The sequence below is a fragment of the Cupriavidus sp. SK-3 genome (assembly GCF_000611145.1).
GTDB lineage: Bacteria > Pseudomonadota > Gammaproteobacteria > Burkholderiales > Burkholderiaceae > Cupriavidus.
In genome coordinates, this window is record NZ_JFJV02000154.1 from 22,905 (window position 1) to 66,132 (window position 43,228).

Annotated in this window: 36 protein-coding genes; 19 read left to right on the forward strand and 17 right to left on the reverse strand. The window is 66.7% G+C overall.

All coding sequences use genetic code 11. The annotated features are described in order from the left end of the window. Nucleotides 1-2: 2 nt before the first annotated feature. The 3 genes from dxs to CF70_RS15815 form a co-directional block, all read right to left on the reverse strand. Complete coding sequence (gene dxs, locus CF70_RS15805; protein ID WP_035866420.1) at nucleotides 3-1,913, reverse strand: 1-deoxy-D-xylulose-5-phosphate synthase; 1,911 nt, start codon at nucleotides 1,911-1,913, stop codon at nucleotides 3-5. A 69-nt stretch (nucleotides 1,914-1,982) separates the two neighbouring features. Next, complete coding sequence (locus tag CF70_RS15810) at nucleotides 1,983-2,903, reverse strand: polyprenyl synthetase family protein (protein ID WP_035866425.1); 921 nt, start codon at nucleotides 2,901-2,903, stop codon at nucleotides 1,983-1,985. Then, nucleotides 2,900-3,199 carry an exodeoxyribonuclease VII small subunit gene (locus CF70_RS15815; RefSeq protein ID WP_035866429.1) on the reverse strand — a complete coding sequence of 100 codons (300 nt, stop codon included), beginning with the start codon at nucleotides 3,197-3,199 and terminating at the stop codon, nucleotides 2,900-2,902. The genes CF70_RS15810 and CF70_RS15815 overlap by 4 nt, the downstream gene beginning before the upstream one ends. A 358-nt stretch (nucleotides 3,200-3,557) precedes the next feature. On the opposite strand from CF70_RS15815, the gene CF70_RS15820 reads away from it, so the two are divergent. The 3 genes from CF70_RS15820 to CF70_RS15830 all read left to right on the forward strand — a co-directional run bounded on the left by CF70_RS15820 (nucleotide 3,558) and on the right by CF70_RS15830 (nucleotide 6,751). Further along, complete coding sequence (locus CF70_RS15820) at nucleotides 3,558-4,661, forward strand: aromatic ring-hydroxylating oxygenase subunit alpha (RefSeq protein ID WP_035866432.1); 1,104 nt, start codon at nucleotides 3,558-3,560, stop codon at nucleotides 4,659-4,661. Nucleotides 4,662-4,906: 245 nt separating this feature from the next. Beyond that, the gene (locus CF70_RS15825; protein ID WP_035866435.1) at nucleotides 4,907-5,827 is read left to right on the forward strand and encodes a DMT family transporter; all 921 of its coding nucleotides are present in this window, start codon (nucleotides 4,907-4,909) and stop codon (nucleotides 5,825-5,827) included. Between the two features lie 66 nt (nucleotides 5,828-5,893). Further along, a complete protein-coding gene (locus tag CF70_RS15830) occupies nucleotides 5,894-6,751 on the forward strand; it encodes a sulfurtransferase (protein ID WP_035866438.1) in 858 nt (285 codons plus the stop codon). A gap of 30 nt (nucleotides 6,752-6,781) precedes the next feature. Here the strand turns inward: CF70_RS15830 and CF70_RS15835 are convergent, their stop codons facing one another. The 4 genes from CF70_RS15835 to polA form a co-directional block, all read right to left on the reverse strand. Further along, complete coding sequence (locus tag CF70_RS15835) at nucleotides 6,782-7,609, reverse strand: ZIP family metal transporter (protein ID WP_051648537.1); 828 nt, start codon at nucleotides 7,607-7,609, stop codon at nucleotides 6,782-6,784. 182 nt (nucleotides 7,610-7,791) lie between these two features. After that, nucleotides 7,792-8,664 carry a dienelactone hydrolase family protein gene (locus tag CF70_RS15840; protein ID WP_035866444.1) on the reverse strand — a complete coding sequence of 291 codons (873 nt, stop codon included), beginning with the start codon at nucleotides 8,662-8,664 and terminating at the stop codon, nucleotides 7,792-7,794. A 170-nt stretch (nucleotides 8,665-8,834) separates the two neighbouring features. Further along, nucleotides 8,835-10,163, reverse strand: a complete 1,329-nt coding sequence (locus CF70_RS15845; protein ID WP_035866447.1) for an NAD(P)/FAD-dependent oxidoreductase — start codon at nucleotides 10,161-10,163, stop codon at nucleotides 8,835-8,837. A gap of 199 nt (nucleotides 10,164-10,362) precedes the next feature. After that, nucleotides 10,363-13,173 carry a DNA polymerase I gene (gene polA, locus CF70_RS15850; RefSeq protein ID WP_035866450.1) on the reverse strand — a complete coding sequence of 937 codons (2,811 nt, stop codon included), beginning with the start codon at nucleotides 13,171-13,173 and terminating at the stop codon, nucleotides 10,363-10,365. A 4-nt stretch (nucleotides 13,174-13,177) separates the two neighbouring features. On the opposite strand from polA, the gene CF70_RS15855 reads away from it, so the two are divergent. From CF70_RS15855 to CF70_RS15870, 4 genes are all read left to right on the forward strand, one after another. Continuing rightward, entirely contained in the window at nucleotides 13,178-14,116 is a 939-nt protein-coding gene (locus CF70_RS15855) for a TIGR00730 family Rossman fold protein (protein WP_235185069.1), read from the forward strand. Between the two features lie 274 nt (nucleotides 14,117-14,390). After that, a complete protein-coding gene (locus CF70_RS15860) occupies nucleotides 14,391-14,816 on the forward strand; it encodes a hypothetical protein (RefSeq protein WP_035866452.1) in 426 nt (141 codons plus the stop codon). A gap of 205 nt (nucleotides 14,817-15,021) precedes the next feature. Beyond that, nucleotides 15,022-16,005, forward strand: a complete 984-nt coding sequence (locus CF70_RS15865) for a homoserine kinase (RefSeq protein ID WP_035866455.1) — start codon at nucleotides 15,022-15,024, stop codon at nucleotides 16,003-16,005. A gap of 5 nt (nucleotides 16,006-16,010) precedes the next feature. After that, nucleotides 16,011-16,811 carry a BPSS1780 family membrane protein gene (locus tag CF70_RS15870; protein WP_035866458.1) on the forward strand — a complete coding sequence of 267 codons (801 nt, stop codon included), beginning with the start codon at nucleotides 16,011-16,013 and terminating at the stop codon, nucleotides 16,809-16,811. Between the two features lie 42 nt (nucleotides 16,812-16,853). On the opposite strand, the gene CF70_RS15875 is transcribed toward CF70_RS15870, so the two are convergent. Then, the gene (locus tag CF70_RS15875) at nucleotides 16,854-17,723 is read right to left on the reverse strand and encodes an amidohydrolase family protein (RefSeq protein ID WP_152561830.1); all 870 of its coding nucleotides are present in this window, start codon (nucleotides 17,721-17,723) and stop codon (nucleotides 16,854-16,856) included. Nucleotides 17,724-17,813: 90 nt separating this feature from the next. Here CF70_RS15875 and CF70_RS15880 point away from each other — a divergent pair, with 90 nt between their 5' ends. Together CF70_RS15880 and CF70_RS15885 are read left to right on the forward strand one after the other, a co-directional pair. Continuing rightward, nucleotides 17,814-18,581, forward strand: a complete 768-nt coding sequence (locus CF70_RS15880) for a GntR family transcriptional regulator (RefSeq protein ID WP_035866460.1) — start codon at nucleotides 17,814-17,816, stop codon at nucleotides 18,579-18,581. A 73-nt stretch (nucleotides 18,582-18,654) separates the two neighbouring features. Further along, complete coding sequence (locus CF70_RS15885; RefSeq protein WP_035866462.1) at nucleotides 18,655-19,632, forward strand: tripartite tricarboxylate transporter substrate binding protein; 978 nt, start codon at nucleotides 18,655-18,657, stop codon at nucleotides 19,630-19,632. A 24-nt stretch (nucleotides 19,633-19,656) separates the two neighbouring features. On the opposite strand, the gene CF70_RS15890 is transcribed toward CF70_RS15885, so the two are convergent. Next, nucleotides 19,657-22,017, reverse strand: coding sequence for a UvrD-helicase domain-containing protein (locus CF70_RS15890; protein ID WP_035866465.1), 2,361 nt, complete (start codon nucleotides 22,015-22,017; stop codon nucleotides 19,657-19,659). 299 nt (nucleotides 22,018-22,316) lie between these two features. Here CF70_RS15890 and CF70_RS15895 point away from each other — a divergent pair, with 299 nt between their 5' ends. Both CF70_RS15895 and galU read left to right on the forward strand, forming a co-directional pair. Beyond that, a complete protein-coding gene (locus tag CF70_RS15895) occupies nucleotides 22,317-25,184 on the forward strand; it encodes a valine--tRNA ligase (protein ID WP_035866468.1) in 2,868 nt (955 codons plus the stop codon). Between the two features lie 53 nt (nucleotides 25,185-25,237). Then, nucleotides 25,238-26,116, forward strand: a complete 879-nt coding sequence (gene galU / locus CF70_RS15900) for a UTP--glucose-1-phosphate uridylyltransferase GalU (RefSeq protein ID WP_035866472.1) — start codon at nucleotides 25,238-25,240, stop codon at nucleotides 26,114-26,116. 76 nt (nucleotides 26,117-26,192) lie between these two features. Here the strand turns inward: galU and CF70_RS15905 are convergent, their stop codons facing one another. From CF70_RS15905 to CF70_RS15930, 6 genes are all read right to left on the reverse strand, one after another. Continuing rightward, nucleotides 26,193-26,420, reverse strand: coding sequence for a sulfurtransferase TusA family protein (locus CF70_RS15905; protein ID WP_011297045.1), 228 nt, complete (start codon nucleotides 26,418-26,420; stop codon nucleotides 26,193-26,195). Nucleotides 26,421-26,501: 81 nt separating this feature from the next. Further along, complete coding sequence (locus tag CF70_RS15910; protein WP_035866475.1) at nucleotides 26,502-27,089, reverse strand: NUDIX hydrolase; 588 nt, start codon at nucleotides 27,087-27,089, stop codon at nucleotides 26,502-26,504. Between the two features lie 41 nt (nucleotides 27,090-27,130). After that, complete coding sequence (locus tag CF70_RS15915; RefSeq protein WP_035866480.1) at nucleotides 27,131-28,162, reverse strand: threonine aldolase family protein; 1,032 nt, start codon at nucleotides 28,160-28,162, stop codon at nucleotides 27,131-27,133. A gap of 120 nt (nucleotides 28,163-28,282) precedes the next feature. Further along, the gene (locus tag CF70_RS15920; protein ID WP_035866483.1) at nucleotides 28,283-28,471 is read right to left on the reverse strand and encodes a 4-oxalocrotonate tautomerase; all 189 of its coding nucleotides are present in this window, start codon (nucleotides 28,469-28,471) and stop codon (nucleotides 28,283-28,285) included. An 83-nt stretch (nucleotides 28,472-28,554) separates the two neighbouring features. Further along, nucleotides 28,555-29,328: a class II aldolase/adducin family protein gene (locus CF70_RS15925; protein WP_035866486.1), complete on the reverse strand. Its 774-nt coding sequence runs from the start codon at nucleotides 29,326-29,328 to the stop codon at nucleotides 28,555-28,557. Nucleotides 29,329-29,453: 125 nt separating this feature from the next. Further along, complete coding sequence (locus tag CF70_RS15930) at nucleotides 29,454-30,674, reverse strand: YbfB/YjiJ family MFS transporter (RefSeq protein ID WP_035866491.1); 1,221 nt, start codon at nucleotides 30,672-30,674, stop codon at nucleotides 29,454-29,456. A 195-nt stretch (nucleotides 30,675-30,869) separates the two neighbouring features. Between CF70_RS15930 and CF70_RS15935 the strand changes: the two genes are divergently transcribed. From CF70_RS15935 to CF70_RS15945, 3 genes are all read left to right on the forward strand, one after another. Next, the gene (locus CF70_RS15935) at nucleotides 30,870-31,748 is read left to right on the forward strand and encodes a LysR family transcriptional regulator (RefSeq protein WP_035866493.1); all 879 of its coding nucleotides are present in this window, start codon (nucleotides 30,870-30,872) and stop codon (nucleotides 31,746-31,748) included. 105 nt (nucleotides 31,749-31,853) lie between these two features. Further along, nucleotides 31,854-33,317 carry an NfeD family protein gene (locus tag CF70_RS15940; protein ID WP_235185070.1) on the forward strand — a complete coding sequence of 488 codons (1,464 nt, stop codon included), beginning with the start codon at nucleotides 31,854-31,856 and terminating at the stop codon, nucleotides 33,315-33,317. Between the two features lie 2 nt (nucleotides 33,318-33,319). Continuing rightward, nucleotides 33,320-34,081 carry a slipin family protein gene (locus tag CF70_RS15945; RefSeq protein ID WP_035866496.1) on the forward strand — a complete coding sequence of 254 codons (762 nt, stop codon included), beginning with the start codon at nucleotides 33,320-33,322 and terminating at the stop codon, nucleotides 34,079-34,081. 155 nt (nucleotides 34,082-34,236) lie between these two features. On the opposite strand, the gene alaS is transcribed toward CF70_RS15945, so the two are convergent. After that, complete coding sequence (alaS, locus tag CF70_RS15950; RefSeq protein ID WP_035866498.1) at nucleotides 34,237-36,861, reverse strand: alanine--tRNA ligase; 2,625 nt, start codon at nucleotides 36,859-36,861, stop codon at nucleotides 34,237-34,239. Nucleotides 36,862-37,191: 330 nt separating this feature from the next. Here alaS and CF70_RS15955 point away from each other — a divergent pair, with 330 nt between their 5' ends. From CF70_RS15955 to CF70_RS15965, 3 genes are all read left to right on the forward strand, one after another. Continuing rightward, nucleotides 37,192-38,412, forward strand: a complete 1,221-nt coding sequence (locus tag CF70_RS15955) for a CaiB/BaiF CoA transferase family protein (RefSeq protein WP_035866501.1) — start codon at nucleotides 37,192-37,194, stop codon at nucleotides 38,410-38,412. Nucleotides 38,413-38,557: 145 nt separating this feature from the next. Then, a complete protein-coding gene (locus CF70_RS15960; protein ID WP_035866504.1) occupies nucleotides 38,558-39,013 on the forward strand; it encodes a DUF2214 family protein in 456 nt (151 codons plus the stop codon). 100 nt (nucleotides 39,014-39,113) lie between these two features. Then, nucleotides 39,114-40,133 (forward strand): tripartite tricarboxylate transporter substrate binding protein, encoded by a 1,020-nt coding sequence (locus tag CF70_RS15965; protein ID WP_035866507.1) that lies wholly within the window; start codon nucleotides 39,114-39,116, stop codon nucleotides 40,131-40,133. A gap of 87 nt (nucleotides 40,134-40,220) precedes the next feature. Here CF70_RS15965 and CF70_RS15970 read toward each other — a convergent pair whose 3' ends face one another. After that, the gene (locus CF70_RS15970; RefSeq protein WP_035866510.1) at nucleotides 40,221-41,966 is read right to left on the reverse strand and encodes a potassium/proton antiporter; all 1,746 of its coding nucleotides are present in this window, start codon (nucleotides 41,964-41,966) and stop codon (nucleotides 40,221-40,223) included. A gap of 360 nt (nucleotides 41,967-42,326) precedes the next feature. Here CF70_RS15970 and CF70_RS15975 point away from each other — a divergent pair, with 360 nt between their 5' ends. Continuing rightward, the gene (locus tag CF70_RS15975; protein WP_035866512.1) at nucleotides 42,327-42,788 is read left to right on the forward strand and encodes a tripartite tricarboxylate transporter TctB family protein; all 462 of its coding nucleotides are present in this window, start codon (nucleotides 42,327-42,329) and stop codon (nucleotides 42,786-42,788) included. Between the two features lie 12 nt (nucleotides 42,789-42,800). Continuing rightward, nucleotides 42,801-43,228: tripartite tricarboxylate transporter permease (locus tag CF70_RS37890; RefSeq protein WP_035866538.1), on the forward strand; the 428-nt coding region annotated here is incomplete at its 3' end.

Genomic DNA, 43,228 nt, shown 5'->3' on the forward strand with positions numbered 1-43,228 from the left:
GATCAGGCCGCGCGCGTGGCGACCGCCGCCTGGGTCAGCTTGAAGCGCTCGCGCACGGAGTGCTCGATGCCCTTGGCGTCGAGCCCGCATTGCGACAGCAGGAAGGCCGGATCGCCATGGTCGACGAAGCGGTCGGGCAGGCCAAGCTGCAGCACCGGCACGGCGATGCCGGCGGCGGCCAGCGCTTCAAGCACCGCGCTGCCCGCGCCACCCATCACACAGCCTTCTTCGACAGTGACGAGATAGTCGTGCTCGTCCGCCAGCTTCTTCACCAGTTCTTCGTCGAGCGGCTTGACGAAGCGCATGTTGGCCACCGAAGCATCGAGCGCCTCGGCTGCGCCCAAAGCCGGGTGCAGCATCGAGCCGAACGCCAGGAAAGCCACGCGCTGGCCGGCGCGCGCGCCGCCGGTACGGCGCATCTCGCCCTTGCCGACCGGCAGCGCGGTGAGCGCGGCCTCGGTCGCCACACCGGCGCCGGCACCGCGCGGATAGCGCACGGCGGTCGGGCAGTCCTGCTGGAAGGCCGTGGTCAGCAACTGGCGGCATTCGTTCTCGTCGGCCGGCGTCATCACCATCATATTGGGGATGCAGCGCAGGAAGGCGATGTCGTATGCGCCGGCGTGGGTGGCGCCATCGGCGCCCACCAGGCCCGCACGGTCGAGCGCGAACACCACCGGCAGGTTCTGCAGCGCCACGTCGTGGATCAGCTGGTCATAGCCGCGCTGCAGGAAGGTGGAGTAGATCGCCAGCACCGGCTTGAGGCCTTCGCAGGCCAGGCCGCCCGCGAACGTCACGGCGTGCTGCTCGGCGATGCCCACATCGTAGTAACGATTCGGGAAGCGCTTTTCGAACTCCACCATGCCCGAGCCTTCGCGCATGGCGGGCGTCACGCCGACCAGCTTGGGATCGGCGGCAGCCATGTCGCACAGCCAGTCGCCGAACACCTGGGTATAGGTCTTGCGGGCCGGCTTGGGCGACGGACGGATGCCTTCAGCCGGGTTGAACTTGCCGGGACCGTGGTAGAGGATCGGGTCGGCTTCGGCCAGCTTGTAGCCCTGCCCTTTCTTGGTGACCACGTGCAAGAACTGCGGGCCGCCGCCCTCGAGGGCGCGCTGGCGGATGTTCTGCAGCGTCGGCACCAGCGACTCGAGGTCGTGGCCATCGATCGGGCCGATGTAGTTGAAGCCGAATTCCTCGAACAGCGTGGCCGGCACCACCATGCCCTTGGCATGTTCCTCGAAGCGCTTGGCGAACTCGAGCACCGGCGGGGCCACCGACAGCACCCGTTCGATGCCCTTCTTGGTGGCGGCATAGAACTTGCCGCTCATCAGCCGGGCCAGGTGGTTGTTGAGCGCACCGACCGGCGGCGAGATCGACATGTCGTTGTCGTTGAGCACCACCAGCAGCGGCAGGTCCTTGTAGACGCCGGCGTTGTTCATGGCTTCGAAGGCCATGCCGGCGGTCATCGCGCCATCGCCGATCACGGCGATGGAAACGCGCTTCTCGCCCAGCGTGCGGGCGCCCAGCGCCATGCCCAGCGCCGCCGAGATGGACGTGGAGGAATGCGCGGTGCCGAAGGTGTCGTATTCGCTTTCGCTGCGGCGCGGGAAACCCGAGATGCCGCCCCACTGGCGCAGCGAGTGCATGCGGTCGCGGCGCCCGGTCAGGATCTTGTGCGGATAGCTTTGGTGGCCAACGTCCCATACCACGCGGTCGTCCGGTGTATGGAAGACGTAGTGCAGCGCGATGGTCAGTTCGACCGTACCAAGGTTGGACGACAGGTGGCCGCCGGTTTGCGACACCGATTCGAGCACGTAGGCGCGGAGTTCGTCGGCCAACGTCTTAAGCTGGCGGCGGTCCAGCCGGCGGAGGGCTGCGGGGTCGTCTATAGTTTTGAGCAGTGCGTAGGTCATGATGTCCGTTCGGCGGCCGGATTCTTGTGCCCGGTTGTCGGTTTTCCTGCTTGTCAATTCAGCTCGCGCTCAATTCGAGCGCAGCACGATGAGATCGGCCAGTTCGGCCAGGCGTCCGGCGCGCGCGCCGAAGCCTGCCAGCGCCTCGTGCGCCGTGGTCCGGAGCTGCCCGGCCAGTTGGCGGGCAGGTTCGAGCCCCATCAACGACACATAGGTCGGCTTGTCATGGGCCGCGTCCTTGCCGGCGGTCTTGCCCAGCGTGGCGGTATCCGCGGTCACGTCGAGGATATCGTCCACCACCTGGAACGCGAGGCCCACGGCCGCGGCATAGCGGTCGAGCGCGGCCATGCCTGCCTCGTCCACCGTGCCGCAATAGGCGCCCATGCGCACGCTGGCCCGCAACAAGGCACCGGTCTTCATGCGGTGCATTGCCTCGAGTTCGCCCAGCGACATCGCCAGGCCGACATGCTGCAGGTCGATTGCCTGCCCGCCCGCCATGCCGACCGAGCCCGAGGCCCGGGCCAGCTCGGCCACGAGGCGCAAGCGCGCGGCGGCGTCCAGCGAGGCAAGCGACGCCGACTCGGCCAGCACCACAAATGCCTGCGTTTGCAGCGCGTCGCCCACCAGCAGCGCCGTCGCTTCATCGTAGGCCTTGTGCACAGTAGGACGGCCGCGACGCAAATCGTCATCGTCCATGCAGGGCATATCGTCGTGCACCAGCGAGTATGCGTGGATCATCTCCACCGCGCTGGCGGCCGCGTCGCAAGCCTCGGGCGCCGCACCGGCCACTTCGCCGGCCGCATGCACCAACAAGGGGCGCACACGCTTGCCGCCGCCGAGCACAGCATACCGCATGGCTTCGTGCAGCGTGCAAGGCACTGTTGCATTCGTGGGCAACGCGGCATCGAGCGCGGCCTCGGTCCTGGCGCCCTGGGCGCGCATCCAGGCGGCGAAATCGCCGGCTTCCACATTCTGGCGAGAGTCGCTCATTCCGCGTCTCCCTGGATGCCGGCTTCGGCGGGCATGGGCTTGAGGACGTCGCCTTCCAGCACCTTGACCTGCTGCTCCACGCGCTCGAGCATCTGTTGGCAGTACCGGACCAGTTCAGCCCCGCGCTTGTACGCCGCCAGCGAATCTTCCAGCGGCAATGCGCCACCTTCCATGCTGGCTACCAGCCCCTCCAGTTCGGCCATGGCGGCTTCGTAGGAGGCGGGCGGCGCGGAGGCGGACCGCTGGTCGGTCGCGGCCGGATCGGTCTGGGCCGGGGAGCTCGTTGTCTTTGGCATTGCGGACATGGAATCTGGGGAAGCAGGGATTTTACGCCAAAGCGAGGCGATGCCCGCATCCCTTGCATAGGGGTGCCCCTCAGGCCGTTGTCCGAAAGTGACTTGTGCGCTTGGGTCGTCTTTCCGAATGCGCCCTGAACGGCACCCCCATGACGACCCGGGTCGACTTTTTCGCTAAAAAGGCAAAAAAATCAGTCCCTTAACTTTTTGCCTCGGGTACAATCCGCGGTTCGTCAGCGCGAACTAAATCCACTGGCCCGGAAGCGGACCAGGGCGCGGCTGACTGTCTTTCCCATATCGATTTCTTTTCGATGGTTGGGTTGTTCACTGCTTTCGCCTGTCATAGGGAGTGGGGATAATGTCCAATCTCAGCACCGCGCTGAAACTGGTGCCGGCTGATACGCAACTGCCCGTCAACGTCTACATCGACGAGGCACTGCACCAACAAGAACTGGAACTGCTGTTCAAGAAGGGCCCTGGCTATGTCGGCCATGAACTGATGATCCCCGAGCCGGGCGATTATCACGCGCTCGCGGCAGAGGACGAGGGCCGCATCCTGGTACGCAATGCCGACGGGATCGAGCTCATGTCCAACGTCTGCCGCCACCGGCAGGCCATCATGCTCAACGGCCGCGGCAATGCGAAAAACATTGTCTGCCCCTTGCACCGCTGGACCTACGACCTGAAGGGCGAACTGCTCGGCGCACCGCATTTCGCCGAGCAGCCGTGCGTCCACCTGAAACGCTCGCCGCTGCAAAACTGGAACGGCCTGCTGTTCGAGGGCGAGCGCGATGTGCGGGCCGACCTGGCGCGCCTGGGCGTGGCCGAGGACCTGAACTTCGACGGCTACCTGCTCGACCACGTCGAGATCCACGAGTGCAACTACAACTGGAAGACCTTCATCGAGGTCTATCTGGAGGACTACCACGTCGTACCGTTCCACCCGGGCCTGGGCAGCTTTGTCTCCTGCGACGACCTGAGCTGGGAGTTCGGCGACTGGCACAGCGTCCAGACGGTGGGACTGCATGCCGGCCTCAAGCGCCCCGGCAGCCCCACGTACCAGAAGTGGCATGAGGCTGTCCTGCGCTTCAACAACGGCGTGCTGCCCAAGTACGGCGCGATCTGGCTCACCTACTACCCCAACATCATGGTGGAGTGGTACCCGAACGTGCTGGTGATATCGACCCTGCACCCGCTCGGGCCGAACAAGACACGCAATGTCGTGGAGTTCTACTACCCCGAGGAAATCGTGCTGTTCGAGCGCGAGTTCGTCGAGGCGGAGCGCGCAGCGTATATGGAAACCTGCATCGAGGACGACGAGATCGCCGAGCGCATGGACGCCGGGCGCCGCGCACTGGCGAAGCGTGGCGTCAGCGAGACAGGACCCTACCAGTCGCCGATGGAAGACGGTATGCAGCACTTTCATGAATGGTATCGCCGCGCCATGTCCTTTACCGGCTGACCAGCGGGAAAAGGCTTTGCGGGCCGCACAGGCATCGCGGCGAACAAAACGGACCGCCCGGGCGGTCCGTTTTGCGTTTGGTGCGGTGCACTCGCGCTGCTACAATCGCCGCTTCCGGTGTGCGCCCGGCGCCTCGCCGCCCCTGCGCCGGCCATTCGCTTCGCGCGAAGCCTTTCGCGATGCCGCCCTGCTTGTCAATCACCAGGCGCGGCTCGCGCGCTGTTCATTCTTCCTTTCGCCCCGCCATGCAATCGCTCTGGATGCTGTTCGCCGCCTTCGCCTTTTCGTTGATGGGGGTAGGCGTCAAGCTGGCGTCCGAGTTCTATGCCACCGGCGAGATCGTGTTCTACCGCAGCCTGATCGGCGTGATCATCATGTGGACGGTGCTGGCTTCGTCGGGTACCTCGGTACGCACGCCGCATATGTCCATGCACATCAAGCGCAGCCTGTTCGGCGTGACCGCCCTGCTGCTGTGGTTCACCTCGATCACCATGCTGCCCCTGGCCACGGCGATGACCCTGAACTACATGTCGCCGGTCTGGATCGCGCTGATCCTGGGCGCCGGCGCCGCGCTGGCGGGCACAGGCGGCGCAGACCGCAAGCTGATCGGCGCCATCCTGATGTCGTTCGCCGGCGTGCTGTGCCTGCTGCAGCCGTCCGTCGGCCACAACCAGCTCACCGGCGGCCTGATCGGACTTATCTCCGGCATCTTCACCGCGCTGGCCTATGTCGAGGTGCGCCAGCTCGGCCAGCTGGGCGAGCCCGAAGGGCGCATCGTGTTCTATTTCTCGGCAGTCGGGATGGTGGTGGGCCTGGCCTGGATGCTGCTCACCGGCCCAAGCGCCCACACCTGGCATGGGGCGGGCCTGCTGCTGGCCATCGGCATCCTTGCCACGCTCGGGCAGACCGCGATGACGCGCGCCTACAAGCGCGGCAACACGCTGCTCACCGCCAACCTGCAATACGCCGGCATTGTGTTCTCCAGCTTCTGGGGCATGATCATCTGGCGCGACCAGCTCAACTGGCTGTCCTGGGTAGGCATGGCGCTGATCATCGCGAGCGGCATCGCCACCACCCTGACCCGGGCCCGCGAAAGCTCCAACAAGCAGCCGACCGCCGATACCCCGGTCAAGTCCCCCGAGGCGGAAGTGCACCCCGAGGTGTAGCATCCAAGGTGGCGAACGGTGCTCACCCGCCGATGCCGCACAGCCCTCCCAACCCAAGGTTATGCCATGTTCACCACCCTGATCTCCAGCCAGGACCTGCGCGCGCTGCGCGAAGACAGCAGCCGCCACAGCGTCGTGATTGACTGCAGCTTCGACCTGGCCAACCCCGCCGCCGGACGCGATGCCTACCATGTGGGCCACCTGCCGGGCGCCTTATACCTGCACCTGGACAACGAATTGTCCGGCGAGAAGACGGGGAGCAACGGCCGCCACCCCTTGCCCGATCCCAATACGCTGGCCGCGCGCCTGCGCGCGCTCGGCGTGAATGAAGACACCCAGGTCATCGCCTACGATGCGCAGGGCGGCATGTACGCGGCACGCGCCTGGTGGCTGCTGCGCTGGCTGGGCCACGGCGCGGTGGCGGTACTGGATGGCGGCAAGAACGCATGGGTGGCGGCCGGCCTGCCGCTCGAGGCCGGCAATACGCCAGACCCCGAAACGCCCGGCAACCTGATACGCAAGGCCTCGCTGGTGCCCACGGTGGATGCCGACGCAGTGCTGGCCAACCTGGCAAACCCGAAGCGGCTGGTGGTGGATGCCCGCGCAGCGGACCGTTTCCGCGGCGAGAACGAAACGCTCGACCCCGTCGGCGGGCATATCCCCGGCGCGGTCAACCGCTTCTTCAAGGACAACCTGGAAGGCAACGGCAGCTTCAAGCCGGCCGCCGCGCTGAAGCAGGAGTTCGGCCAGGTGCTGGGCGGCACGCCGGCCAGCGAGGCGGTCATGCAATGCGGCTCGGGCGTGACCGCCTGCCACAACCTGCTGGCGCTGGAGGTGGCGGGCTTGCCGGGCGCCGCGCTCTATCCGGGCTCCTGGAGCGAGTGGTGCGCCGACCCGGCCCGGCCGGTGGCAAGCGGCGCCTGAACGCGGGCGGCTTGCGCCGCCCAGGCTTCCTTATCTGGCGGAAGCCGCCACGCCGTGCGCATGGGCATGGCCATGCGCCTCGTGCACGCCATTGGTGATGAAGAAGATCGCGCAGATCCCGGTGGCCACCAGCACCACCTGGATGATCGACTCGCGCCAGCGCGGCTTGCGCTGCATCTGCGGCATCAGGTCGCTGACGGCAATATAGACGAAGCTGCTCGATGCGATCACCAGCACGTAGGGAATCCAGCCGCTCATCTGGTCGAGCAGGAAGTAACCCACCACGCCGCCGGCAATGGCAGCCAGGCTGGACAGCAGGTTGAAGGCAAAGGCGCGCGCCTTGGAGAACCCCGCGTTGAGCAACACGATGAAATCGCCAACTTCCTGCGGGATCTCGTGGGCGGCAATGGCCAGCGCGGTGACCAGGCCGATATGCGGATCGGCCAGGAAAGCGGCGGCGATCACGATGCCATCGGCAAAGTTGTGGAAGGTATCGCCCACCAGGATGGCCATGCCGCTGCGGCCGGCTTCCTCGCGGTCGTGGCCGTGATGGTGGTGGTGCCCGTCGCCTTCGTGATGGTGCGAGTGGCGCAGCAGCGCCACCTTCTCCAGCAGGAAGAAGCCGAGCAGGCCGGCCAGCAGGGTGCCGAACAAGGCACGCGGATCGGCGCCCGATTCGAAGGCCTCCGGCAGGGAATGCAGCAGGGCCGTGGCCAGCAGCACGCCGACCGAGAAGCTCACCATGCGCTCGACCACGCGCGAGGCTACCGTCAGCGACAGCAGCGCCGCCCCCAGGATACTGCCCACCCCCGAGATGGTGGCGGCAAGCAGGATGTAGACAAGCGTGGAATGGATGATGGGCTCCCGGGACCGGCTATCCGCTCAACAGTAGCGGCACCGACCTTAGACGCAACACTGTTGCAAGAAACGAAGCACGCATTGTACGTAGATTGGCGCCGACTTTGCAAATCCTGCGGCACAAGCCGTATTTGCCGCTCGCTCCGCCGGCGCCAGGATTCAACGCAAGCTATCGCACCGCCCTACACACCGTGTTGCTTGAACCACGCCAGGCAGCGCTGCCAGCCATCCTTGGCGTCGGCTTCCCGGTAGCTGGGCCGGTAGTCGGCATTGAAGGCATGGCCGGATTCCGGATAGACCACGAAGGTGGAGGCCTTGGCAAAGGGATCGCTCGATGCCGCCAGCGTCGCCTTCATTTTCTCGACCTGTTCCTGCGTGATGCCAGTGTCCTTTCCGCCATAGAGGCCCAGCACCGGCACCTTGAGCTGGCCGGCCAGGTCGATCGGATTCCTGGGCTTGACCGGGGTCGGCTCGCCCACCAGCTGGCCATACCAGGCCACGCCCGCCTTGACCTGCTGACTATGCGCGGCGTACAGCCAGGTGATGCGTCCGCCCCAGCAAAAACCGGTGATGGCCAGTCTGCTGGCATTGCCGCCGTTGGCCTTGGCCCAGGCCACCGCTGCGTCGAGATCGCCCATGACCTGCTCATCCGGTACCTTGGAGATCAGCTTGGACTGCAGTTCCTGGATGGTGCCGAAGCTGCTGGGATCGCCCTGGCGCGCGAATAGCTCCGGCGCGATGGCGAGGTAGCCCAGCTTGGCGAAGCGCCGGCAGATATCGGCGATATGTTCGTGCACGCCGAAGATCTCGCTCACCACCAGTATCACCGGCAGGTTGGTCTTGCCTTCCGGCTGGGCGCGATAGGCCGGCATATTGAAGCCGCCCGAGGCAATGGTGACCTCGCCGGCGGTAAGGCCGGCGAAATCGGTCTTGATGGCCTGCGCCATCACGGGCAAGGCGGCCGCGGCAAATGCCGAGCCCAGCGCTGTCTTGACGAAGGCGCGGCGGTCATAGGACTGGCCGGGTACGAGGCTTTCCACTTCTGGCTTCAGCATGCGGTCTCCTGTTTGGCTTGGATGGCGAATCTGGGTGGGCAAGACATGGGGCGGCGCTGCCGGTCGATACTGGCAGCGCCGGGAGTCCGATTCTAAGCAAACATGGAGTTCAGCGCACGCGGCCGGCAAGAGGGGCGAACCTCGCCCTTGCGCGGCTCATGCGGCTCAGCTTAGTGCAGCTTGACGCGCGGGCTGGTCTTGCTGCGCAGCCAGTGGGTCACGGTATCCAGTCCCATGCCCACGGCACCGTGCAGCGCCATGACATGCATGCGGTACAAGGAGGTGTACATCACCCGGGCCATGAGGCCTTCGATGAACATCGAGCCGCCGATCAGGCCGCCCATCAGGCTGCCGACCGCGCTGAAGTGCCCCAGCGACACCAGCGAGCCCAGATCCTTGAAGGCGAACGACGGCAGCGGCTTGCCGGACAGCCGCGCGCGCAGCGCGTTGTAGAGGAACACGGCTTGCTGGTGCGCGGCCTGGGCACGCGGCGGGACGGCGCCCTGTTTCTCGGGCCAGGGGCAGCTGGCGCAATCGCCGAAGGCGAAGATATCGGGATCGGCTTCGCTTTGCAGGGTGGGCTTGACCACGATCTGCCCCATCCGGCTCACCGGCAGGCCAAGCGTGGAAAGCACCGGCGGCGCGGTGATGCCGGCGGCCCACACCGTCAGGTCGGCATCGATGTGCTTGCCGCTGGCGGTCAGCACCGCATCCTCCGTGACCTCGGTGACGCGCTCGGCGGTGAGTACCTCGATGTCGAGCTTGCGCAGCAGCTTGGTGGTCTCGGTGGACACCCGCTCGGAAAGCGCGGGCAGGATGCGCGGGCCGGCCTCGACCACGTGGATGCGCACGTCGCGGCGCGGATCCAGCTGATGCAGCCCGTAGGCGCTGAGCACATGCGCGGTATTGCGCAACTCGGCCGAGAGTTCGACGCCCGTGGCGCCGGCCCCGATGATGGCGACATCCACGCGCGGGCGGCCGTCGTCGCCGATGCGCCCGCGTCCGTTCTGGGCGCGCACGCAGGCCGAGATCAGCTTGCGGCGGAAGCGTTCCGCCTGGTCCACGGTGTCGAGCGCGATGGCGTTGTCCGCGGCGCCGGGCACGCCAAAGAAATGCGTCACGCAGCCGATGGCCAGTACCAGGGTGTCGTAGGGCAGTTCGCGCGCGGGCAGCAGTTCCGTGCCGTCGAGGTCGACGCAGGCCGCCACCGCGATGGTCTTGCGGGTGCGGTCGATGCCGGTCAGCTCGCCTTGCTGGAACTCGAAATGGTGCCAGCGCGCCTGCGCTACGTATTCCAGCTGATGGGTGTGGGGATCCATGCTGCCGGCGGCGACTTCATGCAGCAGCGGTTTCCAGATATGCGTGGGGGAGCGGTCCACCAGTACCACCTGCGCGGCCCCGCTCTTGCCGAGCTTGTCGCCCAGCCGCGTGACCAGTTCCAGACCGCCTGCTCCTCCTCCGACTACGATGATGCGATGCGCCCTTCCCTCTGTGCTCATGATCTACCCAGTGTCGTCGATATTCTTTTGCGGGGCCTGACGCGAGCCAGTGACCCCGGCTTTCCGCCAGTCTGCTGCACAGCAGCAAGACTGGCAAGACGCCAATCACCGATTCAGCGGTCGCTTCAATCGGAACCAGAATGCAGGAATAGCGGGACGGGGGCAATCCCGGAGCGGCCCCAGGGGCCGCCCCGTGCGTTTAGTGCGCCTCCTCCCAGTTGCTGCCGGCACCGACCTCGGCCACCAGCGGCACGCGCAGCTCAGCCACCGAGCACATCAGCTCCGGCAGCTTCACCTTGACCAGTTCCAGCTCGGCCTGCGGTACTTCCAGCACCAGTTCATCGTGTACCTGCATCACCTGGCGCGTACCCAGGCCGTCGCGCTCAAGCCAGTTCTGCACGGCGATCATGGACAGCTTGATCAGGTCGGCGGCGGTGCCCTGCATCGGCGCATTGATGGCAGCCCGCTCGGCGCCCTGGCGGCGCGGGCCGTTGCCGCCATTGATATCCGGCAGCCACAGGCGGCGGCCGAACACGGTCTCGACGAAGCCCTGCTCGCGCGCGGTCTGCCGCGTTTCTTCCATGTACCGCGCCACGCCGGGGTAGCGCATGAAATAACGGTCGATATAGTGCTTGGCCGCCTCGCGCTCGATGCCGAGGTTGCTGGCCAGGCCAAATGCGCTCATGCCGTAGATCAGGCCGAAATTGATGACCTTGGCGTAGCGGCGCTGCTCGCTGCTGACCGCATCCGTGCTGACGCCGAAGATCTCGGCCGCGGTGGCGCGGTGCACGTCCTCGCCTTCGGCGAACGAGCGCATCAGGTTCTCGTCGCCCGAGATATGGGCCATGATGCGCAGCTCGATCTGCGAATAATCGGCCGACACGATCACATTGCCGGGGGCGGCGATGAAGGCCTCCCGGATGCGGCGGCCTTCCTCGGTGCGCACCGGGATGTTCTGCAGGTTGGGCTCGGTCGAAGCCAGCCGGCCGGTCACCGCGGTGGTTTGCCCATAGCTCGTATGCACGCGCCCGGTGGCCGGGTTGACCATCTTGGGCAGCTTGTCGGTATAGGTGGACTTGAGCTTGGCCAGGCCACGGTAGTCCAGCAGCAGCTTGGGCAGCGGGTAATCCTCGGCCAGCTTCTGCAGCACTTCTTCGTCGGTGGAAGGCGCGCCGCTGGCGGTCTTCTTGACCACCGGCAGCTTCATCTGGCCGAACAGGATCTCGCCGATCTGCTTGGGCGAGCCAAGGTTGAAGGGCTGGCCCGCGGCCTCGTAGGCGGCTTGCTCCAGCTCCAGCATGCGCTGGCCGAGTTGCGCGCTCTGTGCGCCCAGGCGGTCGGAATCGATCAGCACGCCGTTGCGCTCGATCTTCTGCAGCACCACGGAAACCGGCATCTCGATCTGCTCGTAGACGTAGCGCACGCCCTGCAAGGCCTCCACCTGCGGATACATGTTGCGGTGCAGGCGCAGCGTGACGTCGGCGTCCTCGGCGGCGTATTCGGTGGCGCGCGCAATGTCGATCTGGTCGAAGCCGATCTGGCTGGCGCCCTTGCCGCACACTTCCTCGTAGCTGATGGTCTTGAGGCCGAGCAGACGCTCGGCCAAGCTGTCCATGCCGTGGTTGCGGTGGGACGCCAGCACGTAGCTCTGCAGCATGGTGTCATGCGCGATGCCACGGAAATTCACGCCGTGGTTGGCGAAAACATGCGAGTCGTATTTCAGGTTCTGGCCTACCTTTGCGCGCGACGGATCCTCCAGCCAGGCACGCATGCGCTCCAGCACGGCCTCGCGCCCGAGCTGGCCGTTGGCCTCCAGGCCGACCACATCGGGGCCGCGGTGGGCAACCGGGATATAGCAGGCTTCGCCCGGCTCGATCGACAGCGAGATGCCGACGAGTTGCGCCTGCATCGGGTCCAGCGAGGTGGTCTCGGTGTCGATGGACACCAGCGGCGCGGTTTCGATGCGCCGCATCCAGGCTTCCAGCGCCGCCTCGGTCGCCACGGTTTCGTAGCGGATCTGCGCGGGCGCCGGGGCGTCGTCGAACAGACCGCCCTGGGCCGGGCCCGCCTCTGCCGCCGCCGTACCGCCGGCAGCGGGCTGCGCCGCGCTGGCGCGCGCCTGGGCACGGGGGTTCGGCAGGCTTTCACCGGTCGCCTCGCGCAGCCAGGTCTTGAAGCCATAGCGCGCAAAGAAATCGATCAGCTTTTCCTTGTCCTCGCCGCTTTCCCTGAGCTGGTGGAAATCGGCCAGCGAGCTCTTCAGGTCGCAGTCGGTCTTGACCGTCACCAGCTCGCGCGCCTTGGGCAGCCACTCCAGCGTGTTGCGCAGGTTCTCGCCCACCACGCCCTTGATGCCGGCGGCGCCGACCATGATGTCGTCGAGCGTACCGTATTCGGTGAGCCATTTGACCGCCGTCTTGGGGCCGACCTTGGGTACGCCGGGCACGTTGTCCACCGCATCGCCGATCAGCGAGAGGTAGTCGACGATGCGCGCCGGCGGCACGCCGAACTTGGCCACGACGCCGGGCGGGTCGAGCACTTCGCCGCTCATGGTGTTGACCAGGGTGACATGGTCGTCGACCAGCTGGGCCAGGTCCTTGTCGCCGGTGGAGACCACCGTGCGCATGCCTTCGGCGGTAGCCTGGCGGGCCAGCGTGCCGATCACGTCGTCGGCCTCCACGCCCTCCACCACCACGATCGGCCAGCCCAGCGCGCGCACCGCCTCGTGGATCGGCTCGATCTGCCTGGCAAGGTCTTCGGGCATCGACGGGCGATGCTCCTTGTAGGCAGGATAAAGATCGTCGCGGAAGGTCTTACCCTTGGCGTCGAACACGCAAGCGCTATACTCTGCCGGGAAATCGTTGCGCAGCTTGCGCAGCATATTGATCATGCCGTAGATTGCCCCTGTGGGCAGCCCCTCCCCGTTCCTCAGATCCGGCAGGGCGTGATACGCGCGATACAAATAGCTCGACCCATCGACGAGCAAGAGTGTTTTTGGACTATCCGACATTCCCATGGACTCAAAATTGACTGGTGCCGCCGCAGGCGGTGCGAACGCCGCCCCCCTCTCCGACGCAGCCGGCGCCGAAAACCCGGCGGCGACCCTCAAGCAGGCCGCGGAAGGCAGTATTACCACCGCGGCCGATATGGACGTGAACGTGACGGTCAGCACTGCCGCCGAAGGCCCGGGAGATACGGCTCCCGCCTCCGGCATCCGCGCCAACCCACGCAAGATGATTCCCAGCCTGCGTGCGCTGGCCGACGAAGACCGCGCGACTGCAAAGAAGGCGCGCGCCTCGTGGCAAATGTTCACGATTATGGCAGAGTTCATCGAGGCGACCGAGTACCTTTCGGAGATCCGCCCGGCCGTCTCGATCTACGGCAGCGCGCGCCTGCGCGAGGATTCCCCCTACTACCAGCGCACCATCGAGATCGCCCGGCTGTTCTCCGACGCCGGCTTCGCGGTCATCTCGGGCGGCGGCCCGGGCATCATGGAAGCGGCCAACAAGGGCGCCCACGCAGGCAAATCGGCCAGCGTCGGCCTGAACATCGAGCTTCCGCACGAGCAGCAAGGCAATCCGTACCAGGACATCGCCATGCGCTTTCGCCACTTCTTCACGCGCAAGGTGACCTTCGTCAAGAATTCGGACGCCTTTATCGTGATGCCGGGCGGCTTCGGCACGCTCGACGAGCTGGCCGAAGTGCTGACCCTGGTGCAGACCGGCAAGTCCCGTGCCGTGCCGGTGGTGCTGTTCGGCAGCCGTTTCTGGAAGGGCCTGCTCGACTGGTTCCGCTTCACGCTGCTGCCGATGGGCCTGATCGCCGAGCATGACCTCGACCTGATGAAGATCGTCGACGAGCCGCATGAAGTGCTCGAAGCGGTCTATGAGTACTACGAGCAGCGCGGCGGCGACAACCCGATCCCGCCCAAGGAAGAGATGTTCTACCTGTAAGCAGGGCTTGCACCGGGGCCGCCCGCCCTTCCGGAGCCGCAAGGCCCCGGAGGCGGCATGTTGCACCGCCGGCCGACAGCCCCCGCCATTTCCGGACCCGTGCTTGGGCGGCCGCCTCTTAAAGGTGGCCGCCGGGTCACCGCAAGGGGCCCGGCGCGGGCAGGAATTGCTAGAATGGAAGCCTGACACACTGCCAAAGCCCGGCGCCGCCGGACTGCAGCGCCATTCGTGGTGCAGCATGCCCAGAGCCTGCAGCACTGCACAGGAGCCTTCAATGACCTCCCCCACTCTCCTGGCCACCGCACGCGCGGAAGAGCCGGAGCCGTTCCCGGCCGCCGCCCGCGCGCTGGGTTTTGCAGCCCTGCTGGCGCTTTGCGCCCCCGCTGCGGTGATGGCGCAGCCGAACACCGAGCAGGCGGGCGGCGCCCTGACCCAGCAAGAGCTGAACCAGATCAATAACCGGCCGATCACCACGCCGGCCAAGACCCAGCTGAACCAGCCGCGCGAACCGAGCTTCCAGCTCAATGAGCGGGATGGCACTCAGGTCCGGGAATACAAGAACAAGGGCCAGGCCACCGATATCGAGGTCAAGTCCGGCATGGGCACCAAGTACCAGATGAGCAAGCCGGAAGACAGCTCGCCGAAGATCCGGGACCATGACACGAACCGCGTACCATCAGTCAAGGTGCTGCAATTCTGAGCACCGGCGCGCCGGGTTTTAGCACCCCGGCTCCCGGGCCCCTGGTTTTCGCTGTCTGCTTTCTGCTTCTTGTTTTCTGATTTCTGATTTCCCACGACCCCGCCAGACGATCACGGCGGGGCCGCGCCGGCGTTTCCGGCATCCATGCCGCGAGAGCCAAGCTTGCTTGCGCCCGCCGCCATCCGTTTCGATTCAAAAAAAGAGTATGGCCGTATTCACCACGGTCTCGCCGGACGAGATCGCCAGTTGGCTCCTTGATTACAACCTGGGCGAAATGCGCAATTTGCGCGGCATTGCCTCGGGCATCGAGAACAGCAATTTCTTCCTGACCATGGAGCAGGATGGCTGCACGCATGAATATGTGCTGACCATCTTCGAGCGCCTGACGTTTGAGCAGTTGCCGTATTACCTGCACCTGATGGCCCACCTGGCGGCGCACGGCATCCGCGTGCCGGCCCCGGTCCCGGACCGCAGCGGCGAAATCCTGCGTACCCTCAAGGGCAAGCCGGCCACCATCGTCACGCGCCTGCCGGGTGGCTCGCAGCTGGCCCCCGGGGCCGGGCATTGCGCGGAAGTGGGCGACATGCTTGCCCGCATGCACCTTGCCGGCCAGAGCTATCCGCGCCAGCAGCCGAACCTGCGCAGCCTGCCCTGGTGGCAACAGACGGAGGGCGAGATCCTGCCTTTCCTGAATGCCGGCCAGCAAGCGCTGCTGCGGCAGGAACTCGCCCACCAGACCGCATTCTTCGGCAGCACCGCTTACGCGGCGTTGCCGGGCGGCCCCTGCCATTGCGACCTGTTCCGCGACAATGCGCTGTTCGAGGACGACCAGGGCGGCCAGGACAAGCTGGGCGGCTTCTTCGACTTCTACTTCGCCGGCAACGACAAGTGGCTGTTCGACCTGGCGGTCACCGTCAATGACTGGTGCATCGACCTGGCCACCGGCACGCTCGACGATGCCCGCGTCCAGGCCTTGCTGCGGGCTTATCATGCTGTGAGACCGCTGGGGCCCACCGAGGCGCAGCACTGGCGCGACATGCTGCGCGCCGGCGCGCTGCGTTTCTGGATTTCCCGGCTGTGGGACTTCTACCTGCCGCGCGAGGCCGACATGCTGCAACCGCACGACCCAACCCATTTCGAACGCATCCTGCGCCGGCGCATCGAAGCCGCCGCGCTGCCCTGGACCTGACCGTCATGCAATTACTGGAAGTCTCCGCCAAGGAAGGTTATGTCTGGTTCCGCCAGGGTGTCTGGCTGTTCCGCAAGAACCCGCTCGCCTTCCTGATGCTGTTGTTTGTCTACCTGATCGCCGCGCAACTCGCGGTGTTCGTGCCGCTGATCGGCATCATCGCGCTGCTGGTGGTCACGCCTGGCCTGTCGGTCGGCATCATGACCGCCTGCCGCGAGGTGATTCTGAACAAGCGCGTGCTGCCCACCGTGCTATTGGCCGGTTTCCGCGGCAATGGCAAACAGGCCAGCCGCAACCTGCTGGTGTTGGGCGGTATCTATGCGGGGCTGGTGTTCGTGCTGAGCCTGATCGCGGGCAGCCTGGTGGATATCAGCACACTGGTGCCCATCCTGCTCAAGGAAGAAGCGCCGTCGGCCGAGGCCGTGCGCCAGCTCTACTTCGCGCTGATGATCGGCGCCGCGCTGTACACGCCGATTGCCATGCTGTTCTGGTTTGCCCCCCTGCTCACGGCCTGGCACAACGTGCCGCCGGTCAAGGCGCTGTTCTTCAGCTGGACCGCGTGCTGGCGCAACCGTGGCGCGTTCCTGGCCTACGGCGTGGTGTTCGCGGTATTGCTGGTGGCGGTGCCTTTTTTCCTCGAGGCGTTGTTCGGCGCGCTGGGGGCCGAAGCGGTGCTGTCCTTCCTGGTCACGCCGTATTCGCTGCTGATGCTGGCGATCATGTATTGCTCGTTCTACGCCACCTACCGCGGCTGCTTCAATGTGGTGCCGGAGCAAGCGGCGGGCAGGACGGACGTGGCCGCCTGAAGACCTGACGGCTGGCGCCGGCCCAGGCGTGACCTGCCCCTGTCACGCGGCCGGCAGGTCGAACAACCGCGCCGCATTGCGGTCCGGCGCTGCGGCCAGCGGCCCCAGCCACTCCCATACCTTGCGCTGCAGGCCGCCATAGTCGGCCTCGGCCTCGTGATTGGTCCACGGCCAGTCCGATCCCCATAGCAGGCCTTGCTCGCCCAGGCAGTGGTGCCAGCCGGCCACCACGCCCCGCAAGTCGGCCGCCACGCGATACGGCGCGCTCAGCTTGACATAGACCTCCCTCTGCCCGCGCCACTGCGCGGCACAGGCCAGCATCGGCGCATCGCCCCGCGCACCGGCCGCCGGCTTGCCGAAATGATCCAGCACCAGCGCAATCGGCACCGCAGGCAGCCAGGCCTGCAACTCGTGCAACCGGCCGGGATCGGTGTGCAACTCCAGGTGCCAGCCCAGCGCGTGGGCCGCCTCCAGCAGCGCAGGCCAGCGTGCATCACGCCATGATGCGTCTGCGTGCCGTCCCACCATATTCCAGCGCAGGCCGCGCACGCCCAGTCCATGCAGGCGCGCCAGCTCGCCAACGGACACCGCCGGGCCTAGCACGCAAACACCTCGCAGCGCGGGCGAAGCCGCCAGCGCCGCCTCCAGTTCGCTGTTGTCGCTGCCAAAGAAACTCGGCTGCACCACCACGCCCGCGCGCACGCCGTGCGCGCCGGAGATGGCTTGCCACTGCGCCAGGCTGGCGCCGTAGGCAGGCCGGTAGCGCGCACCGCCCACGGCGGGGGCATCTGCGGAAAACACGTGGAAATGGGTATCGATCTGGAACATGTTCTGGCCCGGGGGACGGCGCATGCCGCGCATGGATGGTAGCGCCTGCCACCTTGCGCCGGCCAGGCGCGCGGTGGTTGACACCAGTGCCCCTCCATTCTATGCTCTAGTCCTATAGATGACTAGATACCTCGGCGATGCACATCGGCCGGGGCACGCACCCCGGAGACACGAATGCCCGACCGCTCCACCCTGCCCGCCCCGACGGGAACCGGCCTTGACGCCTCGCCCGCCAGCCTGGCCGCGCCACGCTGGGCTCGCATCGCGACCGCGCTCAAGGGCCGCATCCTGGCCGGCGAATGGACTTCCGGCACCGCCATTGCGGCGGAGAGCGCGCTGGCGGAGCACTACGGCGTGGCGCTGGGCACCATGCGCGCCGCCATCCAGGCGCTTGTGGACGAAGGCCTGCTGGAACGCGTGCATGGCCGCGGCACCTTCGTGCGCGGCGCGCTGACGGGCGCCACCATGGCGCGGTTCTTCCGCTTTGGCGATGCCGGCTCGGAGATTCCGGAGTCGCGCATCGTGTCGCTGCGCACGCTGGCTGCCCCGGCGGATGTAGCGGCGCAGCTTGGGCTGGCAACGGGCGCGGCAGTGCTGCGCGTAATGCGCCAGCGCGGCTGGGAAGGCCAGGTCCGGCTGCTGGAGACCATCTGGCTGCCGGCGGCGCTGTTCAGCGAACTGGCCACCCTCAAGCCCGCCGAGTTCGCTCCCCTGCTCTACCCGATGTATGCCGAGCGCTGTGGGGTCACGGTCGGCCGCGCCGTCGACGACTTGCGCTTCACCCGGCTTGGCGCGCGCGAGGCCGCCCAGCTGGCCTTGCCGGAGGGCCATCCGGCGCTGGCGGTCAGCCGCGTTGCCTTCGACCTGGCGGGGCGGCGTGTGGAGTTCCGCCAGACGCTGGGCAATGCTGACGATTTCCACTATCGCGCCGAGGTTCGCTGAACCGCCCGAGAGCGCGCCGCCGCAAGCGCGGGCCGGCGCAGCTTTCCATACCGATACCTACCCGAGGAGACCCATGCGATTCCCAACCCGTCTTTGCGCCAGCGCCCTGTGCTGGCTCGCCGCCGGCGCCAGCGGCTTTGCGCACGCGCAGGCCTGGCCTGCCGCCAAACCCATCCGGCTGGTGGTCACCTACGCGCCCGGCGGCGGCGCCGACACCATGGCCCGCATGATCTCGCCGCGCCTGGGCCAGGAACTGGGCCAGACCATCGTGGTCGACAACCGGCCAGGCGCGGGCGGCCAGATCGGCACGGACCTGGTGGCCAAATCGGCGCCGGATGGCTACACGGTGTTGCTCGATGCCGCGTCGTTCGCGGCCAACCCGTCGCTCTACAAGCGGCTGCCCTACGATCCGGTCAAGTCCTTCGTCCCGGTCTCGGTGCTGGCGCTTTATCCCAATATGCTGGTGGTGAATCCGAAGTTCCCGGCCAAGTCCACGCAGGAGCTGGTCGCGATGGCCCGCGCCAAGCCGGGCAGCATTGCCTATGCGTCATCGGGCAACGGCTCGGCCCAGCACCTGGCGGGCGCGCTGTTCGCGCAGCGCATGAAACTGGACTTGCTGCATGTGCCGTACAAGGGCGGCGGCCCCGCCATGGCCGATGTGATTGCCGGGCAGGTGCCGGTGTTTTTTGCCAATACAGCCTCCGGCCTGCAACATGTGCGCGCCGGCAAGCTGCGTGTGCTCGGCGTGACCGGCGCCAGGCGCACACCCATCCTGCCGGACACGCCGACGCTGGCCGAGTCAGGCGTGCCGCAATATGAAGTCTACGAGTGGAATGGCGTGTTCCTGCCGGCAGGCACGCCGCCGGAGATCGTCAAGCGCTTGTCGGATGCGATCCGCAAGGTCATCAACCTGCCTGAGAACCGCGAGCGCGTGACCAGCCTGGGCGGGGAGATCGTGGCCGGCACGCCGGCCGAGGCGGCAAAGTTCATCCAGGCCCAGACGACCGAATGGGCCAAGGTGATCAGGGAAGGCAACATCCAGCTGGACTAGCCGCCTCCCTGATCGCCAGGCCGTTCAGTCGATCGGGTCCAGCTTGGCCACCGACAGCACCAGCCACTTGGCGCCGTGGCGCTTGAAATTGATATTGGCGCGCGCCCCCTCGCCCTCGCCTTCCAGCCCGGTGATCACCCCCTCCCCGAACTTGTTGTGGAAGACGCTCTGGCCGATGCGCAGGCCCGCGCCGGCCTGGCGCTTGGCGTCGGCATAACCGTTGCCGGTGTCCATGCCGCCGGTGGGCTGGGTGCCCGAGTAGGGCACGTCCTCCGCCCGCTTGAACCAGTCACGGCCCCAGCCGCCTTCGCTCTGCTGGCGGCGCTGCTGGGTGCCGCCGCCATAGGCCTGCGCCGGCGGCATGAGCCACTTCAGCGATGCGTCGGGCAGCTCCTCGAAGAAGCGCGACCGCACGTGGTAACGCATCTGCCCGTGCAGCACGCGGCTTTGCGCGAACGAGAGGTAGAGCCGTTCGCGCGCGCGCGTGATCGCCACGTACATCAGGCGGCGCTCTTCCTCCAGCCCGTCGGATTCCTTGGCGCTGTTCTCGTGCGGGAACAGGCCTTCTTCCAGCCCGGTAATAAAGACCGCGTTGAACTCCAGCCCCTTGGCGGCATGCACCGTCATCATCTGCACCGCATCCTGGCCGGCCTGGGCCTGGTTGTCGCCGGCTTCCAGCGAGGCATGGGTGAGGAAGGCCACCAGCGGCGTCATCACGGCCGGCAGCGCTTCGGGATCGAGCACCTGCTGGACCTGGTCGCCGTCGGCCAGCGCCGGCAACTGCGCGCCCTCGCGCCCGACCGGGATCGCGCTGGCCAGCGCGTCCAGCCCGTAGCCCTCTTCCGTCACGAACGCCTGCGCCGCCGTCACCAGTTCCTGCAAGTTCTCGATGCGGTCCTGGCCTTCTTTCTCGCCGCGATAGTAGTTGATCAGGCCGCTGGTGTTGGTCACGTACTCCACCGTCTCCGGCAGCGTCATGCGGCGCGTCTCGGCACGCATCTGCTCGATCAGCCGCACAAAGGCGCCCAGCGTGCTGCCGGCCTTGCCGGCCACGTAGGCCACCGCCTCGGCGAGCGAGCAATCATACTGGCGCGCCGCATCCTGCAGCGATTCCAGCGAACGCGCGCCGATGCCGCGCGCAGGGAAATTCACCACGCGGCCGAAGGCGGCGTCGTTGCGCGGGTTCTCCAGCAGTTGCAGGTAAGCCAGCGCGTGCTTGACTTCGGCGCGCTCGAAGAAGCGCAGGCCGCCGTACACGCGATAGGGGATGCCCGACGAGAAGAGCGCGTGCTCGATCACCCGCGACTGCGCATTGCTGCGGTAGAGGATGGCGATCTCCGAGCGGCTCATGCCCTGCGCGATCAGGTCGCGGATTTCTTCCACCAGCCAGGAAGCTTCCTGGCCGTCGGAGCCGGCCTGGAACACCCGCACCGGCTCGCCGTGACCGGCATCGGTACGCAGGTTCTTGCCCAGGCGCCGCGCGTTGTGGGCAATCAGGTGGTTGGCCGAATCCAGGATGTGGCCGTGCGAGCGGTAGTTCTGCTCCAGCTTGATCATGTGGCGCACGCGGAACTCATGCTCGAAGTCCCGCATATTGCCGACATTGGCGCCGCGGAAGGCGTAGATGCTCTGGTCGTCGTCGCCCACGGCGAACACCGCGGCCGGGCTCTGCGTGCCGAAGCCCGCCAGCATCTTGAGCCACCGGTATTGCAGCACGTTGGTGTCCTGGAACTCGTCCACCAGCACGTGGCGGAAGCGATGCTGGTAGTGCTGGCGAATGGCGTCGTTGTAGCGCAGCAGTTCGTAGCAGCGCAGCAGCAGTTCGGCGAAATCAACCACGCCTTCGCGCTGGCACTGCACGTCATAGGCGGCGTAGAGGTCGACGAAGCGGCGGTTGAAGTCGTCGTTGGCCTCCACATCGGCCGGGCGCAGGCCTTGCTCCTTGGCGTTGTTGATGAAGTACTGCAGATTCTTGGCCGGGTACTTCTCGTCATCGACGTTGAGCGACTTGAGCAGGCGCTTGAGCGCGGAGAGCTGGTCCTGGCTGTCGAGGATGGCGAAGGTCTGCGGCAGGCCGGCGTCGCGGTAATGGGCGCGCAGCATGCGGTTGCACAGGCCGTGGAAGGTGCCGATCCACATGCCGCGCGTATTGATGGGCAGCATCGAGGTCAGCCGCGTCATCATCTCCTTGGCGGCCTTGTTGGTGAAGGTCACCGCCAGCAAGCCCGCCGGGGACACCCGGCCGTTCTGGATCAGCCACGCGATGCGGGTGGTCAGCACACGCGTCTTGCCGCTGCCCGCCCCGGCCAGGATCAGCGCCGGTTCGTCAGGCAAAGTGACGGCGGCTAGTTGTTCGGCATTGAGATTGGCAAGCAGGTCGGACATCGGGGAGGCCTTGTGGAGTGCCCCGAATTATACCGGGGTACCCGCCGGCCTCCCCGGCGCTTCGCCGCGCGTGGCGCCATGACGCAAAAACAGCACAATCCCCCTGCCATCCCGCCTTCCACCCCCTCCCGGCAAGGCCGGGCGGCAAGCCAGGGAAGGCACTAATCGTCGCCGGCGCACCGGTTCCGGCCCGAAATCGCGCGCCCTCCACCCGCCTCCCCTATAATTTGACGTTTTCCCGGCGCGTTGCCCTTGCCCGCCTGGCCCGCAGAATCCGACGTAATCATCGACACCCGAGCATGACCGCCCAAGACCAGTCCCTTGCCAAGAGCTTCGAACCCGCCGCCATTGAGGCCAAGTGGGGCCCAGAGTGGGAGAAGCGCGGCATCGCGAAGCCGACCCTCGATCCGGACCGCCCGGACTTCTGCATCCAGCTGCCGCCGCCGAATGTGACCGGCACGCTGCACATGGGCCATGCCTTCAACCAGACCATCATGGACGGGCTGGCCCGCCATGCCCGCATGACCGGCGCCAACACGCTGTGGGTGCCCGGCACGGACCACGCCGGCATCGCCACCCAGATCGTGGTGGAACGCCAGCTGGAAGCGCAGGGTGTGTCGCGCCATGATCTTGGCCGCGAGAAATTCATCGAGAAGGTATGGGCCTGGAAGGAAGAATCCGGCTCGACCATCACGCGCCAGGTCCGCCGCATGGGCGCCTCGATCGACTGGAGCCGCGAGTACTTCACCATGTCGCCGGAGATGTCCAAGGCGGTGACGGAAGTGTTCGTGCGCCTGTATGAGCAGGGCCTGATCTACCGCGGCAAGCGCCTGGTCAACTGGGATCCGGTGCTGGGCACCGCGGTGTCCGACCTGGAGGTGGAGAACGTCGAGGAAGAAGGCTCGATGTGGCACATCCGCTATCCGCTGGCCGAGCCCGATACCGTGCACGGCCTGACCCACCTGACCGTGGCCACCACCCGTCCGGAAACCATGCTGGGCGACGTCGCCGTGATGGTGCATCCGGAAGATGAGCGTTATGCCCACCTGATCGGCAAGTCCGTGCGCCTGCCGCTGACCGGCCGCGATATCCCGGTGATCGCCGACGATTACGTCGACCGCGAATTCGGCACCGGCGTGGTCAAGGTGACGCCCGCCCACGATTTCAACGACTATGCCGTGGGCCAGCGCCACAAGCTGCCGCAGCTGTCGATCCTGACGCTGGACGCAAAGATCGTCGCCGATGCGCCCGCTGCCTACGCCGGCCTGGACCGCTTCGAGGCGCGCACCCGCATCGTCGCCGACCTCGAGGCGCAAGGCCTGCTGGCCGAGGTCAAGAAGCACAAGCTGATGACGCCGCGCAGCGAGCGCACCGGCAGCGCCATCGAGCCGATGCTGACCGACCAGTGGTTCGTCGCCATGAGCAAGCCGGCGCCGGAAGGCACCTTCAACCCGGGCCGCTCGATTGCCGAAGTCGCGCTGGATGCCGTGCAGAGCGGCGAGATCAAGCTGATCCCGGAAAACTGGAACAGCACCTACAACCAGTGGCTGGAGAACATCCAGGACTGGTGCATCTCGCGCCAGTTGTGGTGGGGCCACCAGATCCCGGCCTGGTACGACGAGTCCGGCAAGTGCTTCGTCGCCCGCACCGAGGAAGACGCGCAGGCCCAGGCGCGCGCGGCCGGCAGCACCGGCCCGCTACGCCGCGAGGATGATGTGCTCGACACCTGGTTCTCGTCGGCCCTGGTGCCCTTCTCCTCGCTCGGCTGGCCTGCCGAGACGCCGGAGTTGCAACATTTTCTGCCTTCGTCGGCACTTGTTACCGGCTACGACATCATCTTCTTCTGGGTGGCGCGCATGGTCATGATGACCAAGCACTTCACCGGCAAGGTGCCGTTCCACACCGTGTATGTGCACGGCCTGGTGCGGGATTTCGAAGGCAAGAAGATGAGCAAGTCCGAGGGCAATACCCTGGACCCGGTCGACCTGATCGACGGCATCGATCTCGACACCCTGGTCAAGAAGCGCACCACCGGCCTGCGCCGTCCCAAGGACGCGCCCAAGATCGAGAAGAAGACCAAGAAGGAATTCCCCGAAGGCATTCCCGCCTTTGGTGCGGATGCACTGCGCTTCACCTTTGCCTCGCTGGCCACGCTGGGCCGCAACGTCAACTTCGACACCGGCCGCTGCGAAGGCTATCGCAACTTCTGCAACAAGCTGTGGAACGCCACGCGTTTCGTGCTGATGAACACCGAAGGGCACGACTGCGGCATGGGTCCGTGCAGCAATGACTGCGGCCCCGACGGCTACCTGCACTTCTCGCAGCCGGACCGCTGGATCGTGTCGCTGCTGCAGCGTGTCGAGACCGAGGTGGAGAAAGGCTTCGCCGAGTACCGCTTCGACAACATCGCCAGCGCCATCTACAAATTCGTCTGGGACGAATACTGCGACTGGTACCTGGAACTGGCCAAGGTACAGATCCAGAACGGCACGCCCGCGCAGCAGCGCGCCACCCGCCGCACGCTGTTGCGCGTGCTGGAAACGGTGCTGCGCCTGGCCCACCCGATCATCCCCTTCATTACCGAAGAGCTGTGGCAGAAGGTGGCGCCGCTTGCCGGCCGTGCCAAGGGCGACGGCAGCGAGACGCTGGCGCTGCAAGCCTACCCGCTGCCGGCCATGGCCAAGATCGACGAAGCCGCCGAGCAATGGACCGCGCAGCTCAAGGCCGTGGTCGATGCCTGCCGCAACCTGCGCGGCGAAATGAATATCTCGCCTGCGCAGCGCATTCCGCTGTACGCCGAGGGCGACAGCGCCTTCCTGACGTCGGCCCAGGCCTATGTGCAGGCGCTGGCGAAACTCTCCGAGGTCAAGGTATTCGAAGACCAGAATGCCCTGATGGCCGAAGGTGCGGGCGCTCCGGTGGCGATCGTCGGCGGCAACCACCTGCTGCTGAAGATCGAAATCGACGTGGCCGCGGAACGCGTGCGGCTGGCCAAGGAAATAGAGCGCATCAGCGCCGAAATCGGGAAATGCCGCGGCAAGCTCTCCAATGAGAGCTTCGTAGCCAAGGCACCTCCCGCCGTTGTCGCGCAAGAAACCCAGCGTCTGTCGGATTTCGAACAGACGCTGGTCAAGCTGCAGGATCAAATACAGCGATTGCCGGCATGAGCTTTGCGTCACCAGCAGGGCTATGTACACCGAAATGATAAGGAAAACCTGATATGGAAACCCGTGTCACCAAGGCTGTCTTCCCGGTAGCCGGTCTCGGCACTCGTTTTTTGCCGGCTACCAAGGCGAGCCCGAAGGAAATGCTGCCCGTGGTCGACAAGCCGCTGATTCAGTACGCCGTGGAAGAAGCCATGGCCGCTGGCATCACCGAGATGATCTTCGTGACCGGCCGCTCCAAGCGCGCCATTGAGGATCATTTCGACAAGGCCTACGAGCTCGAGGCGGAACTGGAGGCCAAGAACAAGCAGGATCTGCTCACCCTGGTGCGCTCGATCAAGCCGTCGCACGTGGAGTGTTTCTACGTGCGCCAGCCCGAGGCCCTCGGCCTTGGCCACGCCGTGCTGTGCGCGGAAAAGCTGGTGGGCGACGCACCGTTCGCCGTGATGCTGGCCGATGACTTGCTGGATGGCGAGCCCCCGGTGATGAAGCAGATGGTGGACCTGTACGGCCACTACAACTGCTCGGTGCTGGGCGTGGAAGAGATCGCGCCGGAGCAGAGCCGCTCCTATGGCGTGGTCGCCGGCCGCGAATGGGACGAAGGCGTGATCAAGGTATCCGACATCGTCGAGAAGCCCGCCCCCGAGAACGCACCGTCCAACCTGGGCGTGGTGGGCCGCTACATCCTGACGCCGCGCATCTTCGACCATATCCGCAATCTCAAGCCGGGCGCCGGCGGCGAATTCCAGCTCACCGATGCGATCCAGTCCCTGCTCAGCCAGGAACAGGTGCTGGCTTACCGCTACAAGGGCGTTCGCTACGATTGCGGCAGCAAGCTGGGTTACCTGAAGGCTACCGTGGAGTTTGCACTCAAGCACCCGGAAGTCATGGACGAGTTCGGCGCCTACTTGCGCGCGCGCACCGACAACATCTGAAGCGCGGCCATCCTTGTCGCCATGAAAAAAGCCGCGGAAACGCGGCTTTTTTCATGGCGACGGCACTGAACCGGATCTAGCGCCTGCGCATGTAGAACACAAACACCTTGTCGACTTCCTGGTGCGACAGCAATTCGTTGCCGGTCTGCTTGGCAAAGGCCTGGAAATCGCGCGTGGCGCCGGGGTCGGTGGCAAGCACCTTGAGCACGTCGCCGCTGGCCATGTCGGCCAGCGCCTTCTTGGTACGCAGGATCGGCAGCGGGCAGTTCAGGCCCCGCGCATCCACTTCTTTCTGGAACTCCATTCCTCTCTTCCTTGGTTCAGGGCTTTCAGGGCCTGTCATGACCTTCGTGGCCACGGCAGCCATGCCTGCCTCTATCGATGTCTATGACCGGTATTGTAGCGAAATGCCCGGCACTCCCAAGCCATCGCGCCGGCGCGGATCGGGAATGTCCTCGCCGGTCTGGCGATCGAAGAAACGCACCGGATGCCCGCGCGAGGCCAGCCAGTCCGCCACCGCGAAGCCCGTGCCCGCCGACCAGATCCGCATGTCCTCGGGCGCCACGAGCTTGTAGTCGGCCAGCTCCTCCGACAGCGCGATCTCGCCGCTCGCCTGCACATGGTAGGCAATGATCAGCTCGTTCTTGCGCATGAACTCGTAGACGCCGATCAGCGATACCAATTGCGCGTCGAGGTTGGTTTCCTCCTTCAGCTCGCGCGCCACGCCCTGCTCCGGCGTTTCGTCGCGTTCCAGGAAACCGGTCACCAGCGCAAACATTTTCTCCGGCCAGGCGGCGTTGCGCGCCAGCAGCAGCTTGCCTTCGTATTCCACCACCGCGGCCAGCACCGGCAGCGGATTGTTCCAGTGGACAAAGCCGCACTCTGGCTGGATGCAGGCATCGCGCTCGCGGCCGGAGTGCGGCAGCAATTCCAGCGGCGAGCCGCATTGCGGACAGTATCGGTAGACGGACATGCGGGGGCTCCTTTATGTGGTTCTTGTTTTGGTGGGCGCGCTCAGGCGCCGCAGGCAATGCGCATATCGGCCGCCAGCGCCTCGACGGTCTCCGGCTGCAGATCCCACGAGCACATGAAGCGGCAACCGCCGGCACCGATAAAGGTGTAGAAGCGCCAGCCCTTGGCACGCAGGGCCTCGATCGCGGGAATCGGCAACTCGGCAAAGACCGCGTTGGACTCGGTCGGAAACATGATGCGCACGCCGGGAATGCCGGCGATACGCTGGTGCAGCAACTGCGCCATGGCGTTGGCGTGGCGGGCGTTGCCCAGCCACACGTCGTTCTCCAGCAAGCCCAGCCACGGTGCCGAGATAAAGCGCATCTTGGAGGCCAGCTGCCCCGCCTGCTTGACGCGGTAGGCGAAATCCTCGGCCAGCTTGCGGTCGAAGAAGACCACCGCCTCTCCCACCGGCAGGCCGTTCTTGGTGCCGCCGAAGCACAGCACGTCGACACCCGCGCGCCAGGTGATCTCCGACGGATGCACCCCGAGCGAAGCCACGGCGTTGGCAAAGCGCGCGCCATCCATATGCACGCGCAACTGGCGGCGCTTGGCGATAGCGGCGATGGCGCGAATCTCCTCCACCGTGTACACCGTGCCAACCTCGGTCGACTGCGTCAGCGACACCACCTTGGGCTTGGGATAGTGGATATCGGAGCGGCGCGTGACCAACGCTTCGATCGCGTCAGGCGTGAGCTTGCCGTTGGCGCCCGGCGCGGTCAGCAGCTTGGAGCCGTTGGAGAAAAACTCCGGACCGCCGCACTCGTCGGTCTCGATGTGCGCCAGCTCATGGCAAATCACGGAATGGTACGACTGGCACAGCGCCGACAGCGCCAGCGAATTCGCTGCGGTGCCGTTGAATACGAAGAACACCTCGCAGTCGGTCTGGAACAGATCGCGGATGCGGTCGCAGACTTTCTGCGTCCACGAATCGTCGCCGTAGGCCTGTTCGTGGCCGCTGCCGTTGGCTTCGAGGAAATACTTGAGCGATTCCGGACAGAAGCCGGCGTAGTTGTCGGAGGCGAAATGCTGCATGGGGAAATCCGTGGCGGGTGGCGAGGCGCGAGCCGCTGGCGTTGGGGCTTGTGGCCTTTGGCCTGGCGTCTGGCTGGTTTGAAGCTGGCTCCGGTCTGGCTTGCCGTGGCCTGGCGTGGCTTATTTCTTGTCAGCCCACAGTTCCCCGCCGGTGGCCCAGTTCTCGCGCTTGATGTCGGTAATGATGATATCCACGGCCGAGGCCGAGCAGCCGAGCGTTTCGCAGGTAACGCGGGTGACTTCCTCGACCAGCTTGCGCTTTTGCTCGATGGTGCGGCCTTCAAAGAGTTCTACATGGTAAGTCGGCATGGTTTGATTCCTGTTGTCTGGTTATATTGCCGGGCCTGGGGATGCGGGGTGGACGCGCATCCCGACCGACGGGCCCGGGTCCGTCAATCGCGGTACGAACCATCGATTCTATCCAGTTTGCGCAACAACGATGGCCATTCCAGCGCGCCTTCGACGGCGCCGCCGTCGTGAAGCTGCTCGGAAGCCCGTTGCGCCAGCGCGTGCGGCGGCTGCACGATCTGTCCGCCGGCCTGCGCGCCAAGCTGGATCTCGCACGCCTTGATGAGGGTCGCCATCAGCACATAAGCCTCGGCCACGGTCCGGCCCACCGTCAGCGTGCCGTGGTTGCGCAGCAGCATGGCGGGATGCTGGCCCAGCGACGCGGTCAGCCGCGCGCCCTCGGCCGGCGTGAAAGCCAGCCCCTCGTAGTCGTGGCAAGCCAGGCGGCCATAGAAACGCATGGCATGTTGCGACAGCGCCATCAGGCCGCAGGCCTGGGCCGATACCGACACGCCGGCGCTGTTGTGCAGGTGCATCACGCACACCGCATCCGGGCGCGCGGCATGCACCGCGCCGTGCAGCGCGAAGCCGGTGACATTGACGGGATGCGCGCTTTTGCCCACCACCTCGCCACGCCCGTTGATCTTGACCAGGTCGCTCGCGCGGATCTCATCGAAGGCAAAACCGAAGGGATTGATCAGGAAGTGACCGGGCTCGCCAGGCACGGTGGCCGAGATATGCGTGTAGATCAGGTCATCCCAGCCCTGCAGGGCGCACAGGCGGTAAGCCGCGGCAAGGTCGGCGCGCATGCGCTGTTCGGCCTGCGTGGCAGGCTGGGTGGCGCCCGCGGCACGGGCGGGCTGCAAGGCAAAGGACATGGACGGTCTCCTGCGCCGCCCCGCGCGCGCCGGTTCTGCCAACCGGCACCGTGGACGGCGAAGGCGATACTGTAGCGCAAGCCCGGTGCGGCGTCAGGGCGTCCCGCGACGGCCCTGCCCCGCCCTCACGCCGCGGCCGGGCTGGACGCTGTCCGGCTCATCCAGGCGAAGATCGCGCCCCCCAGCAGCAGGGCCGCGACCGCGCAGCACAGCGAAGCCGCGAAGCCGCCGCTGCGCGCCACCAGGGCCGTGGCCAGCGGCGGCCCGACGATCTGGCCGAGGCCATAGCTGGCGGTCATCAGGCCCATCAGGCGCTGCGCCTGCGCGCCCCACTGCCGCCGTGCCTCGCGCATGGCGAACGACACCAGCGCGTTGAAAGGCAGCCCCGCCAGCATGCTGCTGAGCGCGAAGCCGGCCACCGTCGGCCACACCACCGCGATGGCCACGCCGATCGCCTGCATGGCATAGGTAAAGGCCAGCAGCCGGCGATTGTCGCGCTCCGTGCTGACGCGCGAGGCCACGAAGGCGCCGATGATCACGCCCACGCCGAAGATGGGCCAGAACAGGTCGGCCCATAGCGAGCCCGGCATGGCCTGGCGCGCGATCACAGGCAGGAAGGTGGCGGTAATGATGTAGCCGAATCCGGCCAGGCCATAGGCCAGCGTGAGCAGCCAGGTCTCGCGGTTCAGCCGCGGCGCCGGTGGCGCCAGCGCGGCCGGTCCGCCGGCGTGCGCGCCGCGCGGCGCCGGCGTGAAGATGTGCCAGGTCGCACCAACCAGCAGCACCGCGAGCACGCCGAAGGCCAGCCAGCCCCAGCTGGCTCGCCAGCCGGCACTCACCATGGCGAAGGCCGAGACACCAGTAAAGACAATACCGATCCCCGGCCCGCAAAAGATCACGCCGCCCAGCGGTGCCCTGCCCAGTTCGGCCAGCCGGTGCATGCACCAGGCCGAGCCGTAGACCATGACCAGCGCGCTGGCCACGCCGGCCGCGGCGCGCCACAGCCCCCAGGCCGCCATGCCCCCGGGGGCAGCCATGCCGAGCGTCAGCAGCACGGTGGCAACCAGCCCGCAGCGGACCATGCGCGCCGGATCGGGACGGATGAACAGGCAGGCCGCGGCGCCGGCGAAGTATCCCAGGTAGTTCAGCGTGGCCAGCCAGCCGCCCTCTCCCAGCGTGACGCTGCCGTCATGCAGCATCATGGGCAGCAGCGGCGTAAAGGCGAAGCGGCCGATGCCCATTGCCACGGCCAGCGCCGCCAGGCCTGCCAGCGCCACGGCCCAGACTCCGGGCTGCGTACTAGCCGGCGCAATGGCGCTGACAAGCTGGCGGTCGGCGCTGCTCATCTACGCGCGCGCCCGGTGGCGGGCGATGGAGAGTGTCAAGTTCATGGCAGCATGCTACGCTCGGATCGGAAAACCAAAAAATGAATAATTGAGAACACAATCATCTTCATTCAAGATGATTCCGCTGCGTATGCGGCAACCAGCCGCTACCACCCGTCACCACCCGCTTCCGCCTGCCTGTTAATGGAGATCGCAATGGACCTGGCCTCCCTGGAGATCTTCCGCGCCGTGGTCGAGGAAGGCGGCGTCACGCGCGCCGCCGCCCGCCTGCACCGCGTGCAATCCAACGTCACCACCCGCATCCGGCAACTGGAAAGCTCGCTCGGCGTCGAGCTGTTCCTGCGCGACGGCAAGCGCATGGTGCTGACGCCCGCCGGAAAAACCTTGTTCGACTACGCCCGGCGCGTGCTGGACCTGGCCGAAGAAGCGCGCCAGGCTGTGCTGCCAGCCAAGCCGCAAGGCCGCCTGCGCATCGCCTCGATGGAAAGCACGGCGGCCAGCCGCCTGCCCGCCGTGCTGGCTGCCTATCACCAGGCCTGGCCGGATGTGCAGCTCGAACTGGTGACCTGCACCACGCGCCAGGCCATGCAGGCGCTGGCGCGCTTCGAGGTGGACTGCGCCTTCGTGGCCGAGCCCCTGGATGACCCCGCGCTGGCGTGGCTGCCCGCGTACCAGGAGGAACTGGTCCTGATCGCGCGCGAGCGCCACGCGCCCATCCACAGCGCCGCCGACCTCGAAACCCGCACCATGCTGGCCTTCGAATCCGGCTGCAACTACCGCGCGCGGCTGGAAGCCTGGTTTGGCGCCAGCGACAGCCTGCCGCGCCGGGTGCTGGAGCTCGGCTCCTACCACGCCATCATTGCCTGCGCCGCCGCTGGCATTGGCGTGGCCATTGTGCCGCGCTCGGTACTTGGCCTGTACCGCGACCTGCCCAAGATCAGCATCCACGGCCTCGGCCCGGCCGGCCGGGTCTGCACGCTGCTGGCCTGGCATCCGGCCATGGCCAGCAGCGCGCTGGGTGCGCTGGCCGACATGTTCCGCGCGTCGCAGCCTGGCCTCGCCGCGGCGGCCTGAGTCCATTCGCCACGCAACGCGGCTGGCGCGCACCGGCAAGATGTGCCCGGTCGCCTACACTGGAAGTGGCGCCGCGTTTGCACCCCTCGTGCCGGCGTCACTGCCATGAAGCATGCCCAGATGCTCTTTCGATGGCTTGCCGCCGGCCTCTTGCTAGCCGTTGCCGCGGCCGTGGCCACGCCCGCCACGCCCGCCACGCCAGCCAACGCGCAGGCAAGCGCCCCTGAGCCGGCGTCCGCGACCGCCCCCACGGCAGCCAGCGTCGCCAATGCCACGGCGCCCGTCGTCGTGATCGCCCTGAAAGGCGCGGTCGGCCCGGCCAGCGCCAGCTTCATCCTGCGCGGCATGACGCGCGCGCGCGAGGCCGGCGCCCAGTTGATCGTGCTGGAGATGGACACGCCGGGCGGGCTGGACCTGTCGATGCGCGAGATCATCCAGGCCATCCTGGCCTCGCCGGTACCGGTGGCAAGCTATGTCTATCCGGGCGGCGCGCGCGCGGCCAGCGCCGGCACCTACATCCTCTACGCCAGCCATATCGCGGCGATGGCGCCGGGCACCAATCTTGGCGCCGCCAGCCCGGTGCAGATCGGCATCGGCGGGCCGCAAAAGCCGGAAACCGCTCCGGCCTCGGCACCCGCGAGCGCGCCGCCGCAAGACGTCATGGAGCGCAAGCAGATGCATGACGCCTCGGCCTATATCCGCGGCCTGGCGCAATTGCGCGGGCGCAACGCCGAGTGGGGCGAGCGCGCGGTCCGCGAGGCGGTCAGCCTGTCGGCGAATGAAGCCGTGACGCAGCATGTGGCCGATCTGATCGCACCAGACCTGCCCGCCCTGCTGCGCGCCGTGGACGGGCGCCGCATCCAGGCGGCCGGTGCGCAGCGCGTGCTGCGCACCGCGCAGGCACCGGTGCAGGTGCTGGAACCGGACTGGCGCGACAACTTCCTGGGGGTCATCACGGATCCCAGCGTGGCGCTGATCCTGATGATGGCCGGCATCTACGGCCTGATCTTCGAGTTTTCCACGCCGGGCATGGTGGTGCCCGGCATAGGCGGCGCGATCTGCCTGCTGCTGGCGCTGTTCGCGCTGCATATGCTGCCGGTCAGTTACGCGGGGCTGGGGCTGATTGCACTGGGCATCGGCTGCATGGTGGCCGAGCTGTACCTGCCGACCTTTGGCGCACTGGGCGTGGGCGGCATCATTGCCTTCATCTTCGGTGCGGTGATGCTGATCGATACCGACGTGCCCGGCTTCGGTATCCCGCTGTGGCTGATCGGCAGCCTGGCCCTGGCCAGCGCGCTGTTCCTGTTCGCGGTCTGGACGCTGCTCTGGCGCGCGCGCCGCATGCCTTCGATCAACGGCGGCGATGCCTTGATCGGTACGCCCGGGGTGGTGCTGGAAGACCTCTGGGACGATGGCTGGGCCGAAGTGCGCGGCGAACGCTGGCAGGTGCACAGCGCCATGCCGCTGGCGCGCGGCCAGCACGTGCTGGTCATCGGGCGCCACGGGCTGCTGCTCGAGGTACGGGCCATGGACGCGGCCCCGATTCAATCATCCACCCAAGGAGCTTGATCATGGCATTCGGATTCAGCGCAGGCGGTCTGGTCTTCCTGATAGCCCTGCTGATCGTTTCGTCCATCCGCGTGCTGCGCGAGTACGAGCGCGGCGTGGTGTTCATGCTGGGGCGCTTCTGGAAGGTCAAGGGGCCGGGGCTGGTGATCCTGATCCCGGCTGTGCAGCAGATGGTGCGCGTGGACTTGCGCACCGTGGTGATGGACGTGCCGCCGCAGGACGTGATCTCGCGCGACAACGTGTCGGTCAAGGTGAACGCGGTGGTGTACTTCCGCGTGATCGACCCGGAGCGGGCCATCATCCAGGTAGCGAATTTCCTCGAAGCCACCAGCCAGCTGGCGCAGACCACGCTGCGCTCGGTGCTGGGCAAGCACGAACTCGACGAGATGCTGGCGGAGCGCGAGCAGCTCAATATCGATATCCAGAAAGCGCTGGATGCCCAGACCGATAGCTGGGGCATCAAGGTGTCCAACGTGGAGATCAAGCACGTCGACCTCAATGAATCCATGATCCGCGCCATCGCGCGCCAGGCCGAGGCCGAGCGCGAACGGCGCGCCAAGGTGATTCATGCGGAGGGGGAACTGCAGGCTTCGGTGAAGCTGCTCGAGGCAGCGCAGATGCTGGCGAAGGAGCCGCAGGCAATGCAGTTGCGCTACCTGCAGACGCTGACGCAGATCGCGGGGGACAAGAGTTCGACGATCGTGTTTCCGCTGCCGATCGACATCCTGACGCTGGTGGGGAAGCTGAGCCGCGAGTCGACGTAAAAAAAGCGCCGGGGGCGCCTTTTCGATGCTGCGGGGGATTCAGACTCCTGCCGGTTTGCTCCCTCTCCCCCTGAGGGGAGAGGGAGAGACAGCCGTCGCCATGGCAAATGGTTTTGGCCAAGCCAGTCGGCTTCGTTTCAAGCCTCGGCGTTGCCTCAGACCTTGGCCGCCACCCACTCGCCGACGCCAGCCAGCGCCTTGGGCAGATTTGCCGGCTCCGTGCCGCCAGCCTGTGCCATGTCCGGACGGCCGCCGCCCTTGCCGCCGACCTGCTGCGCAACAAAGTTGACCAGCTCGCCGGCCTTGACCCTGGCGGTGGCATCGGCGGTAACACCAGCGATCAGGCTGACCTTGCCGTCGGCCACGGCGCCCAGCACGATGGCCGCGGTGCCCAGCTTGTCCTTGAGCTTGTCCATGGTCTCGCGCAGCGTCTTGACGTCGGCGCCGTCAAGCTGGGCTGCCAGTACCTTGATACCCTTGACGTCGATGGCCTGCGCCGCCAGCTCGTCGCCCTGCGAGGCGGCCAGCTTGCTCTTGAGGCGTTCCAGCTCCTTCTCCAGCGCGCGCACCTGCTCCTGCACCTGGCCGATACGCGGCACCAGCTCGGACGGTTGCGCCTTGAGCGCGGCGGCGGCTTCGTTCAGCTTGGCGTCCAGCGCCTGCAGGTAGTGCAGCGCGTTGTCGCCGGTGATGGCTTCGACGCGGCGGATACCCGCTGCCACGCCGCCTTCCATCACGATCTTGAACACGCCGATATCGCCGGTGCGGGTCACGTGGGTGCCGCCGCACAGTTCCTTGGAGCTGCCGATCGACAGCACCCGCACGTCGTCGGCATACTTCTCGCCGAACAGCGCCATGGCGCCGCTCTTGACGGCGTCGTCGAAGGGCATGACTTCGGCGCCGGTGGCCGCGTTCTGCAGGATCTCGGCGTTGACGATTTCCTCCACGCGGCGGATCTGCTCGTCGGTCATCGCGGCATTGTGCGAGAAGTCGAAGCGGGTCTTGTCGGCATCGACCAGCGAGCCCTTCTGCTGCACGTGGCTGCCCAGCACTTCACGCAAGGCCTTGTGCATCAGGTGGGTGGCCGAGTGGTTGCGCACGGTGCGCGCGCGGCGCTGCGCGTCGACCTGCGCGGTGACGCTGTCGCCCACCTTGAGCGCGCCGCCCGCCAGGGTGCCCTGGTGGCCGAACACGTCGGCCTGCACCTTGGTGGTGTCGGCCACGGTGAAGACGGCATTGCCGTTCTTCAGTTCGCCCTGGTCGCCGGCCTGGCCGCCGGACTCGGCGTAGAACGGCGTGTTGTCGAGCACGACCACGCCGGTCTGGCCGGGCTGCATGGTGTCCACGGCGGCGCCATCCACATACAGCGCGGTAATCTTCGCGCCGTCCACGCCCAGCTTCTCGTAGCCGTGGAACGTCGTCTTGTCGCCCTTGTACTCCAGGCCGGCCGCCATCTTGAATTTGCCGGCCGCACGGGCCTGCTCGCGCTGGCGGTTCATGGCCGCGTCGAAGGCGGCTTCGTCCACCGTCAGTTCCTGCTCGCGGCACACGTCCTGCGTCAGGTCCAGCGGGAAGCCAAAGGTATCGTGCAGCTTGAAGGCGAGTTCGCCGTCGAGCACCTTGCCGCCCTTGAGCTTGATATCGGCCAGTGCGGCATCGAGGATGGACATGCCGTTCTCGATGGTCTCGAAGAAGCGCTCTTCCTCGGCCTTGAGCACTTCCACCACACGCGATTCGGCCTCGGCCAGCTCCGGATAGGCTTCGCCCATCTGCGCCACCAGGTCGGCCACCAGCTTGTGGAAGAACGGCGTCTTCTGGCCCAGCTTGTAGCCGTGGCGGATGGCGCGGCGGATGATACGGCGCAGCACGTAGCCGCGGCCTTCATTGCCGGGGATCACGCCGTCGACGATCAGGAAGGCGCAGGCACGGATGTGGTCGGCGATGACCTTGAGCGAGTTCTGGTTGAGGTTGTCGGTATGGGTCTCACGCGCGGCACCCTTGATCAGCGCCTGGAACAGGTCGATCTCATAGTTGCTGTGCACGTGCTGCAGCACCGCGGCGATACGCTCCAGGCCCATGCCGGTGTCGACGCAGGGCTTGGGCAGGCGCGGCATATTGCCTTGCTCGTCCCGGTTGAACTGCATGAACACCAGGTTCCAGATCTCGATGTAGCGGTCGCCGTCTTCCTCCGGCGATCCCGGCGGGCCGCCCCACACTTCCGGGCCGTGGTCGTAGAAGATTTCCGAGCAGGGGCCGCAGGGGCCGGTGTCCGCCATCTGCCAGAAGTTGTCCGAGGCGTAGCGCGCGCCCTTGTTGTCGCCGATGCGCACGATGCGCTCCGCCGGCACGCCGACTTCCTTGGCCCAGATGTCGTAGGCTTCGTCGTCTTCCGCGTACACCGTGACCCACAGCTTCTCGGCCGGCAGATGGTAGACCTTGGTCAGCAGCTCCCATGCGTACTGGATGGCCTCGCGCTTGAAATAATCGCCAAACGAGAAGTTGCCGAGCATTTCAAAGAAGGTGTGGTGACGCGCGGTGTAGCCCACGTTCTCCAGGTCGTTGTGCTTGCCGCCGGCGCGCACCGAACGCTGCGACGAGGTCGCGCGGGTGTAGGGGCGCTTGTCGGTGCCCAGGAACACGTCCTTGAACTGCACCATGCCGGAATTGGTGAACAGCAACGTCGGATCGTTCCCCGGCACCAGGCTGGACGAGCGGACCACGGTATGGCCCTTCGATTCGAAGTACTGCAGGAACTTGCTGCGGATGTCGGAGACTTTCATGTTCTGGGCAGGGCGTCCGGCGGCGTGGCAGGGCGCTGTCGGTCAAGATGGAGGATTTGCAAACCATTGATTATACGGGGAAGCCCCGCCGCGCGGCAGCCCGCCGGGGATTCGTCGCGCGCGGCCCGCGGCGCCCCGCCCCGGCACACTCCCCGCATGGCGCGATGTGCTCCCGGCGGCGTGCCGGTGGTAAAGTGCTGGCTGTCCCTGCCGGACGCCCCCGGGCCGGTTTCACGCCTGCCCCGACTGCCCCGCAAGCCGCCGCCCAGACAGACGGCGGGGCCGCCCGGCCTTCCCTTTGCCACTCTTGCCGGATCCGCATCACACCCCATGGGAGCTTTAAGCCACCTCCGCGTCCTCGACCTGACCCGTGTTCTCGCCGGGCCCTGGTGCGCCCAGAACCTAGCCGACTTCGGCGCCGACGTGATCAAGATCGAGCGCCCCGGCGCCGGCGACGACACCCGCACCTGGGGCCCGCCCTGGCTGCAGGACGGCGCGGGCCGCGATACCGCGGAAGCCGCCTACTACCTGGCAGCCAACCGCAACAAGCGCTCGGTCACCTGCGACATCAGCACGCCCGAAGGCCAGGAACTGGTGCGCGCGCTGGCCGCGCAGAGCGATGTGGTGCTGGAAAACTACAAGGTCGGCCAACTGAAGAAGTACGGCCTGGACTACGACTCGCTCAAGGCGATCAAGCCGGACCTGATCTATTGCTCGGTGACGGGCTTCGGCCAGACCGGTCCCTACGCGGCCCGCCCCGGTTACGACTTCATCATCCAGGGCATGGGCGGCTTCATGAGCCTGACCGGCGAGCGCGACGACCTGCCCGGCGGCGGCCCGCAGAAGGCCGGCGTGGCCATCTCCGACCTGATGACCGGCCAGTACGCCACCATCGCCGTGCTGGCCGCGCTGGCCCACCGCGAGCGCACCGGCGAAGGCCAGTACATCGACATGGCCCTGCTCGACGTGCAGGTGGCCATGCTGGCCAACATGAACACCAATTACCTGGCCAGCGGCGTGGCGCCCAAGCGCTGGGGCAACGCGCACCCCAACATCGTCCCCTACCAGACCTTCCAGGCCGCCGATGGCTGGATCATCGTGGCCGTGGGCAATGACGGCCAGTTCCGCAAGTTCGCCGGTGCCGGCGGGCGCCCCGAGCTGGCCGACGACCCGCGCTTCGCCACCAACCCGCAGCGCGTGGCGCACCGCGACGTGCTGGTGCCGATCATCGCCGAGATGGTCAGACCGCGCACCCGCGCCCAGTGGATCCTCGACCTGGAAGCCGCCGGCGTCCCCTGCGGCCCGATCAACACCCTGGACGATGTGTTCGACGATGCCCAGGTCAAGGCGCGCGGCCTGCGCGTGGACCTGCCGCACCCCAGCGCCGGCGAAGTCAAGCTGGTGGGCAGCCCGATCAAGATGAGCGCGACGCCGCCCGAAGCCGTGCGGCACCCGCCGCTGCTGGGCGAGCACACCGATGCCGTGCTCGGCGACATGCTGGGCTATACGCCGGAGCAGATTGCCGCGCTGCGCGCCAAGGGCGTGCTGTAAGCCGGGCATTGGGCGCCTGAGCCGCTCCCGGCAGCGCGGGCGGAAAGTTGCAGCAACCGTAGCGAAACAAGCAGAGAACCTTACCCCGCCCCCCCCCCCGCGCGCGCGGGCGCCGGGCGGGCGCCCCACCAAGAGAGGAGTTTGGATGCTGACCGACGCCCTGCTGGCCTTCCTGCACTTTACTTTCATCTTCGTGCTGATCGCCCTGATGACCGCCGAGGCCGTCGTCCTGCGGCCCGGCATGACCCCGGCCACGCTCAGGCGGCTCTCGGTCTACGACCTGATCTACTTCCTGTCCGCCATGGCGGTGCTGGCGACCGGCCTGCTGCGGCTGTTCTACGGCGCCAAGGGCGCGCAGTTCTACCTGCACAACCCGTGGTTCCACGCCAAGATCACTGTGTTCGTGGTGATTGCGCTGTGCTCGCTGCCGCCCACCTTCGCCATCCAGCGCTGGCGCCGTCAGGCGCGCAGCCTGCCGGACTTCGTGCCGATGCCGGCCGAGCTGAAATCCGCCCGGCGCTGGGTCATGATCGAGGCCCACCTGCTGATCCTGCTGCCGCTATGCGCGGTGATGATGGCGCGCGGCATCGGCATGAAGTAGGCCCCGCCGGCTTGTAAACGAGATTCTCAGCGAGATTCCCAGCCGCCAGGCCCAGGCCGCCTGGCGCGCCCAGATTCCCAATCCCTACCGACGCATCCCCATGTTCAAGCAAAAACTTGCCGCGGCGCTGTTCGCCGCAGCCCTGCCCGCCATTGGCATCCTTGGCGCCATCGGCGCGGCGCCAGCCGCCGCGGCCACATACCCGGTCAAACCCCTCAAGTTCGTGGTGCCCTACCCGGCCGGCGGCCCGCTCGACACCGTGGCGCGCGCCATCGGCGACAAACTCAAGGACAGCCTTGGCCAACCCGTCGTGGTGGAAAACCGCCCCGGCGCCGGCGGCAATATCGGCGCCGACTACGTGGCCAAGCAGCCCGCGGACGGCTACACCATCGTGATGGGCGCGGTAGCCACCCACGCCATCAACCCGACGTTGTTCGCCAAGATGCCTTACGATCCGGTGAAGGACTTCAGCCCGATCACGCTGGTGGCCGACGTACCCAACGTGCTGGTCATGCATCCCGGCAAGGCCGCCGAGCTGCATATCGGCAATGTGCGCGAGCTGGTGGAGTACGCGCGCAAGAACCCCGGCAAACTGGACTACGCCTCGGGCGGCAACGGCAGCGCCGGCCACCTGTCGGGCGAGTTGTTCAAGAGCCTGGCCAGGGTGAGCATGGTTCACATTCCCTATAACGGCGCGTCGCCCGCGCAGTTGTCGGTGCTGTCCGGGCAGACCGACATGATCTTCGACAACCTCGCCTCGGCCTCGGCCAATATCAAGGCCGGCAAGCTCAAGGCGTTTGCCGTCACCACCGCCACGCGTGCCGCCGCCTTCCCCGAATTGCCGACCATTGCCGAGGCTGGCAAGGGCTTGGGGCTGGAGGGCTTTGACATCTCCACGTGGTTCGGCGTGTTCGCGCCGGCCAATACGCCGAAGGAGATCGTCGACCGTCTCAACCACGAGATCGTGGCCATCCTCAAGACCGATGACATGAAGGCCAGGCTGGCCCGGATCGGCGCCCAGCCGGCGCCGACCACGCCCGAGCAGTTCGGGGCGCTGGTGCAGCGTGAGCTGAAGAAGTATGCGCAGATCGTCAAGGTGTCTGGCGCCAAGGTGGACTGATCCGCCAGGGCAAAACGCCGCCCCTTGAATGAAAAACGGCCCGCGCGGGCCGTTTTTCATTCCTGTTCGGGGCGTCCCCGCCGGCCGTCAGGACACCTCCGGACTGGTCGCACCGGGCTCCGCGCGCGGCAGCAGCAAGCCCACCTGGATGATGCGTGGCCCGTCCATGCGCGTCACCGTCAGCTTCAACCCAGCAATCTCCACCGCGTCGCCTTCCACCGGCGGCGACGTAAATGCCTTCTGCATGGCAGCTTCCAGCGTCCGGGCGGCTTCGTCGGCGCTCAGCTCCCGCGTACCGTAAAGCGCCGCCACATCCCGCAGCATGGCCTCCCCGGACAAGAGGAAATCATGGCTTGCCTTGCCCCAGGCCGGCGCCGGCCCGGGGCGGTGGAACAGCAGCGCCAGCATCGGCACGCTGGTGGCGGGCGCCAGGATGGCAACCACGTCGCCGGCCGCCAGCATGGTCTGCTCGGGTGCTACCAGGGCCTTGTCGCGCACCACCGTCAGCAGGCGGCAGCGCGGCGGCAACTCAAGCTGGTCGGCGCGCAGGTTCTCGGTGGGAGAATCCGCCCCGACTCTGAACTGCATCACCTCCAGCGCCGGCCCATGGGTGCCCTGCAGGCGCGCGCGGGCCAGCGGCTCGGGATAGGCGGGCCGCAGCACACGCGCCAGCCGTGCCGCCAGCGGCACGGTGGTGCCCTGCAGCAGCAGGCTGGCCAGCACCACCGCAAACGCAATGCGAAACAGCAACCCGGAGTCCGGCATGCCCTGCAGCATCGGGAACAGCGCCAGCACGATGGGCACGGCCCCGCGCAAGCCCATCCACGCCACGAAGCCCTTCTCGCGCGCGCTGAAACGGAACGGCAGCAGCGCCAGCCAGACCGCCGCCGGGCGCGCCACCAGCATGAGGAAGGCCGCCACCGCGACTGCCGGCAGCGCCACTTCCCAGATCCGGTGGGGCGCCACCAGCAGGCCAAGCAGCAGGAACATCGCGGACTGCGACAGCCAGGCCATGCCATCCATCGCCCGCATGGTGTCGGCGCTGACCGCACGGTCGCGGTTGCCCACCAGGATGCCGGTCAGGTAGACCGCCAGGAAACCGCTGCCGCCGGCGGTCTGCACGATGGCGAACACCATGGCGCCGCCAGAGCACAGCAGGATGGCCTGCAAGCCTTCGGCCACGCGCATGCGTTCCATCACATTGGCCAGGCAGTAGCCCAGCCCGAGCCCGAGCAAGCCGCCCACGCCAAACTGCACCAGCAGGCGCCATACCAGCGCGCCGGGGCTCAGGCCGGCGGGCGCGGCGATCCAGTCGATCAGCGTCAAGGTCAGGAAAATGGCCATCGGGTCGTTGATGCCGGACTCGATCTCCAGCACGCTGGCGACCCGCTCCTTGAGCCGGATGCCGCTGGTATTGAGCAGCGAAAACACCGCCGCGGCATCGGTCGAGCCCACGATGGCGCCCAGCAGCAGGCCGAGCTTCCAGTCGATCTCCAGCACCCAGGCGGCGAACAGGCCCACCAGCCCGGTCGTGACCAGGACCCCGACGGTGGCCAGCGACAGGGACGGCCGCAACGCAACCCGGAAGGTCGCCAGCCGGGTGCGCAGGCCGCCGTCGAGCAGGATCACCGCCAACGCCAGGTTGCCAACCAGGAAGCTCAGCCAGGTGTTGGAAAAGCGGATGCCGCCGGGGCCATCCACGCCGGCCAGCATGCCGACCGACAAGAAGACAAGCAGGAAGGGCACGCCCAGGCGCGCCGAGAAGGCGCCCACCACAATGCCCAGGGACATCACGATGGCGCCGATCAGGATGACATGGTCAATGCTTTCCAAGACGGCTTTCCCTTTCAGTACCAGTACCGCGCCGCATCGGCCGCGGGCTGCGTACGCGGCGGCAACGGCAGCGCAGCCGACGATGATAACGCAGCGCCATGTCCGCACTGCCGCGCACCCCGCTGCGAGGCGCAATCCGGCCCACCCGGCGCCGGCGCCACGCCTTCCGGCCGGCCTTCATATGTCGCCTAGGGAGATACCCGGAGATTGACCATTTTTGCAGACATCTGAAAGGTCACTGAAAGGTCGCCCCCTTAATTTCCACCCTGCCAGCGGCAGGACGAATGCAAGCGTCATTTTTGCGCACCGCAACATCGACGGCCGCACGGATTTCAAGCAGTTTTTTCGAGGAGAATCATTTTGCGCATTCGTAGCCAAAAGGACTTTGCCTCCGGCCTGATGTTCATCCTGGTCGGATTCGGCTTTTCCTGGGTCGCACGTGGTTATTCCATGGGCACCGCCGCCAAGATGGGCCCGGGATATTTCCCGTTCTGGCTCGGCATCGTGCTCGCCCTGCTGGGCGCGCTGGTGCTGTGGGGTTCCCTGTCCGCCAAGAAGGAAGAAGATCAGCTGGCGCGCTGGGACATCAAGACGCTGTTGTGGATCCTGGGTTCGGTGGTGCTGTTCGGCCTCATGCTCAAGCCGCTGGGCATGGTGTTGTCCGTGCTGGTCCTGGTACTGGTGTCCTCGATGGCCAGCCATGAATTCAGCTGGAAAGGCGCTGTCGCAAACGCGGTCATCCTGGTGCTGATCAGCATGGGTGCGTTCGTGTATGGCATCAATCTGCAGATGCCGGTGTGGCCTGCATTCTTGGCAGGTTAAGGAGACGGCCATATGGAACTACTAGCCAACCTGGGCCTCGGCTTCTCGACCGCCCTGACGCTGCAAAACCTGGCATACGCCTTCCTGGGCTGCGTGCTGGGTACCCTGATCGGCGTGCTGCCGGGCCTGGGGCCTCTGGCCACCATCGCCATGCTGCTGCCGGTGACCTACACGCTGCCGCCGGTGGCCGCGCTCATCATGCTGGCCGGTATTTACTACGGCGCCCAGTACGGTGGCTCCACCACCGCCATTCTGGTCAACCTGCCGGGTGAATCGTCGTCGGTGGTGACTACCATCGATGGCTACCAGATGGCCAGGCGAGGACGAGCGGGGGTGGCGTTAGCCACCGCCGGCCTGGGCTCGTTCTTCGCCGGCTGCGTGGCTACCCTGATCCTGGCGGCCTTTGCCGCGCCGCTGTCGGAACTGGCGTTCAAGTTCGG

What these genes read in the sequence shown, in the direction of transcription:
- alaS (WP_035866498.1), bottom strand. Translation starts at nt 36,861, where the DNA reads ATGAAAGTCTCCGACATCCGCAGCAAGTTCCTGCAGTACTTCGAATCG.
- CF70_RS15855 (WP_235185069.1), top strand. Translation starts at nt 13,178, where the DNA reads ATGGACTCAAAATTGACTGGTGCCGCCGCAGGCGGTGCGAACGCCGCC.
- CF70_RS15815 (WP_035866429.1), bottom strand. Translation starts at nt 3,199, where the DNA reads ATGCCAAAGACAACGAGCTCCCCGGCCCAGACCGATCCGGCCGCGACC.
- CF70_RS15960 (WP_035866504.1), top strand. Translation starts at nt 38,558, where the DNA reads ATGCTGACCGACGCCCTGCTGGCCTTCCTGCACTTTACTTTCATCTTC.
- CF70_RS15935 (WP_035866493.1), top strand. Translation starts at nt 30,870, where the DNA reads ATGGACCTGGCCTCCCTGGAGATCTTCCGCGCCGTGGTCGAGGAAGGC.
- CF70_RS15870 (WP_035866458.1), top strand. Translation starts at nt 16,011, where the DNA reads ATGCAATTACTGGAAGTCTCCGCCAAGGAAGGTTATGTCTGGTTCCGC.
- CF70_RS15885 (WP_035866462.1), top strand. Translation starts at nt 18,655, where the DNA reads ATGCGATTCCCAACCCGTCTTTGCGCCAGCGCCCTGTGCTGGCTCGCC.
- CF70_RS15965 (WP_035866507.1), top strand. Translation starts at nt 39,114, where the DNA reads ATGTTCAAGCAAAAACTTGCCGCGGCGCTGTTCGCCGCAGCCCTGCCC.
- CF70_RS15925 (WP_035866486.1), bottom strand. Translation starts at nt 29,328, where the DNA reads ATGTCCTTTGCCTTGCAGCCCGCCCGTGCCGCGGGCGCCACCCAGCCT.
- CF70_RS15930 (WP_035866491.1), bottom strand. Translation starts at nt 30,674, where the DNA reads ATGAGCAGCGCCGACCGCCAGCTTGTCAGCGCCATTGCGCCGGCTAGT.
- CF70_RS15920 (WP_035866483.1), bottom strand. Translation starts at nt 28,471, where the DNA reads ATGCCGACTTACCATGTAGAACTCTTTGAAGGCCGCACCATCGAGCAA.
- CF70_RS15865 (WP_035866455.1), top strand. Translation starts at nt 15,022, where the DNA reads ATGGCCGTATTCACCACGGTCTCGCCGGACGAGATCGCCAGTTGGCTC.
- CF70_RS15910 (WP_035866475.1), bottom strand. Translation starts at nt 27,089, where the DNA reads ATGTCCGTCTACCGATACTGTCCGCAATGCGGCTCGCCGCTGGAATTG.
- CF70_RS15895 (WP_035866468.1), top strand. Translation starts at nt 22,317, where the DNA reads ATGACCGCCCAAGACCAGTCCCTTGCCAAGAGCTTCGAACCCGCCGCC.
- CF70_RS15820 (WP_035866432.1), top strand. Translation starts at nt 3,558, where the DNA reads ATGTCCAATCTCAGCACCGCGCTGAAACTGGTGCCGGCTGATACGCAA.
- CF70_RS15955 (WP_035866501.1), top strand. Translation starts at nt 37,192, where the DNA reads ATGGGAGCTTTAAGCCACCTCCGCGTCCTCGACCTGACCCGTGTTCTC.
- dxs (WP_035866420.1), bottom strand. Translation starts at nt 1,913, where the DNA reads ATGACCTACGCACTGCTCAAAACTATAGACGACCCCGCAGCCCTCCGC.
- CF70_RS15915 (WP_035866480.1), bottom strand. Translation starts at nt 28,162, where the DNA reads ATGCAGCATTTCGCCTCCGACAACTACGCCGGCTTCTGTCCGGAATCG.
- CF70_RS15945 (WP_035866496.1), top strand. Translation starts at nt 33,320, where the DNA reads ATGGCATTCGGATTCAGCGCAGGCGGTCTGGTCTTCCTGATAGCCCTG.
- CF70_RS15845 (WP_035866447.1), bottom strand. Translation starts at nt 10,163, where the DNA reads ATGAGCACAGAGGGAAGGGCGCATCGCATCATCGTAGTCGGAGGAGGA.
- CF70_RS15905 (WP_011297045.1), bottom strand. Translation starts at nt 26,420, where the DNA reads ATGGAGTTCCAGAAAGAAGTGGATGCGCGGGGCCTGAACTGCCCGCTG.
- galU (WP_035866472.1), top strand. Translation starts at nt 25,238, where the DNA reads ATGGAAACCCGTGTCACCAAGGCTGTCTTCCCGGTAGCCGGTCTCGGC.
- CF70_RS15810 (WP_035866425.1), bottom strand. Translation starts at nt 2,903, where the DNA reads ATGAGCGACTCTCGCCAGAATGTGGAAGCCGGCGATTTCGCCGCCTGG.
- CF70_RS15940 (WP_235185070.1), top strand. Translation starts at nt 31,854, where the DNA reads ATGAAGCATGCCCAGATGCTCTTTCGATGGCTTGCCGCCGGCCTCTTG.
- polA (WP_035866450.1), bottom strand. Translation starts at nt 13,173, where the DNA reads ATGTCGGATAGTCCAAAAACACTCTTGCTCGTCGATGGGTCGAGCTAT.
- CF70_RS15890 (WP_035866465.1), bottom strand. Translation starts at nt 22,017, where the DNA reads ATGTCCGACCTGCTTGCCAATCTCAATGCCGAACAACTAGCCGCCGTC.
- CF70_RS15860 (WP_035866452.1), top strand. Translation starts at nt 14,391, where the DNA reads ATGACCTCCCCCACTCTCCTGGCCACCGCACGCGCGGAAGAGCCGGAG.
- CF70_RS15840 (WP_035866444.1), bottom strand. Translation starts at nt 8,664, where the DNA reads ATGCTGAAGCCAGAAGTGGAAAGCCTCGTACCCGGCCAGTCCTATGAC.
- CF70_RS15880 (WP_035866460.1), top strand. Translation starts at nt 17,814, where the DNA reads ATGCCCGACCGCTCCACCCTGCCCGCCCCGACGGGAACCGGCCTTGAC.
- CF70_RS15825 (WP_035866435.1), top strand. Translation starts at nt 4,907, where the DNA reads ATGCAATCGCTCTGGATGCTGTTCGCCGCCTTCGCCTTTTCGTTGATG.
- CF70_RS15830 (WP_035866438.1), top strand. Translation starts at nt 5,894, where the DNA reads ATGTTCACCACCCTGATCTCCAGCCAGGACCTGCGCGCGCTGCGCGAA.